This is a genomic window from Clostridioides sp. ES-S-0190-01, assembly GCF_020658275.1.
In the GTDB taxonomy this organism is placed as follows: Bacteria; Bacillota; Clostridia; order Peptostreptococcales; family Peptostreptococcaceae; genus Clostridioides.
Window position 1 is genome coordinate 1 of record NZ_JACVWA010000054.1, and the last position, 57671, is coordinate 57671.

Here is a 57671-nt window from a genome sequence, read left to right on the forward strand (position 1 = left end):
CATATCATTAAAACTACAATAATATTTGCATACTTTTATATTAATAATTATCCAATGTTAAAAACTACAATAATTTTTACATACTATCATAGTAATAATTATACATATCATTAAAACTACAATAATACTTGCATACTTTTATACTAATCACTATCCAATGTTAAAAACTACAATAATACTTGCATACTTTTATACTAATAATTATACATATCATTAAAACTACAATAATATCTGCATATTTTTATACTAATAATTATCTATTTTAATTAAAACTACAATATTATCTGCATACTTTTTTAATTTCAATTATGTATTATAATTAAAAATTACAATAATATCTGCATACTTCTATTCTAATAATCATCTATTATATCCAAAACTACAATATTATCTGCATACTTTTATGGTTTTAATTATCTTATTATAATTAAAATCCAATAGAATCTACATATTATCAGATATATAATGGTAAAAAATTACAATAGTGCTTATATATTTTTGTATTAGTATATATATTATACTAAAAAACTACAATAGTATTTGCATACTTTTATGGTGATAATTAGCATCTATTAAAGCTTCTGTTGTATATCAATAATATCTTAAGGTTTGTTCATTTAAAAACTACAATAATATTTGCATACTTTTAAGTACATTATATATTGTAAGTTAATACTCTTTTTATTAAATATTTATATTTAATTACTCAGACATGTCGAAAAACAATAAAAACATTGAGATTTTAAACTGATTTCATTTTATCTTTTATAAAACTACAATAATATTTGCATACTTTAATTTTTAGCTATTTTTCAGATTTCAAAATTACAATAATATCTGCATACTATTGTAGTTTTTTGATTTTTTTGCTTGCAAAAATTGTCGGAAAATTTTTTTTGTTTTATAAAGAAAAAATAAAAAAACTCAAACTGATTGCAAATACTTGTTTTGATGAAAACTACAATAATATTTGCATACTTTCTTTTTTCATTTAAATTTCAATGATATATCAAAAAATACAATAGAATCTGCATACTTTACTTTTGCATGTATCTTTTGTAAAATACGTTTTATAAAATGTAAAAAATATAAGAAAGGAGGTAAAAAAGTGGATAATAAATATATGTTTGATGAATTAAAGGCAAATGCAAGAATATCTAAATCAAAAATAAAAGAGATTATATCAGCTTTTAAAAGGAAAATAGATGTAATTAAAATAAATGATAATGGACTTTCTAAACTTGAAAAAGAATTAGGATTAACAAAGAATAATTATACAAAAATTATTTCTTCAAATAAGTCTTTAATAAAACAATATTTGTTATATCATTTTTTGCCTTTTGCAAATGATTGCTTTGTTAGAAAAAACATTTCTTATAAAGATATTGCTAAATTATGTAATATATCTATAGTTACTGCGAGAAGCAACCAAAAAACACTTTCTTATTTAGGACTTGCTTATTTTACTCCTGCTATTAATTATGGTAGATTTGATATTGTAATTGCAGATGAATATAAAAATCATTACAAAAAAGAAAATGGTGGTAGTGGTTATATAACTTTAACACTTAATCACTTAGTACATTTAATAAATTTAAAAAATGTAAATGAACTAAAAATTGAATTAAAAAAGCTTTTATGGATAGATGCTTGTAAAGCAAAAGGAAAAAAAATTAGATTTAGTAAAGATAAATTAGTAGATGTACTACCTTTATATATAAAAAAATCAGATAAATTTATTTTTGATGTTTTAAGTAGCAAAAATACAAAATTTAAAATGGTTGGAGATAGCTTAGAAACAAAGGATTATGAATCTAAAACTGAATTTAACAAAAAATTTGTATCTAAGGTAAGTGAAAAGATTAAGAATTTATTTGATCAAAACAATTATTCTTATAGTTATAATCACTCTAAACTACTTTTACAAAACAATAATTCTAAAGAAGATTTACGAAATCTGGAAGGAGAAAAAGCTTTAATTATAAATGACTTAGCTTGTTTAAGCTTAGAATTTGGTATTAGAAAAGTTTATTTAGGTTTAGATTATATGTTTAAAAACACTATCTACAATGACGATATAAACATAAATAAGATTAAAAACCCCGCTGGATTTTTAAGAAATTTTATCGAAAAGAAATTAATAACTTTTGGTAGTCTTTATTAATTAAAATAATATCATAAATGTGGATTAGTAAAATATTGCTAATTCTAATTTATGATGCAAATTTTTAAAAAGGCACAGGTTTTTAGAAAAAAATAATTTTTCTATAGCCTGTGTCTTTTTTTTGATAAAATTTTTATCCACTTTTTTAACAAAAAGAAAGTTTTTTTATTAACATAATAATTTTTTTAATTATAAAAAAAATAAAATTTATCTACAAAATATGTAATTATTATTAACATAGTTCAAATCATTTATTTTATATTTTCTTAAACATATTGCAAATGCTATAATAAAGCTATTATTTATAATCACTAATTAATGTTTTAAAATCTGTTTTAATTTATGTGTAATAAATATCTTTTTATATTTTATATATCATCATACTCATACTCATCTTCAATTTCAATATCAATACTTATTGGAATTGGATTTGTATTATCATTTATATTCTCTTCTAATTCAAAAGATTCTTCTTTGTTTTCTATTATATCATCTTTTTTTATAACGTATAGAATATCTTTATTTGGAAAATGATTACAAGCAACACTTTTAGAATATTCTGTTGCATAATCTTTATTTCTTTTAATTTGTTCATCATTGTATTCCTTTACCATTTTTTTTATTTTTTCATGCAAATCATTTGGGATATATTCGATTTGAGCGAGTGCTGGAATTTGGACAGTATTATTTTTAACTAAACAATGTGTAATTTGACCAAATGTTCTATAAATCAAATTGCTTGGAGAAAATCTTGGTTCATATCTTTCATCTACTTTTATTGTCATTTTTTCATCTGAAAATGAAGAAAAATAACGGTCTTTTGAATAAGATCTTCCTATAGTAGTTCTTAATTCTTCTCCAAACTCTTCAGAATAATATTTTGCATCAGTTATACTTATTCCAGGGTAAATAATTTTATTTCTTGCATTTGCAGAAACTAATTTAAGGAAACTATCCCCTTCTCTACCTACACTCATTTGGTCTCTTGCTTGTGTAGCCAAATGAGAAGCTACTCTATAGGAACGTCCTTGTGTCAACATTTCTCCAAAACCTTGATTTGCATAGACTTGGAACTCATCAATATACAACATGTTTTCTTTTCTACTATCTTCATCTCCAGGTCTACGAAAAACACTTGATTGTAATTGTAATATTATAAAATATCCAAGGAACTTTCCTAAATCTCTTAAAGAACCTTGTGTTGTTGTCATAGTTATAACCAATCCCTCTTCAAGAGCTTTATCAAAATCTATGTCTGTACCATGTCCTCTTGGTGGATTTAAAGCTTTTCTAAGGTACTCATTGGATACTAATTTGGATATTTGAGTTCTAACACCTGAGCAATGTTCATAGGTCTTGGTTCCTTTTCTATCACCTGTCATGCCTGAATAATAGTCTGTTAAAAACCAAATAGCTATTTCTTCATTTTCTTTTTGTTGTAAAGGATTGCTTACAGGTAACTTTGAAAATTCGTTTACTATTTTTTTACCTATCCCATTTGAGTTCCAAACAAGGTCATTTAAATCAATTAAAGTTGCATCATCTCCATATAACCTTTTTAATAACTTTACAGACTTTCTAATAAGACCATCTGACATATCTTTAAAAAATTGTGGAGAGTCAGGGTTTAACATGTTAAAAGTTGTAGCCATATTCTCTATAACTTCACTCTCATGACCAAACAAAGGATTAAAATAAGGACAGTCAGCAAGTAAAGGATTAAAATAAATCACTTCTCTATTATGGATTTTTGCCATTTGGTATACTTTTTCTGCAAGGTCGCTTTTTGGTTCAAGTACTGTAACTCCTATTTTTTTATTTTGTAAATCTTGATTTATCATAGGAATTATGGTCTGAGATGTTTTACCACAACCAGTAGGTCCAAGTATTAACATATGCAAGAATCTATCTTTTAATGGTATAAAGACAGGAGTATCAAGTATTTCTCCAGCTTTTCCATTAATAGACTCAATTTTTTTCCCTAAAATAACATCTCCAGGTTTTATTTTCTCTTCTTCTGGTTTAAATAGTTTAGAAGAAAAATTAATGTTATTTATTTGAGATATGGTCTCTCTAAAACTTTCTTGAGATGATAATCCTATAATAATACATAGATAGATAAAATTTAATAAATAGATAAAAACCATGATTAGTTTATGAAATTCAATATTCGTTGAATTTAAAAAAGATATTAAACTATGGTTTATAATTAATAACATCCCTAAAAATATAAAAAAACTAAATACTATGTTTTTTAGTTTAAAGACTTTAACATCTTTAAAAGTCAGATAATATGCTATACTGGAAAAACTAACAAACAAGCATAGTATAATGCTACTTTTTCTAAAACATAATTGGATTAACAATAAAAAAATCTCAGCAAAAGATAAACCAGCTATAATAACATAAAATTTATCTTTAAGGATTTCTAAAATTTCATCTTTTTTCATTTAATTTAAAATTATGATAAGTCCTTTCGTAATATTAGCAAGCAAAATATTAAAAATACATAAGAAAAAGCTTACTATTATTGTTATAGTAAGCTTTAAAAAAAAGTATAACTTTCCATTATTTAATGTGTATATTATTAATTATTACTTAAAGATATCCAATAATTAATGTCTTTATAAGGCGTCTCATTACATTCATCATTAACTATTTTATAAAATAATGGATTTGCTTCTCCAGAGTCTATTATATAAGCATATAACAGAAAATTTTCAATCTTAAAATTTATTTTATAGACATCTTTAAAATGTTCAATTTTTGTTGAAATCTCAGCATATACACTATCTTTAGTATCTAAGACTTCGGAAGATAAAATTGTAACAGGTCCATCAAAAATAGGAGATAAACTGGTTTTTTCTAAAATAACATCCCTTCTGGATTCTTCTGGAATCATAAGTGTCCCAATTAAAATCATGTTTGGATCTTTTAAGTTTTTGACCATATATCCCTTACCCTGTATAGGTGCTGTAAGAGTAGATAACATAATATTTGCATCACTATAGACATTTCCTATTTTCCAATTATATTCTTCTTTAAACTTATATGTTTCTAATTCTTTGTCAACCTTATCTAAAATTTTATCGTAGTTAGCATTCTGAGCTAATTTTATTAAATTATTATACAATTTATCTGTATCCTCTTTTGGAAATTCGCTATTGTTATCTTCGCCTAATTTAACGCTATTTAATATTTTATTAGCATTTTCTCCATAAGTTTTTAATAGTTTATCCTTATCACTCATTTTACTTTTTTCTTCAGGAGACAACTTACCTAATTCTTTTTGTATATCTTTTTCTATTTTTTCTTGAGTTTCCCCCTTGTTATTATTATGATTGTTGTTTATTTGGTTATAAACAGAAACACTTGATATAAGCCCAAATAAAACAAAGGCAGTACTAAATAATATTACTTTTATTTTATATTTTTTATTTAACATATCTCTAATCCCCTTTTTATTTATATCTTAATAATATCTATACATATTTTCTTATAATTTATAAAACTAAATACTATATTATAGTACTAAAAAAGTGTTTTAATAAAAAAAATGTACAAAAGGATGTGTTTTTTTATGAAAGAAAAAAAATTAAATTATGAGGCAATGGTTAAAGAGCTTCCTATTCTTGAAAAAATAATTAGTGATGGAGGAAAAGCTTTAATCAAATGTGAAGCAGAATTAAATAACTTAAGGAACTCTTATGAAAAATGTAAAAAAGAAATAGAAAATCTTGGGGTTAATCCACAAAAGGTAGAAGAAGAGATATCCACACTAAAATCCTCTTTTAGTGAAAAATATAAAGAATTGGAAGAATTATTGCCAACTGAAATTATTAATGAAATTAACAATGTTAATGATTACAACAAAAGTAATAAAGATTTGATTTTTTAATAAAAAGAGAAAGGAGCTTTTTAAATGTATGAAAATGAAAGTGAATACTTTTTAACTTTTGATTTAGATATTTTATATTGTCCAAATAAAGAATTAAAATTATCCTGTAAAAAGCTTAATCTCCAAAATTTAGTATTTGAAAATTATAGTGGTAACATAGATAGTATAGACAGCAATTATAAACTAAAAGCCAAAGATGTGAACATTATAGTCAATAAGGTAATTAAAAATGAAATAGGTACAGAATTGGCTCATGAAGATATGTCTTGGATTAAAGAGTTTGAAACAAATTTTGTACTTAATAATAAACTTACTGTTTCTGAAGAAAAAATTATTTTTAATTATTTTATTCTAAAATTAATGCTATTAGGTTTTTCTCAAGATATGGCCAAAGAGATTGCAGTTTCATATAAATTATCTATAGAAAAAAATTGTACTTCAATTGATTTTTTGTCTTTTATTAAAGCTTTAGATATGAAATTAAAAAATAAAAAATTCTGGGTTAATTTTAATATGAACCATGAAAAAGATTTAGAATGCGAATTTATTAACATGATGTTTACCTATAAGGAAAAATTAGAAAATAGGTTTGACTTTACTATGTTTAAAGATAATTATTTAAATGTGTGTAAAAAATCTATAGTAAAAAAGATGTATGATTTTAATTCAAAAGGTTCTTATTTAGTTAAAAATCCATTAAGCGTAGAGAAACAAGAAAAATATCTTCTTTATGAATATAAATCAACCATTGCTGGAGTGATTAAGTATTTAATAACTAATGAATATCCAAGATTAGCAGTAGAAAGTAGCTTTTTAGATTATATTATAGAAGAAATGGTTTCTGTAGTAAAGCTATATTTAAAAATTTTAAAAAATGATGAAATTAATAAAAATATTAATAGTTTATAAAATTAAAAAATAATGAGGGATTATAGATATCCCTCATTATTTTTTAATTAGAATTTATAATCAAAATTATTATTTACATAACTTATATTTTCGGATTCTTTATTAAATAAAAAAGATGATATTTTTCTCTTTTTTTCTTTCTCCATTTCACCAAAAGAACTTTGTTTGTGATTATCTTCAGATTTAATTAAAATATCAATTTCTTTATTATTGTGAGATATATCTTCCCCAAAGATTAAGCGAGGGTCTACTGGTGTAGGTTCTCCTTCTAAATAACTAATATCTTTAATCATATTTTTATTTTTATACTCATCTTTAGTATTTTTTATTAACTTATTTCTTAATCTCTTAGATTTTTTTTCAAGATTTTCGATAAACTCATTGTCGAGAAATTTAAATTGCCCAGATCCTACAATTCTAACACCAGTAGATTTTAAAGACTCATAAAGAAAAGAATTTAAATGTTGCTGGTAAAAATCTGATGGATTTTTTTTCTCATAGATTCTTTTCTGATAGTATTGCACATCTTCTACATTTAAAGAATTAAGAAGTATTGTTGTTCTTATATTATTATCCAATAAAGCAGTATAATCTTTATTGTTAAGTAAAAATTGATTTCTTGATTGAAAGAATAAAATTAAGCCTATATTATAATCGTCTGAATAATTTAATAAATACTCAAGTGAGTCTAAATAGTAAAAAGAATCATCTATATATAGAATGTGTGGATTCCTTTGTGTTATATCTGTCTCTTGTATATCTAAAGTTAGTTGTAATAGTAGCATTTTAACAGCATTTATTGCATTATATTTATATTTTGCTACTTCCATGTCAATAATTACAATTTTTTTCTTTTTAATAGCTTCTTTATAATTTATAATATTTTCATTTATATAATCATATTCATATTTATCCATAAATAAAAAATGGTTTAATATTTCTATATTGGTACTTACCTTTAAAAATACTACTTCTCTATCATATTCTTTAGCTAAAGCATTTAAAGTATAAGCCATTTCTTTTTTAGTTACTATCAGAGTCATGCCTATCTTTTTATTTTGTAAATCCTGTGAAGCTAATGTAGGTAAAACTTTAGAGGTCTTCCCTGTCCCCTTTTTACCCAACACAATCATATTTAAATATCTATTTTTTTGTGAAATAAAAATTTCATTATTATTATTAGTGCCAATTATTAAATTTGTGTTTTTATTATCATTTTGCAAATTTTCCATTTAACTCTCCTATTTATCTTATTTGTCATAGCTTATTTTATATAATATACACTTCTATGATTAAATAAAAATATTTTCTATATGATAAAAAATACTACATCCACCTATTAAATAATTATATAAAATAAACAGAAATCTATAATATAGAAATAATTAGAAAGGAGAAAAGATATTGCAGGGCAAAACACATAAAATTGCTGGGATATGTATAGGAATTGTAACTGCTGATTATTTATTAAAACATCAATATAGTCAAAGCATGTTATTTTCTATTGTTACTATAGGAGTTATAACTATTACTTCTCCATATTTAATAAGAAAGATTCCTTTTAATATAAAAAATAAATTAATATTATTTTTTATATTAGGACTATTTTTTTTATTTAAAAAACTAAATTTAGATTATTCTTATATAGAACAATCCTACTTAACTTTTATAATATTATTTGGCTCAATAGCAGGTTCATTGTTGCCAGATATAGATCATCCTAATAGTAGCTTAGGTAGTAAATGTAAACCCCTCTCAAACCTTTTAAATAGTAAATTTGGACATAGAGGATTTATCCATTCTCCTATCCTTTTAATAGGTTCTATGTTGGTATTATTTCTATTAGTAGATATGGTTAATATAAACTATCAAATTTATTATATTTCTTTAATAGTTGGTATTTCTATAGGATGGATTAGCCATCTATTGTTAGATTTTATTACAGTTTCTGGTATACCCATATTTTATCCTATTTCAAATAAGAAATTTAGAATTCTTAAATTAAAAACAAGTAAACATGATTTATTAGTTGCTATTGTATGCTTGGCTATTACGTATTTATATATTTTTTTGTAATAAATTATAAAATATTTTTAAATATAAAAAATAAATATAAATTATTATAAATAATATGAAATATAATAAAAAAATAAAATATATTATATTTTATATAATTATTTAATAAAAATAATAATAAAAAAATAAAATTTAAAATTATTTAACAAGGGATGTGAAAAAAATAAAAAAATTACAAAAAAAAATAATTTTTAAAATAAATAGTTTGATATTCTCACCTATTTTATTATTAAATATTTTTAGAATAGACGCTTTTTCAGTTAATGAAGAAAATATAAAAATAAAAGCTTCAACTGATGCTGGCTTTTTAGAGAGTTTAAAAAAAGTACAGTCAACATATAGTTTTTACTTTAATGTTTTTATTGGAGTTTGTATACTTTTAAGTTTAGCTGTTTTATTAATCCATCTTATTAAATTAGGAATGGTTGGAGGAAATCCTCAAGAGAGAAAAATTGTGTTAAACAACATGTTTATATCTCTTATATGTTTTTCTATGATAAGTGGAGGAGCTGTAATTTATTACTTGTTATTCTTTTTATTTTAAAAAAATAGTAGAACAATATTGTTCTACTATTTTTCGAAGTATTTTAGTTTAATTATTTTGAGTTTCTTGTGCTCTGGCATATATTTTAGAAAACCTGTAGATAAATTATTAAAAATTCTCTCATCAGTTCCAAACCTAACTTTTTCTAAATTAGTTGTATTAAAAACCAATCTTGATGCATCAACAGCTAATTCATCTGTTTCTGTAAAAACAAATAATGTAGGTACTACCTGGCTATCAAGATAATATTTTTTCCAAGAATTTGTACTAAGAAGTCTATCAAGCTTCTCTATTCTTTTAGAAAAAAGAATAGGTATATCAAACTGGCGAGTAACTTCTCCTATGAAATAGTTTTTAACTCCATTGCTTTCAATAGCAAATTCAAAACTTGGAGAAAGATTTATCTTATCTGCTTTTCTAAGTGGATGAGTTTCAAAATAAACTACATTACATACATCTAATAATTTTAAATAAAAATTAGTTATAAAGAGTTCTTTCCCTACATTTTCAGATGAATTTAAATTTATAGATGTTTGCCAATTCACAGTATCTTGTTTTGAATAATTTGTTAATAAAAATTTCCCTCCTAAATCCAAACAATATATATTAAGTGCATCAGCTTGATTCTTTAAATCATCTATCTTTGATAGAATAAATTTATTCAAAATGCCATATTGAACAAGTTTATCAAGCCTGGATTTTATACTAATAAAAGAAGTCTCTTTTTCTTCTTCTCCTTCGTTATATTTCTTTAAAGTGAGGATGTTATTGATTTTTAAAAAATCATATATATTATTAGCAGTGGCAAATTTAAAATTAAATAAAAATTCAGCAATAGCAATATCTCGGTTAGATAATTTTTTATCTGTAACTAAATTTAAGACTTGATGTTTAGAAATATTATTTCTAAATTTATTTTGAAAAATTTGTTTATAACCTTCTGGTATAGACTTATAGATATTAGAGTCTTTTATATACATAAAATTACTATTCCTTTCATTATAATAAAAAAATTATTAATTAAAAGGCAAGTTCAAACCTGCCTTTTAATTAAAGAATTGAAGTTATACTATTATTTAATATCTTCTGTTAGTATTCTTATAATTTTACCCTTTATTCTATAAATAAGTTTTTCAGAATTAGCATCTTGCTTAGTTTCTACTTTTTTTATAAGTAAAGATACTTTATCTCCTTCAACTAATTCGTAATCTGAAAAAGTTGGAATAGGAGATAGGACATCTAAATTAGGAGCTATACATACAAAGCAATCGTCTGTTCTTATTGTTCTAACAGATCCAATAACAACAGAACCAGTCGTAAAAGAATCCATGTCAATTATAGCGTTACTTTTGTATTTTTCTACAGCTTCAACGTATATTCTTTTATTGCTATTAACTTTAAATAATTTAACTTTAATAACATCATCTACTTTATATATATCAGACACATTTGTATAATCATCTGAGAACTCTGTATTTCTTATTGTTACTGTAGTTTCATTAATCTCTAAGTATGCACCAAATTTTTCTAAGTGTACAACCTTAGCTTCAAATTCTTCTCCTTCTTCTAACTTTTTAATTAATTGATCTCTATCTTTTTCTTTTATTTCTTTACGAGAAGCTAACATTTTAACTTCATTTTCTTCGCTCTCAATTATATCAGTTAATATAAATTCTATTTTTTTAAATAAATAAGGTGTAAGTGAACGATTTGTTTGTCTTATATCAATGTCTTCTCTTTTCATTATTACTTCTCCTCCATCTTCTAAAATTATTATTAAGATGTCAGAGTTTAATTCTTCATCGAATTTTACAAGTCTTACTGTTCCACTTAAAACTTTTTTTTCTTCCATGTAATTTTTGTATCTCTCTAAAGATTCTTTATTAATGTTTTTCATATTTTTTTATTTTCCTCTCTTTTTTTAAGATTTTTTTTTAAGATTTTTTAGTAACTCCCTAAAAGTATTTTTCTTTTTTTCTTTTTTCTCACAATTATCTCTTTTTAAAGTGTGTTTTATCTCTATATTTTTTCTCTTATCTTCTTTTGGTGGAGTTATTTCAATACATTTATTTGTATTTTTCCTATTATAGTATTTACATGCATTATTTAATTCCATTTTTTGTGTACTACCCTCAAAATTATTTAAAAAACTTAAATTAATTGAGGATGTATTTGCTTGCTCCTTCTCTTTTTCAACTGGTTGATTTTCTTTATTTGAAATGGATCCTGCTTCCTCAATTAATTTATTTCCATCTGTGTCATATGTTTGCTGAGTTTTCAGCTCATTTACTAAGTCATGAATATTAAATTTAATTGAATCTAATAAATAGTTCTTGGATACTGTTAAATTACTTGTTTCTTTAGTTTCTTTACAAAATGAAGTACTTTTTGGGGGAATATTTTTAGTTTCTTTAGTTTCTTTAGTTTCTTTTCGTTTTAGGTTTGATTTAACAATTAAATCTAATTTATTCCAAAGCTCAATTTCAGCCAAAGGTTTTTTTATATAATAAGAAGTATATTTTAATATTTCATCTCTAATTAACTGGTCTGAGAGGGAGGTAAGTACTATTATATTTATTTCTTTAAAATTTTCACTAATCTCTTTTATTAATCTAATTTCATTTAATGTGTTTATGTCAATAATAACAATTTTTATTTTATTTTTTTCTATTTCTTCTAATTCATTACCAGCTACACACTCTTTATTAATTACACTAAAACTACACTTATTTTTTTGGGGTTTATTGTTAATAGCTGTTTTTATTATATTGCTTATAAAAAAAGTACTATTAATAATAAGAATCTTATATAAGTTATCCACTCTAAGCACCTTCTTAATCATTTTATTTATATATTATATTATTAAAAATAATAAAAATAATGATTATTTGTAGGACAAAAATGATATAATTATATTGAATATAAAAAATAAAAAAGGGGATATTTATGGAATACTATATTAAATTTGTAATTAAAAAAATTAATTATAGAGATAATGAAAAGAGATATTCAATTTGTAAAGCTATATTAAAAAATAAAATAGATAATAATTCCACTCAAGAAATTACTGTTAAGGGGTTTTTCCCTATTCTTTATGAAGGAGATGAATATGAAGGAAAGGTAACAAAAAAGTTTGATGATATTTATGGAGATTTTTTTTATTTAGAGGAAATACCTAAAATTATTATACCTGAAAGTAAGAAGACCTTAGCAGAGTTTATAAATAAGAGAGTTAAGGGGCTTAGTTTAAAAAAATCATTGGAAATAGTTGAGATTTTAGGGATGGGAGTTCTAAAATTAATAAAAAATGATTATAAGATTTTATTGACTGTTCCTAAAATAACAGAGAAAAAAGCAAAGCTTATATATCAACAACTAATTGAATTTGAAAATTTTCAAGAATTAGCTTTCTTTATACAAGGAATGGGAATAGCTACAAGGATAGCAATAAAAGTGTATGAGATCTATGGAGAGCTTAGTTTACCTAAGATACTTAATAATCCCTACTCTATTTGCACTAATGGTAATATAAAATTCATATATGCAGATAAAATAGCTAATAACCTTGGGTTAGGTTCAGATAACCCTAAACGTGTAGTGTGTTCCATTTTGGAATATCTTAATTATAGAACAGACAGTAATGGAGACATGTGTATATATAAAGATATGATTTTTAGCAACTTAAACAGATTTTTAAATAGATTTAGTAGTTATAGCAATAATAATATATCAGAAGATCAAATTAAATTTGCATTAGAGGAGTTAGTGGCATTAAAGTTAGTAATTATAGAAAAAGATGAAAAAGGAAATACTTACATTTATAAGAGTTTTTATAATTATGTAGAGAATAATATTGTTAATAACATAAAAAACTTATTAAATAAACCTAAGTCTGAATTTTTACAAAAAAAAGATATAGATAATTTCATATCTTATTATGAAAGTAATTTTTTTACTTTAGACTTAAAAAGAAAAGAAGCTTTAAATACAGTTTTAAATAGTAAGCTATCTATTATTACAGGTGGTCCAGGTACAGGAAAAACATTTTTAACAAATATTATTGTCAATTGTTTAAAGTATATAAATCCTAAAGTTAGAATAAGATTACTTGCTCCTACAGGAAAAGCTTCTAACCGCATGAAAGAGTTAATAAAAATGGAATCTTCTACTATTCATAGGGGGTTGAAGATAAATCCATATAAAAACACAGAGTTAGAAGAAATAACAGAAGATGTTGTTATCATTGATGAGGCATCAATGATAGATGCTTCTTTATTTGACAAATTAATCTCAAAAATCCATGAAAATACAATGATTATAATAGTAGGAGATGTGGACCAACTTCCTTCTGTTGGAGCAGGACTAATTTTAAAAGATTTAATAGACAGTAATATAATACCTGTTGTTAAGCTTAATAAAATATTTAGACAATCGAAAGATTCAAGTATAATTTTAAATTCTCATAAAGTTAATTCAGGATTGTTAACAACTTCGAAAGATGGGATTGATGTATCAAATAAAGCTGGAAGTGACTTTATTTTTTGGAAAGAGAGCAATATTTTTAAAATAAAGAGTAATATATTAAGAAGCATAAAATGTTTAATAGAAAAACACAATTTTAAATTTGAAGATATTTATATATTAACACCATTAAAATTAAATGAAATTGGAGTTAAAGAAATAAATAGAGTTTTACAACAAGAATTTAATCCTAAATCCTCTAATCCAGAATATTCAATAGATAATTATAATTGTCTTAGAATAGGGGACAGAGTAATGCAGAACTCAAATAATTATAATTTAGGTGTATTTAATGGAGATATTGGAGTTATAAGAAAAATATACACGAAAGTTTCTCAAAAAGGAATTCTTGAATATGAAATAGAAGTAGAATATAAATTGCATGAGAAAAATGTGATTTACACTGAAGACTTAATTGATGAATTAGAATTAAGCTATGCTATGACTATTCATAAAAGCCAAGGAAGCGAGTTCCCAGCTATAATAATGCCAATTCATCACAGTCAAAGAGCATCTTTAAATAGAAACCTAATTTATACAGGCATGACAAGAGCAAAAGAGAAATTAATTATGATAGGAGAAGAAGAAGCCTTAAATTATTCAATAGAACAAACTAATTCATTGAATAGGATATCCAGGCTAAGAGAAAAACTTGAAAGATTGAAACTTGAAAACAAGATAGCAAGTTAAAAAACACTATTATTATAATAGTGTTTTTTCTTTATTAAATAAGTCTAAGAATAATAAAAATTTAATTGAATATTCTTCATCAAATTGTATATTTAGGTTATTAAATATTTCAATTTTTATTTTTTCATAACTAAGTTTATCTTTATAGCTTCTTTTATTGTTCATAGCATCATAAGCGTCAATAATTAAAATTATTTTGAGAATTTCATACAACTTACTATATCTTAAAAAGCAGAGGTTTTTATGATGAAGTCTAATAAGAGTATTAATATCTAAAGACAAAATAGGAGATTTGAACTCAGTATGTCTTTTTATATATAAATATTCATCTTTAGATAATTTATCTTTTTTATACAACAATTTAGGATCTAATGTCAGCTTGCCAATATCATGGAGTAGACAACCTTCAATTAAAGTTATTTTTTTATCTCCACTTAACATTAATACCTGAGAAAAGTAAAAGGCGAGCTCCTGACATCTAAACAAATGGTAAAATGTTTCTCTATGTATAGAGAAGAGTTCTAATTTAGATATTTTATTATAGATATTATAGTTTTTAATGTAATTAATTTCTTTTATCAATAAGATTACTTCATTTATTGTAGAGATTTTTTGATTTTCTGCTATCAAGTATTTGAATCCTTTCTTATAAGAATAACTTTATATTTCTTTCTCAATATATCGCAGGAGTTAGTATTTTTACCAGCTATAAGTAAGATATCATCTCTTATATAACATTTTCCAATAAATTTTATATTTATTTTATAATTATCTAATAGCTCATTCATCTCTTTTAAGGTGTTATTAATGACCCATTTATGCGTATTGAATCTAATAACTTTAACTTTTCTCCTATTAAGTTCTAATAAAGATTTTTTAAAATCAAGCTTAATAAAATCAGCTATTTTATCTTTATCTGAAGATATATCATAGTTTAAATTTTTGAATATATCTAAATCAAGTAAATTCATGCTTAAATGTTTTGTTGGGGCGAAAAAAATAGTTAGAGGGGTAATTCTCTTAGTACTAAGCACAATAATAATTAATATAGGTTGCATAGTTAAATAAGAACCTAAACCTTTAAATATATAAAGTAATATAAATAAAAAGATATTTAATCCCATATATAAATTTAATGGTTTTTTTAATGTATTGTTTGCTATCTTAAGTAAAAATAATCTAATATAAAACATATTTTTCCTTTCTATCTATATTTAATACAATGTTTGTTTCACGAGAAACCAATAAATAAAATAGAAGTAAAATTTTACTTCTATTTTATTTATTATTATTTTTAAAATTCCATCTTCCAACTAAAAAAGCCAGTATCTTTATCTAATCCATAACTTAGATAAGCTGTATATTTTGAGCCTTTTTTACTAACAAGATCTTTAAATTCAACCTTTCCTTCTTTCAGTAATTTTTTTACCATAGTAGGGGTTACTTTTTTACCTAATGTTTTAATATATTTATCATTTTTCCAGATTGCATATTTACATCCTGTTTTCCAGTTGCTACATCCAAAATTTTTATCATTTTCAATAATATCCCCCTGACAAAGTGGGCATTTCCCAATTACAGGTTTAGTGAATTTTTTATTATTTGAAGTAGGAAGAAGTAATGTAGAATTATCATTTTTTATTAAACTTACAGCATTAATAGTAAAATCTTTTATAGTGTTTAAAAAATCTTCTTTTTTACAAAGTCCCTTTTCTATATCCAAAAGGGTTTTCTCAAGTTTACCTGTATATTCTAAGTCAAGTAATTGTCGAACAGGAAAGTTCTCAATTAAGCTAACTCCTAAACTTGTGCAAGAAAGGCTCTTTCCCTTAGTTTCCACATATCCAGTATCTTTTAATTTTTTTATAGTGTCTGCTCTTGTAGCAGATGTCCCTATACTAAATCCACTCAAGACGGATTCCATTATTTCATTTGAATCATCATCATTTTTAAAACTTTTTCCACAAGTTTGCATAATTTTTAGTAGAGTCTTTTCTGTATGTGGTTTAGGTGGTTTTCTTACAACTGTACCTATACTAACATCTTCTATACCTAATATGTCATTTTCATTTACACCAGGTAAAAGAACATCTTTAGCATCTCTTTTTTCTATTTCTTTCCAACCAGTAACTATTTCTATCTTTCCTTTAGATATAAAACATCCTTTTAAATCGTCAACTAAAACTTTTATTATAAGAGTAGTCTCATCATATTCAGCCATGGGCATAAATTGCATAAAGAATCTATTTTTTATTTCTGTATATACTATGCTTTCATCAGGGGTTAGGTCTTTAGGAATTATATAAGTTGGAATAATTGCACTATGACTTTCAACCTTTGAATTATCAAATATCTTTTTGCTATCATTAAATTTAATTTTATCTTCAAAAGGCTCTCCCTTTTTTAGAACATTTAGTACTCTTTCAGCTTTTGATTTTAAACTTTCCTCTAATGCGATACTATCTGTACGTGGGTAAGTTATATATTTATTTTCATATAGAGATTGTGCGACTTTTAAAACTTTGTCTGAGGTCCAATTATTATATTTACTTGTAACATGGCCTTGTAACCCAGATAAATTAAATAGAGAAGGAGCTTTCTCCTTTTTTCTTTCAACTTCTTTATTTAATATCTTACCTTTTTGTCCTTTTATCAAAGCAACCAATTTTTCTGGAGTTTTTTCGTCATCAAACTTTTCATTATTATTTTCGTCATAATATACTCCTTCTAAAAATTCATTTTTATTAGTATTAAATGTTGCCAATAATTTGTAATAAGTGCTTGTAACAAAATTTTCTATTTCTTTATCTCTATCATAGATAATTTTTAAGGTCGGAAGTAGAACTCTTCCTATATTAATTGTTTTAGTATTCCCATTTCGATATTTTAGGGTTGATACTGATGTCAGATTTATACCTATTATCCAATCTGCTAATTGTCTGCTCATACCTGCATCTTGGAGAGGTTTCATATCTATATTATTTTTTAAGTTTTTCATACCTTTGCTAATTTCTTCTGGAGTCCATTCATTTAAAAGGATTCTCTTTATTGGTTTAGTAGCTTTTAAACAAGTCAAAATTTCATGTGAAATTAATTCTCCTTCTCTATCAAAATCGGTTGCAGATATTATCTCATTAACATCTTCACGATTTATCAATTTTTTTATTATATTTACTTGTTTTTTTACATCCTCTTTAGATTTATATTTAAATTTATCTGGGATGAAAGGGAAATTATCCATTTTCCAGATAGACATGGCTTCATTATAATCTTTAGCATCAAACAATTGAAATAAGTGACCATAAGCCCAAGTTATTATATAATCCTCTCCTTCAAAGTAACCATCTTGTCTATTTTTAATATTAAATTTATCAGCAATATTTTTAGCTACTGAAGGTTTTTCTGCTATAAATATTTTTTTCAATATTTTACCTCCTAATTATAAAAAAATTATATATTTTTAAGAATATATAATATACTATAAAAATAATATTTTTTTAATAGAAAAAATTGAATTATGATTAAAAAAATAAAAAATTTTAAATTATATATTATTATAAAAAATAATATATAATTTAAATAAAAAATAATACTATAAAAAAAATAATACTAAATTTAGTATTATTTTTTTATATAAATATTCATAATAGTCCCCTCTTGAGAAGAATAAGAATAGTTTATAAGGATATTTTTAGATATGTAATTATGGAATAGTTTACTGGAGAGAATAAAGTCTCCTGTACTTCCCATCGAATTTAAAACTAAGTTTATTTTTAATATCTCTGATATAGTTTTAAAATAAAATATACAAAAGAAACTAATTATAGTAATTAATACAAGTGGAGCTAATAATATTATGATTGTTTGAATCTTATTATATAAAATAACTTCATTTGATTGGTATATTACTATAGAACCTATGTGTTTATCATATTTAATTTTTATTTTAGCTTTACCATTACTAAAAAAATTAAAAAATAATATATGTATGAGTTCATGTATAATTACTGTACCAATAACAATTGTAATAAAATAAAACAACGACTTTGAATTGATATTATTTATAAGATATTCAAAATCATTAAATAATATATATCCAGTAACAATTAAAATATTGAATATTATCCCTAAAAATATATCTAATTTACCTATATTTTCTTTGCTTATTTTTGATATTTTATTCATTGAAATTACCTTTCTTTTTTTTATAATATGCAAAAGGTAATTTCTTAATAACTATCATTTATTTTTTTTAAATTCAAGGAAATTTTGAAAAAAAGAATCAAAAATAACAACTGTAAGTAAAGCTTCTGTAGAAGAATCACTAATTGCTGAGCTAAGATTTAGTACATTTCCTGAAACATTTATTTTAAATATGGAAGAATCTACTAAAAAGTTATTTAACCTTGAATATATATAAAGGACAAATAAAATAAGATAAAATATGAATCTAATTTTACTAAACTTACTAATTCCAGAATTAGTGTTATATACAAACCAATAAGAAATTAAATACATTAATATTAGAACAACTAAAACAGATAAATAATATAACGATTTCATTAAACTTTCATATTCTAAAGAATCCTCTGGTATAGTATTAAAGTTTGGAGTCAAGAATATAAACAGAAAAACACATGTTAATAATATTAGGAAACAAACTATTAATAAACTAAAGAATATAATGTAAGAGTTTAGTTTCTCATTTGGTTCACATATAAGGTCCTTTTTAAATTCTTTCAAAGAAGAATAGAAAGAAATAAAAAGTAACATTAAGTATAAAAACGTATAATTTACACTTAAATAACCAATAAAGGGATTGTAAATAAATTCTGTCACAATAATAGCGAAAAGAACTAATGGGAAAATCTGTTTTAATATGATTAAATATTTTTTATGTAATGACGATATGTTTCTTGATCTTTGTATATATAACAGATATAAATATACTATCAAAAAAGCTATAAACTGAACTATAAGAAAGCTAAAAACAGATAAGAGTTTTTGTATTGTAAAATTAGGATCATCTTGAATAGTTTTATATAATGAGATTGCTATCCTCTTAAAAAATTTATTTTGTAGTAAAAACTCTATAAAATAATATAAATGTGTAAGTAGTACATAAAGTATTTCTAAAAATGTAATAATTGAACAACCCAAGAAAGCATAACCTAATTTATTTTCAATTAGATTAGTTCTCTTAAATTCACTCAAACATTTTAAAATAAATAATGAAAATAAAATGTTTAACATGTCTAATATGTTCCTTTCTATAAAATAAGATATATTAAAACACTAATTGTTCTTCTAAAATATGGATATTTATAGAACTTATTAACCATTTCAATATAATCTATTTAATTGTACTATATTTATTTTCTTTTGTATGGAATTATTAAAAATAAATTCTATATAATAAATAAAAAATATAAGGAGTTGGTTATATTGCTACATTTAGAATCTAAGGAAAAAACATGTGCTTTTACAGGGCATAGGCCCAATAAGTTATATGGAGATAATTTATTGAATAGAAGATACCAAAGGTTGGCAAAATTATTAAGAATACAAGTAATAAATCTTATAGAATTAAACAATGTAGATACTTTTTTCTCAGGTGGAGCATTGGGGTTTGATACTATTAGTTTTTTTACAATAGAGTCTTTAAAAGATAAATACCCTTATATAAAGAATAATTTAGCTATACCTTTTGAAAAACAATCTTTTAAATGAAATTCTTGTGATAAGGATAGATATGCAAGAATGTTAAATAAAGCAGATGAAGTTATATATGTTGATAGGCTTGATTTATATAATAAAAAAGATACCTATAATTATAAATATCAAAAAAGAAATGAATTTATGGTTGATGTCTCTTCTTTTACAATAGCATGTTTTGATGGTAGTAAGAGTGGGACATTAAACTATTTAAATTACGCAAAAGAAAGAAATAATAAAATTTATTTAATTAATCCTAAAGCTATACAATAAAAATATTTTATATAAACAATAAATATACTATAATAATATTAGAAATATTTATAAAAAATATAAAAAGAAGGTGTTGGCTTATTGTTAGGGGAAAAAATAATAAAAAAATTAAGATTATATCACTAATCTTAATTTTTTTATTTAGTAGCGTTCTTGTGGGATGTGATAAGTATATAAATTTTAAGTTGTTTATTCTTGATAATAAACAAGATGAGGAAAAAAAGGATATGTTTATACAAGGTATTAATATACAAAATAGTAATACAACAGAACAAGACTTAATTAAAATAAGCAATGTTATAAATAATGTTTTTAATAAGTTAGCAGACAAAGATTTTTATTATTCACATTTTTACGATTCATATAAGTATTATGAACCTGTTAATAGCTATTTTGAAGAGAAGTATTTTAATAAAATCATATCTGAAAACAAGAGCCCAATAAAAGAAGTGATTGATGCAATTTATTCTAATGAAAATGAATACTTTAAAGAAGCAAAAATCGTAGCTATAGGAGAGGATGTAAAAAATAAATTTGCTGAAATAGAAATAGTATCTTTAGGAGATTCAGAATTGTTTAATGTAGAAAATATGCGAATTGATTTTAATGATAATTTTCAAATTATAAATTCTAAAAAAATATCTAATAAAAAACAGATACAATATACTACAAAAGCATTAGATAAAGAAAGCTTGTTATCAAATACGAATGATATATTCCTTAAAGAATTTAATAAGTTTATAGAACCATTGAGAAATAGAAAGTTATTTGAAGAATTTAATTTGAAATTAAATTCAGATGTAAATATAAAAGTAGATGCTATGCTAAGTAATCTTCAGTATGAAGATATTGATAAAGATACACTGTTAAATTTTTTTACATTAAGTAGAGGAAGCTTCAATAATTATAAAATAGTAAAATACTATTTTGATGATAAGGAGGCTATGGCTAATTCAAGATATATAATAAAAATAGTTAATAAAAATAAAACAAATTCATTTGAAATTCTTTTCAGTAGGATTTCAAATAAAATAATAAAAATAACAGAGCTTTAAAACTTTATAATGGGCTATACAGATTATAATTATTTTATTAAGGAAAATTTCTATAATATATTAAAATTTATTATAGAAAGGAATTTAATAATGGAAAAAGAAAAAATAGATAAACAAGAAGTAATAAACAAAAAACTAAAAAAAGTTATTGAAGAGATAATTATTCAAGAAGAAGATTACTTTTCAGATAAATTTAATGGAAGGGATTTTAAGGAAATAAGGAAACATAAAAATCAAGTTTCTCAAATTGTTTTGGGAAATGAATTATTAGTAGAATATTTAAAGGCTTTTATTGTAGATGGGATAGATATGTATTACTACTTAAAAAAGAAATAATGTGGTTATAGGAGGAATAGAAAAGAGAATGAATAAAAGAAAAATTTTTAAGATAATAACATCTGCTTGTTTAATAAGTGTTCTTGTTTCTGGGTGTACTAATACAAAAAAGCTTTCAAGTTCCGAAAAAACAAAAGTAATGAATAAGATTTATAATTATTCTTCAACAGAAAAGGAAGGGCTTGAAGGGCTTGATGATTTGATTAAAAACAATATAGATCAATTTAACATAAAAGAAAGAGATGAGATGATTAATATCTATATAAGCAACATGTTTAATTTTATGGATAATTTAAATAATAAATTATATTGTTTAGGGTTTGAATTAGAAGATGTTGTAGAGAAATACAAAATTAATGTAAATGATGAAGCTTCCTTTAATTCCATTCCAAAAGAGTATGCTACAGTTAAAGGATTTTTACAAGAAGTTAAATCTAAAGGTTTCTCCCTTGAGGCTGAAAACGAGAATTCAAACTATACTATTACTGTTAATTTAGAAAAAGTAAATGAGAAATATGGTAAGTACATATCAGAGTCTCTAAAAAGATACTTAGAATTTAATAGTTATGAGATAAACTCTAAGATTCAAGTTATAGATGATAATAAAAAAACAGTTAATATGGATGAAGTTGTAAAAAGAATCAAGAAGATAGAAGCTGGAATGAATATAGATAAGAAACAAAGTTATGAATTTGCAGATAAGTGGACCAGCTCTCTTGAATATTATTACAATATATTATTTGGAGTAAGTCACAACTATTTTATAGAAACAGAGTATGTTAACAGTAATATACTTAAGCAATATAAAGATATAATTGAATCAAATAAAAATACTGATATGTCTAAAAAGCTTAGTAAAGTTGTAAATGTATTAGAGAAGAATAATAGAAAATTTGATAGCAATACAAAAACTCAAATTGAAAATATAATAAATGAAATATATACAAAAGATATAAAAGAAGCTATAGATAAAAAATATCCAGAGCAAATAAATAATAATTAATAAATAGAAAAGATAATATTTTAATATTATCTTTTTTTTATAAGATTTATATAAAAAGTACTAAAAAATATAGAATTTTATATTTTTCATTTAAATACTATTAAATAATATATTATTTAATAGTATTTAAAAATAAAATAATATTTTTAATATTTTTTAGAAATATATTATTAAATAATATTAAAAATTATATAATACAAAAAATATAAGTATTAAATTATTTAAAGTATCAAAAAAGGTGTTTAATTAGAGGAGGTTTTTTTTATGAGTAAAAAAGGAAAATTAGAAATAGAAATGCTTAATTACAATGAATTTGTTGTGGTAGATATAGAAACTACTGCATTTTCTATACAAAAAGGTGGTAGAATCCTTGAAATAGGAGCTGTTAAAATAAAAGATGGGGAAATTGTAGACAACTTTTCTACTTTAGTAAATCCTGAGTTAAAGATACCGAAGAAAATAACAGAACTAACAAAAATAACTAATGAGATGGTTAAGGATGCTCCTTATATTGGGAATGTATTACAGAGATTTAATGAGTTTATTAGTGATAGTGTAATTGTTGCACATAATGCATCTTTTGATTGGGATAGGTTTTTAAAACCTGCTTTAGCGACTATTGGAATTAAGTCAAACCATAAAGTTATGGATACAGTAAGTTTATCTAAGTTTACTTTTCCAGATAAAAAAAAGCATACTTTGATAGATTTATGCTCTTATTTAGAGGTAACATTAGAAAAAAACCATAGAGCTATAGATGATGCTATTGCAACTGCGAAGTGTTTTTTGAAATTAAAAGCTTTAAATGCAGATAAGTTAAATGATAATCTTCAAGTAAAATTTTTTGATGAAATTAATTATGATGAAAGTATAGAAAATTGTAAAAGTATAGTTATTAAAAGAGTTAAGTATTGGGAGAAAAACAAAATGAAACGCTTATATGTTAATTTCTCAAGTGGTGTTAATAGAGGAGAAGCTTATTTTAATATATTAACTAAAACTTGGCATATTAAAAAATTTGATTTACAAATAGATGTTAATCTTATAAATAAAGAAGTATTAAAATTCTTAGATTTAGAAAATATAGATGATTTATGTAAATATCGAAACAACTTAAAATAAAAAGACTGCTTAAAAAGCAGTCTTTTTATTTTAGTATAGGCATAAAAAAGATTTTGTCTGTATTTATTGTAGCTATTAAAGTGTTACTTCTCAATTCAAATATTTTTAATTCCTTTAAATCTTCATTGGAATAAAGATATCCTTTAGCACTAACTGTATTATATGTATTTGGTGTCTTATCTGAGTCTTTATTTGTATCATTTAAAGTTGTTTTAGTTTTAGTGGTTGAGTTACCTACTTTAACGGCATAATGAGATTCTATTAAAGCAGAATCTTTTTCTACTTTATCCATAAAATAAACTTCTAAATCTCCACTATATTGTGTTACTGGTAATACCTTATTGTTATTAAGTTTATAGACACTGTTTATATATAATGTATTTGGATTTACTTCCAATATAATTGATCTATTATTATCATATCCGAAATTGTTAAAAATAGTAAGACCATTTTTAGTAAGGGATATAAATTTAGTCTTCTCTCCAAGGTTTATAGTTTTATTAACTTTATTTGTTTTTAAATTTAAAGAAGTTATTAAATTATCTTTAGAGTATATCAGATTATCTTTAGAAACTAAATAATTATCAAATTCTCTTTCATTAATATAATTTTCTTTATTTTCTTTTAAAGAGATAGTTTTATAAGTCCCATTAGAATTAAAAACTATATAATTATCAGAAAAGTTAAAGTTTAAAATTTCAATATTATTTTTTAGCTTATAAACATTATTTTTAATAATTTTACCTTTTTTCTCTTCAATGCTATAGAAGTTACTGTTGTTATAAACCATTAATTTTTTCAAATTTGTATCTCTTGAATACATTGTATTACCTAAACTGCTTAATTGTAGACTATCAACTACTTTCTGGTTTGAAGTTTTAATCAAATCAATTTTCCCATTACAAGTACCTGTTAGAATATATTCAGCTTTTTTTATCCCCACATCTCCATATTGGACATCTGTCATATTCTCATTAAAATTATTTTTCTTGATAAATAAAAAAACTGTAATACATATTATAAATAAGAATAGGAGACTAATTGCCAATAATATTTTTTGCTTATTTTTTTCAAATAAATATTTGAAATTATCCATTAAACACCTCCAAAAGTTTTAAATAGGAATTATTGCTTAAAGACCTTATATAATTTAATACATTATAGAACTTAGTTCAAAATTATATAATAAAAAAATGAATAAATATCTATATGTTTTAGGAATATATATTTTTTTAGAATCTATAATGAAAAATAATATTAAAAAATGGTTTTTAAAAAAAATATAAGAAAGAGGGTATTAATATGAACGAAAAAAAATATAATTTTAATTTCTATGGATTTGAAAAAGTAGGAGAAGCTTTAGTAGCATACATAGAAGGGTGGACTTGTAAATATAAAGATAAAGAGAACTTTGTAGAATTTCGAAAAGTATCAACAAAGAATGGAGAAAAACTTGTTGCAAATATGGAATTAAGTGCAAAACTACCTCAATCAGTTGCTAAATTTTATTTAGGTGAAGATTTTGATAAAGAACAACACTATATTAAAGTTACAGCTTGGGGTCAAGTTGCAGAAAGATTACAAAAATTTAACATAAATGAAAATATGTTATTAGGAGTTATGGGAAAAGTAAAAGTAGAAGAATATCAGAAAAAGGATGGTACATTATTCAAAAAATTAGTCATCACAATATCAAATTTTAATTGTGTGGCTAAAAATAAAAATACAGAAGGAAATAATGCTTCAGAGAACTTTAATAATATGAAAAATGATGTGATAGAAGCAGATTTCGAAGCAATAGACGATGATGATATACCATTCTAAGATTAGCTAAACAAAAACAAACAATTTAAATTGTTTGTTTTTGTTTTTTATAGTCAATATATATTGCTAAAAAATAAAACAAAATATATACTAAATAGTATAAATGTGTAAAAATATTCGATATAAAAATCTGAAAGGGAAAATAGTTTATGAAAAGGAAAGATTTTATAAAAGAGACTATTGAATTAGTTAGAGAAGTTGTTGGTATAGATGAAATTGAATCAAGAATGGACCTAAAAAATGGAAAAGGTTTATGTCCTTTCCATCATGATAAGAGAATAGGATCTTTTTCTGTTTCTAAAAATAAGAAAATATTTAAATGTTTCAGTTGTGGTGTTGGAGGAGATATTATCAAATTTGTTTCCTTATTTGAAAATATAACTTATGTTGAGAGTGCATTTAAAATAGCACTTGAAAAGAGGTTAATCTCAGAAGAAAAATATAAGCAAATATTATCAAAAAAACTTTCAGAATCAGAGAATTTAAAAATTGAAAAAACTTACATAAAACAAAATCTTATTGAACATCAAAGCAAAAAAGCTGATAATGAAATATTAAATAAAATCTATTCTTTGTTTATAAAAGGTTTTGATTATTTAGGTAAAAATAGATTAAATGAAGAAGATGTAAAACATCTTAAAAATAAAAGAGGGCTGACAGATAAAGAAATCGAAGATACAGGTTATTTTTCTTTCCCGAATAGATATATATTAAAACCTTTCTTAGCTGACTTAGAAAAGAATAACATTAAATTAAGTACATTAAATAATATACCAGGTTTTTTTTATAACGAGAAAAATAATCGATATGACTTTACTACTATAAAAGGAGGAGGTATTGCAATTCCAATTAGGAATGAATTTAAACAAATTGTTGGAATACAGATAAGAAAAAATATGGTAAATAACCATGAGAGTAGATATATTTGGTTTTCCTCTGCTTTTGCTCAAGAGAAAGAAGGATATAAATTTGGAACATCTGCTGGTGTGTCTATAGATGTTATTTATCCAAAAGAATTAAAGGTAAAAACTATTTTTATTACTGAGGGCCATTTTAAGGCTAAGAAAATAGCAAAAGAGTATAATAGTATAGCAATATCAATTCAGGGCGTTTGTGCTTGGGGTAATATTGTAGAAGTAATTAAGAATATTCAAAAAATATATAGTGAGGTAAATTTACCTTATATTTATATCGCTTTTGATGCAGACATGGGATATAATCTTGCTGTTTACAAACAAGCCCTGAAGTTAGGAGAAGCTTTGCGAGAAATAGAAAATAAAAAAATATTTTACGTTCTTTGGGATAGTGATTTTGGCAAAGGAATTGATGATTTAATTGATAATGGAAAAAAAGATATGGTTGATAAAATCTCATTTGGTGAAATGAATACTTATTATAATAAGTATATAGAAATGTTAATATCATTATTTGGATCAGATGAAAAAAAATATCCAAAGGAAACAAAAAAAGAATTGTATGAACAAATAATATTGAGACAACTTAAAAAATATAAAAATATATAAAAAAAATAGGGAGAGAAAATTATAATTTTCTCTCCCTATTTCTATAATATACCATGATTAAAAGGATTTAGATTATTAAAATCTTAAAAAAGGGGTGCTATTTATGGAAAAGGTATCAGTTGTACATAGTTATAAGGATTTAGATTATATAGAGATAGGAGCAAAAATTACATTTAAAAAAGATCCAAAAAATAAAATGGATGAAGATGCAATAATTGCATTTTTTAAAGAAGATAAAATAGGTTTTATATCTGCACAACCAAAAACTATGGGTGAAGGCACTGTTTCAAATCATGATATAGTAAATAAGGTAAAAGACGAATTTTATGGCATAGTAGTTGATCATCAAGAGATAAAAACAAATAAGATAAAAAGAATTTTAATAGTTGAAATACAGTGTGATTCTGAAAAACACAATAAACAAGATGAAATTATAAAAGGGTTAATACTAAAAGTAAAAGGAAGCATAAAAGAATGTAAGAAAAAGATGGAGGTTATTAATCAATTTAGAAGTGGAGAAAAAATATTTTTAAAAGTTGGATTGGAAGATGAAAAGATAATATTACTAAAAAATAATGAAAAAGCTGGTATTGTAGAGGAAAAAAGCTTTCCTAAATGTTCTTCTGTTAATGATATTAAAGCATTAAAAGCTATTTTAGAATCAAATATTGACATAGGATTAGCTGAAATATATAAAACTGAAAAAACAGATTTTTATGTAGCTATTGATTTTAATTTAGAAGAATATAAAAGTATAATTAATAATGCTTTAAAAGAAGAAAATGGGAAGATAAAAGAAAAATTAATTAAAAAAGGATTTAATAAAACTATATTAGATGAGATAGAAGATTATTTATTAAATAATAATTTTAAGACTGATTTAATTCAAAAAATATTTAATACTTACAAAAAATATGGTAAGAATGTTTCTCATAGAATTCCTAAAGAAAATCCAAATTATAAAGACAATTCTAATAATCTAAAAATAGGTTGTTCTGCAATTAGAAACAAGTGTCATATACTCTGTTCTGGAGAAAAAGGTACAGGTAAAAATGTTTTTGTAGAAACTATGGCTTGGATATTCCAAAGACCTTTATACTCTATTTCTACGAGTAAAGAGACCGATAAGTTTGACTTATTAGGGTCAAAGAGCGTAGATACAACAGTAGACGAGAATGGAATCTCAAAGAGCACTATAGTCTTTGAACCTGAAGTACTTCTTGAAGCTATGGAACAAGGTGGAATTATAAATGTAGATGAAATAAATTTTGCTGATCCAGGAGTGACAGCTCTACTACATTCTATTACCGACCATAGACAAGCGATTGAAGTACCAGGCTATAAACAAATTAAAGCTGAAGAAAATTTTATTGTAATAGGCACTATGAATATCGGATATGAAGGGACTTCTGATTTAAATGAAGCCTTATCTGACAGATTTGTAGATATATTATTTGAACCTAATAATAGCATATACTCTATTTTAAAAGATTCTTGTCCTTGTGTTAAAAAATCAGATTTATTAATCGCTGATGAAGTTTACACAAAGTTGACATCTCTGATAAAGGGTACAAATGCTGATTTAGACGAAAGTTGTATGAGTATTAGAGGTTTTATACATGCAGTGAAGATGAGTGAAGATTTAGAAAGCATAAAAGAAGCTTTAATTGTTGGAGTTGCAAACAAAGTAAGAGATACCGAATATAGAGAAAATGTTAAAGAAGTAATAGAACAGATATGTGCTTAAAACAAAAACCACTTAAGTGGTTTTTGTTTTATAAAGATAAAAGGGGAGGAATGTTATATGAATAGTTTAGAGGTAATGGGAAGAAAGGATATTATTAAATTTTGTGATTCATATGGGATTAATAAAAAATTAAAATTTTTAGCTACTTTGATAGATGAAAAAATGGAACAATTTAGTTTGTTTTTAAAATTAGGTGGAAGTACTTATACGGATTTTGAAGATGTTTTTATAGGTATCCCAGAATATATGGAAGGGGAAACAAAGGAAGTTTTGTTTTCTATTTGTAAAGCTTTAATTGGGCATGAAGTTTCCCATAAAAACTATACACCAAAAGAAGAGTATGGAGGTTTTATAGAAGAATTTAGTTTGTATTTTAAAAATAAATATAAACTGAGTAAAAATAAAACTGAAGAAGTTGGAGCATTTATAATAAACTCAATTGAAGATGGAAGAATAGAAAGATTATTATCTTTAAATTACCCAGGCATAATTAAAAATTTAATTTTAATGAGAGGTTTCTGGTGGAGAGAACAACCAATAAAAGATAATAACAATGAATTATTTGACACTTTATTTTGTATTACAACAATTTCAACAATGGGTATTTTACCAGAAGATTATATTAAACATTATACAAATGAAAATATAATAAATAATATAAAGCTCTATTGCCCTAAAGCTGTAAATTGCAATAACTTTAGTGATTGTTTAAAATATGCATGGGAATTAGTCTATTCTATAGAAGATTGGTTGGTATCAGAAATAGAAAAGCTTCCTGAACATGATAATTTAATCAACCTAAATAGTGGTTTTTCAAAAATAGGTAAAAATATAGATGGAAGTATGAAGAAATATGAGGAATGTGAAAAAGAAAGTACAGAGAATAATATACATGGAGCATTTAAATCGGATGATAAAAAACAAGAACTTGGTGAAAGTACTAATAAGTTGGAAAGTAGCACTAATGATGAGAATAGAGCTAATGATTTTGACTTAAAAGAACTTGTAGATAAAATAATATCAGAGTCTAAAGATTTTTTATATAAAGAATCTAATTCAGCAATAATCCAGGCAGAAAAAGAAGATATATTAAAAAAAGAAAAAGATAAAAAGGATGAACTGGATGCAAAAGACTCATTGAGCCAAGAAAAAATGAAAGATATAGAAAAATATTATAATAAGTTATTTAAAGATAATAATTTCCAATTTATGGATAATCTTAATATGATAAATTACAATTATGAGAAAGTAAGTGCTAAAGGAGATATTTTAACTGAGTCAAAGAAATTAAAAAAAGAGTTAAGTAAAATAATTATAGATCAAGTAAAGATAAATCCTAAAAATAAAAAAAGAGGATTATTAGATACTAATGCTATTTGGAAAATGCAAAATAAACAATATGACATATTTAAAAAAAGATATTATGATAATAAAAAAAATCATGTATTTTATGTTTTGGTTGATGGAAGTGGTTCTATGACAGGTGAAAAATTTAAAGAAGCGTATAAAGCTACAGCTATATTGGAAGAAGCTTTAAGTGAGTTAGTAGCACTAAAAATAGCACAATTTAATGTGACTAATAACATAAATCATCATATAATTAAAAATTTTAATGAGAAAAAAGGGAATAAGAGTTTAGCTTTCTTAAAAAATAATAAAGCAGAAGGATGTAATTTGGATGGATATTCAATAAGAGTAGCATTAGAAGAATTAAAAGAACGAAATGAGGACAAAAAGATTTTAATTATTTTATCTGATGGTCTACCATATGTTAATCGCTTATATGGAGGTAAATTAGCCTTAGATGATGTTAAATGTGCTATAAGAGATGGAAGAAGAGATGGTATATTAATTTTTAATATAATGTTTGGTAATAAGAATGAAAGAGAATCTTTAGCTAACAAATTCTTGTATATGTATGAGAAAAGTATAGTTTCATGTGAACCTTATCAGATTCCAACTGAACTATTACGAATAGCTAAAAGAGAATTATTAAAATAATATTAATTAATAAAAAATTATTAGAGCTAATCTAATAATTTTTTTTATGGATTTTATAAAAAAGTACTATAATATAAAAATTTAAAAAGTATATTAATAGATAATTTTTTTATAAAAAAATTATTAAATAAATTTAAAAAGGGAGGAACTTTTATGTATGTTAGTCTTAGCAAAAAACAATGTGAAAAAATTAAAATTAAATTAAAAGAGGAAAAACAGAAAAAAGATAATAGTACTTCAAATTATTTAAATTTGATTGAGAATGATGGAAAGATAGAGGTATCTTTACTAAATAGTAAAGAGGTTTTATTTGTTTTAAAAAAAGAAAAGTTTTTTAAGGGTAATTTCATAAAAAATAATATATTTGATTATAGGAACAATTTTATAGGAGAGTTTGTTGATGAAAAATTAAAGGTTATAACTTGTATTAGGTTACATGGACACACAGAGTATTCTCTTCTTGATTCAATAGTAAGAATAGAAGATTTAGTACAAGAAGCAGAATATTCATGTTCAATTACAGACCATGGAGTAATGTATGGCTCAATTAATTTTTACAAACAGATGGTATCTCAAAATAAAAAACCTATAATTGGATTTGAGGCCTATTCTGAGAGTATAGATGGGAGTATGAATAAAAATCATTTAGTTCTTTTAGCTAAAGATGAGGTTGGCTATAAAAATATATCTAAATTATGCTCTATGGCCTATAATAACTTTTATAAAAGACCACAAGTTAAATATAGTTGGTTAGAAGAATACAATAAAGGTGTTATAGTTTTATCGGGATGTATAGCTGGAGAAATACCAAGAGCAATAGCTGATGGAAACAATAAATTAGCAGAAGAAGTCGCACTGAAATTAAAAGAAATCTTTAAAAATGATTTTTATATTGAGATTCAAAGACATGATATTAAAAATGAAGGGAAAATAAATAAACATTTAATATCATTGGCTAAGAAGCTTGATATAAAAGTAGTAGCTACTGATGATGCTCATTACTTAAAAAAGGAAGAATTTTTGATTCATGAGACCCATTTATGTAACCAAACAAAAACAACTATGGATGATCCCAAAAGATATAAATTCTCAGGGACAGGATATCATGTACATAGTTGTTTTGAAATGGAAGAAAAATATAAAGATATTCCTGAAGTTTTATTTAATACATTAGAAATTATGGATAAATGTAATTTGAATTTTGATTTTGGGAACAACATATTACCTGTCTTCCCAAGAGAAGAAGAACAAAATTTAACTGATGAAGAATATTTTAAAAAGCTTTGTTATAAAGGCTTTAAAGAAAGGTTCTATGGTAGTCCTAAATATGAATCATTTGAGTATAAAGAAAGATTAGAATATGAAATAAAGACAATATGTGAAATGGGTTATCCAGATTATTTTCTAATTGTCTGGGATTTTATTAATTTTGCTAAAAAAAATAATATACCTATAGGACCAGGTAGAGGAAGTTGTGTTGGATCTCTTGTTGCATATGTATTGAAAATAACAGAAATGGACCCTATTCGTTATGAATTGCTATTTGAAAGATTCTTAAACCCAGATAGAATTAGTATGCCTGATATAGATGTGGATATTGGAGATGAAAGAAGAGATGAAGTAATTAATTATGTAAGAAAGAAATATGGTAAAGATAGAGTTTCAAAGATTATTACTTTTGGAAGGATGGGAGCAAAAGGGGCTATAAATGATACGGCAAGAATTTGGGGTAAAAGTACAAGCTTTCGAAGTGAAATTAGTAAATTAATTCCTTTAAAACCTAATATTACAATAGATGAAGCTTTAGAAGAATCAACTGGGCTCAAACAACTTTATGATGGGAATTTAGAAGTTAGAGAAATTATAGACAAGGCAAAAAAAATAGAGGGACTTCCTAAAAGTAAGGGAATTCATGCATGTGGAATAATAATAGCGAGAGAATCAGTCACTAATTTCTGCCCACAAATTATTGTAAACAATAAGGATACTGGAGAAAAAGAATGGGTTACTCAGTATACAATGGGAGAGTGTGAATCTATAGGGTTGCTCAAAATGGATTTTTTGGGTCTAAAGACAATGACAATTCTATCTGAATGTATTGATGATATTAATAAGAATTATAATAAAAACCTAAAAATAAATAATATACCTGTAAATGACATTGAAGTATATGAACATATTTTTAAAGGAGATACAAGGGGTGTTTTCCAGCTTGAAGGTCCAGGTATGACAGGGTTTATGAAAAATCTGTTTCAAGATGTTCCAGCTTTTTTAAATACTATTTCAAATAGTTCCTTATCAAAAGAACAGATTGAAAAAAAGAAAGAAGAATTTGGAGATGTTTTATTTGAAAGACTAATCGCTGGAATAAGTCTTTATAGACCTGGCCCCATGGAAGGTGTGAAACGTTAGAAACCCCAATAAGGTTTCTCAATATAATCGCCTATTGGTAGATTATTATTGAACTTATATATCGAAGAATCAAATGATAGGGTAACGCCTTGAAGGGTTCTCGCTAATCTCCGACTTGCGTTCTTAAATGCAATTTTAAGAAGGTTTGAAGCTCGGTGAAGTAAAGACTAAGTATACCCTAACTATTCCACTTTAGAATAGAGGCAAAAGGCTCAGAGGTGAGCAATGTATACAATGGTATGGGTGTCAATGCCTATATATGGTGAGAATGTTGCTTAAACATAGCAACTGACGAACTTCCGAATGTACGGACTTTGAAATGGGACTTTACAGAAATGTAGAGGGGAGCTATTAATGCTTCGATTACCGAGGTTGAGTACGAATCTTCCAATAGAAAGACCTTGCAATGTTACAGGCATTGGAGAGTAATCAAGTCTATAGGAAGCACCTAAGTATAGGATAATGATAGATATATAGGAACGTTGAAAGCTATGAATTGTGGAGGGATTGCACCCAACGATACAAGTTTATTGGAAAACTCCTTACTGAAAGGTTTTGAGTATAACAATAATTAATCATAGTGAGAGTGTTGCCACAGTACCTAAGAAGCGATGATAACAAGTCGTGGAGGGATAGGCAATAGCCTGTGGGAAATCCTAAAAATATTCAATAAAATAAACATAGCTTCGAGTATGACAAAGAGAACCTAAATCCAATCTGAAAAGGAGGATGGTGTCTATGTTGACTTCAAGGAAAAAGAACAAAAACAAGAGTTTAAAAAATAGGAAAATCAGAACGACTGAATATTACAATATGCAAGAAGTAACTGATGACCTATACCAAGATAGTCTAAAAGGCAAAAACTTTAATAATCTGATTGATATTATATCGTCAGAGGAAAATATTAAAATGGCTTATAGAAATATCAAAATAAACACAGGCAGTAATACAGCAGGTGTTGACGGACTAACAATTAAAGATATAGCTACACTAAATGATACAGAATTAGTCAAAGGCATTAAAGATAGGTTGAATAACTACAACCCAAAAGCAATTAGGAGAGTTATGATACCAAAACCAAATGGTAAAGAAAGACCATTAGGAATACCTTGTATATGGGATAGATTAGTACAACAATGTATCCTACAAGTATTAGAACCTATATGTGAAGCTAAATTCCATAAAAATAGTAATGGATTTAGACCTAACAAATCAGTTGAAAATGCAATAGCCCAAACTATGAAGATGATACAACAACAGAAATTATTCTATGTTGTAGATATAGACATTAAAGGATTTTTCGATAATGTAAGTCATAGTAAGTTGAAAAAACAACTTTGGACTATGGGAATAAGAGATAAGAACCTTTTAATAATCATTACCAAAATGCTTAAAGCAAAAGTTCAACTTCCAAATGGAACAAGAATAAGTAATGAAAAAGGAACTCCACAAGGAGGAATACTATCTCCCCTACTATCAAACATAGTTCTTAATGAATTAGATTGGTGGATAGCAAGTCAATGGGAAAATGTTCCTACTAAAAAGGAATATAAATGTGCAGTACATTCAAGTGGTGTAGTAAACAAAGCCCATAAATTTTCAGCTATTAGGAAAACTAAACTTAAAGAAGTCTTCTTCGTAAGATATGCAGATGATTTTAAAATATTTTGCAAAAACTACAATGATGCAATCAAAATGTATCACGCAACAGAAGATTTTCTAAATACAAGATTAAAGTTGGAAATCAGTCCAGAAAAATCTAAGGTTACAAACCTTAAACAAGAAAAATCAGAATTTCTTGGATTTGAAATTACAACAAACCTAAAAGGTGATAAACGCATAGTAGTATCTCATATGTGTGATAAGGCAATTAAGAGAGTAACTAACGAACTTAAAGAACTTATCTATCAAATTAAACATAGTAGTAAAAAACAAAGATATGTACTAATTAGTAAATACAATTCAAAAATTATCGGAGTTCATAACTACTATAAAATAGCAACCTGTATAAACTTAGATTGCTGTAAGATACAAAATGCTGTAAACCTAAAATTCTTTAACGCTATTAAAAAGGAATATTCCAGAGATGGAAACTCACCAAATGGATATATTGGTAAGAATTATGGTAAATCTCGACAAATGAGATATATCGCAAACAAACCAGTTGTACCAATAGGTTATATTAAAACTAAAAATGCAATGCATGTTAAAAATATAATCAATAAGTACACTCCAGAAGGTAGAGAAGAAATCCACAAAGCATTATCAAGTGCAATAGATATGAATATTCTACACAGACTAATGAACCAAAGTATAGTAAATCAAACCATAGAATATATGGATAACAGAATTTCTGTTTATACTATGCAAAAAGGAAAATGTTCTGTGACAGGAAATAAACTCGAATATGATGATATACATTGTCATCATAAGAAACCAAGGAAACTTGGAGGAACAGACGAGTTTAGAAACCTAACAATAGTATCAGTAAAAGTGCATAGATTAATACATGCTACTAAGAAAACCACTATTAATAAACTCTTAACCGAGTTAGATTTAAAACCAGAACAACTGTTGAAAATTAATAAGCTAAGAAAGTTAGCCGAGAATGAAGAAATCAAAACAATTACTTTATTCTAAAAGATATAACAAAGCCAAATAATATGAAATATAGAAGTTAAAGAAATAAGATTATAGGTCAAAAACCTTGAAGTGTGTAAATTTATTGAATAATAAATAAAAGGATAAGTCCAAGGTGGAACGCCGTATGAAGTGAAAGTTTCATGTACGGTGTGAGGTGGGGGAAAGAATGGAGATATTAGAAATAATATCAAAATTTTACCTATCACCATAAATTCCTAATTATATAAATAATATGATAAATCCAGAACAAATTCATTACGATACTCCTAAATTAGAGCCAATTTTAAAAAATACTTATGGGATAATTATATATCAAGAGCAAGTTATAAATACTGTCATTGAACTTGCTGGATTTTCGAAAGGTCAAGGAGACTGGATTCGTAAAGCAATGGGAAAGAAAAGAGATGAAATTTTACAAGAGTATGAGCCATACTTTATATATGGTTCAGGAGATGCAGAGGATAAAATAACTAAAAAGCCTTTAAATATAGTTGGATGTATAAATAATAACATTAGTGAAGAAGTAGCTAAATCAACTTGGAACAAAATGGAGGATTTTTCTAAGTATGCTTTTAATAAAAGTCATGCTGGGGGATATTCTTTACTTTCATATCAAACTGCTTGGGCTTCTCATTATTATCCAGTTATTTTTATGAAATCTAATTTAAATGTATATATAACAAATACGAATAAATGTAAGGCGTTTTTAGCATATTGTTCAAGAAAAAATATAACTGTATTACCTCCTTCAATTAATAAGTCTAATAAGAAATTTTCAGTTGAAAATAATTGTATAAGATTTGGATTTCAAGGAATAAAAAACTTAGGTTATTCCTCAGAGCTTATTATTAAAGAAAGAGAAAGTGAGAGAGGTTTGTTTAAAACTTTCCAAGATTTCATTGAGAGAATGGTTAAATATCAAAAAACAGATAAAAGAGTCATAGAAAATCTAATATTTGCTGGAGCTTTAGATTGCTTTAATGATTCTACAAGAAAAGAAAAATTAGAAATACTTCCTTTTATATTAGAATCTTCTAAATTGGATAAAAAGAAAAATATACAAGGTCAAATTAGTATATTTGATACAGAAGATCTTTCAGATATAAAAGTAATAGATATCCCAAGATTAGGAGAATTTACTAATGACTATCTTCTTGAAAAGGAAAAAGACGTTGCAAACATATATATATCAGCTCATCCTTTAGATGATTTCAAAGATGTATTAGAGAAAGAAAAAGTAGTAGAAATTATTGACTTAATATCTGAAGAAGATGAAGAAGAAGAAAATCAAAATAATCTAACATGTTTGATTGATGGGATTGTTGAAGTAGCTGGGGTGGTTAAAGATGTAGAAATAAAATATTCTAAAAAAAATAAACCTTTTTATATATTTAACCTTGAGGATAAAACAGGAGAAATAAAATGTGTATGTTTCAACAAGTTAAAAAATGAAGATAACATAGTTGATAAAAAGAAGATAATTGCAAAAGCAAAATTATCTTGCAATAATTTTGGATATCAATTAAATATTTTAAGTTCAGAGAACTTAGATTCAAAGGCTAAGAAGAATAATTCTATTTTAATAATAGGCAATAAAAATAGAATTGAAGCTGTAAAACAGTGGAGATATCTAAAAGATTTTATAAATAAGAATGAGGGGAATAGTAATGTATATTTTAAGTTTGATGGTGTTGAATATCCCTTTAAAAATAAATTAGATTTGTCTTGGAAAAATTTATATGATCTTCAAACTGTATTTGGAGAAAATAATTGCAAATTAAATATAAATATGAAAAACAAAGTACATGTTAATTAACATGTACTTTGTTGTATTTAAAAAAATTATTAATTATAAAAAAACACATATAATAAATTAACTTTTAACTAATAGATAATTTTTATAAGAAACGAGGTGTAAGGTATGTTGTTTAATATAATAACGGAAAGTGGATGTATGTACAGGAATGTAAAAGTCATTTCTTCAAGAGGGTTTGCAAGAGATAAAAAAGATGTTAAAGGTGCATTAAAATATGAAAAAGGAATTACTCTTTTATCTCCAGTCTACATGAATAAATACATAGAGAATAAAAATGTTTATTCGATAGAAGAAGTAGAAGAGTAGAATACATTTAAATATATTTTTTCAAATAAAAAAGTTGGTTAATTTTAACCAACTTTTTTATTAATCATTGCATATCATATCTAAATCTATGTCTATGTCTAATTCTTCATCAACTTCTTGGTATTGCATAGATTCTTGTTTTTTATTAACTTCTACATCTTCATGAATTTCTTCTTTTTCCTCTTGTTTAGTTTCGACTTCAATATTTAATTCCTCTTTGTTTTCTATTGCTTCTTCTTCTACTACTGTTTCTTCTACTTCATTATCTTTTAGCTCTTCTATCATTACTACTTCTTCTAAATGATTTTCTTTATTATATATAATACTATTTATTCCTTCAGATAAGCTTTTTAAATCCACAGAAATAGATTTTCTTAAAACTTCTTCCAAATAGAGTTGAGTTTCTGAATCACTAATGTCAGGAAATCTTATTTTTAATAAACTTTCTCCTAATTCATATGCATTCATAACTGTTGTTAGAGACAAAGAATTAGAAATTTTATTTCCTCTTATAATCATTTTGCCTAACTCTTGAGACTTGTTTAGCTCCTCATTTCCTTCTAATTCATCTAAAATTCTGTTTAATTCAGTCTTATTTGAAATAAAAGTAAAAGCACAACTGTTTCGGATTTTTTTATTTTTCATTTGCATAATCACATCCTATTTTTGTTTTACTGTTTTTCTTTTTCTATCAATTAATTCTTCGTATTCAGTTAAATTTTCTTCATTACTTTGATTAATTTTAATAATTAAATCATTAAAAGCTTTTATTATTTTTTTTGTGTAATTTGCAAGTTCAATCTTCGAAATTTTTGAGTCTTTGAATTTTTGAGTTAGGTCTTTTATTAAATAAGAAGCACAGTTGTCCCAAGTAGCTGTTTCAGAAAAATATAAATTCCCACTATTATTAGGTAATAACTTTTCTAAATATTTTCTTAAAGCAATTGAGCCTCCACCCGTAAAAATTATTAAATGACTTCGCTTATATAAGAAAACATTTTTTGAGCTTAATTGATTAAGTATTTTATCATCTATAAAGTCTAAAACTGTATTTTCTATAAAACTTGCAACTGAATCATAACCATTTATCATATCATCGGAAATAGCATCAATTTCTTGGTTTTCTATCGCTTCTAATATATTAATAGAATCAATATCAACTATGTCAGCATTTATATTTTTTCTAAGAGTTGTTCTTAAATGTTCTTCAAGGTGGTTTGTCCCAGCTTCATCAAGAGAAAAACTTTCTAAAGTGTTCCCTTTTTCATCGTACAGTCTATGATTTAAGTTTTGGCCACCTATATCAATGACTCTAACTTTTCTTTTAGGAAATCTCATTCGAGGTACTAAAGCCATCCCTTCAGGAAAAACATTAAATCCAGTAATATTAAATGATTTGTCTGAACCATTTAATATTATATCTATTTTTTCATTAGATTTTATTAAATCAACATATTTCTCTCTTTGACGCTCATTTGAAAAATCAGATGATGGATATCCAACAACTACATACACATTTTCATTTTTGGAATGAACCTCTTTTGCAATAGATGTATATACACATAACTGGTGGTGTATATTATTTTTTGTTGTCTCAAAATTGTAAGAAGACTGTACACCTTCTCCTATTAAATATTTGTCACCTTCAAATTCTGCTCTAAATTGAAGATCAGAAGAACCATCAATATCAGAAAAGGTCCTTCTCGATTGTGTTTTAGAAGGGAACATGTAATGTGTTAAAAGCTCATATGTATTTGAAAATACAACTACTTTAACAGCATTTTTTCCAGGATCTACCACAATTATTTTGTTTGCCATTTTTTCATTCATACTTTTCCTCCATATATATAAAATTATTACAATATAATAAGATATTATCATAATATGTAAAATAATTCTATTATTTTATCAATTTATATAAATCATATTTATTTTTTTTGTTTTTTAAAAATAAAAAATAAAATTAAGAAATTTAAAATTAAATAATTTTAAAAAATAAAAAATAAAAAAATATAATTTAATATTTTTATAAATTTAGTAAAATATTAAATTATATTTATATTTTTTAAAAATTTAATTTATGCTATCAAATAGTTTCATTTCTTTTTCTAATAAAAAATTATCTTCTGATATATTGCTATTTATTGTTTCTATTATAGAGCTTCTTTCTAAATCAGATGTTAAATTTGATATTAGCTTTTTAAAATTTAAATGTCTCTTTTCTAATAATAAATAGATATCTTTATTTTGTTCAAATAAAGTATTTTTTTTATGAAAAGAAGATAAATTATCTTCTACTGCTTGTTTCTTTTCTGATAAATAGTTTTGCATATCTAAAAATGAAAAGTTCCCACTATAGTATAATAATGCATTTTGCTTTACAGAATCATAATTTTTCTTTAATAATATATTCTCTAAATTTATTGCTTTTTCTATTAAATAAATACTCTTAGTGGATTTTTTTTTATTAATAATTTGTTCTTTTTTTTCTATAGTTATGTCTTTTGGGAGATAATCAAATTTAGATAAAGAATCAGGTACAATTTTTAACAAAAGAAAAAATGAGAAGAAGATAAATAACATAAATATAATCTTTAATGTATTTCTTGATGTTGCACTTCTATTGTATAAAAACGTTTCATTAGTTTTATTATCTTTTTTAGTTGATTCAAATGGACTTTTGTATTTTATAACTTTGCCATTTTTCATTTTTAAAAATAAGTATTTTTCTTTATTTTTTTCTCTCATATTAGTTCCTCTCTATTATCTTAAATTAAAGTTTAATAAAAGAAATCCTTTAAAATGGATAACTATTTATTATATATCTTTGCATATGGGTTTGATAACTTTTAAAAGAGTAACAATATATAAATTCAAACATAATAACTCGTAAATGGTATAAGCTCTAATAATGTCAATATAAAGCTATTTTAGTTATAAAAACTATAGGCCTGTATAAGATAATACTATAAATTATAAGTTTTATAATATTTTAAAATATAGAATAGGAGAGATATTTATGAAAAAGATAAAGGGATGTATTATAGTAGGTGTTTTTATAGCTATACTTGCAATTATAGTAAATAATTTAGATATATTAAAAGATACAGATTATATAAGTACAAAATGTGCTTTTGATTTAGTAGAGGAAAAAGTACCTAAAGAAGCTATTTATCAAGGATATAAGAAAAATCAAGTAAAAGGAGAAACAGTGCTTTATTATGCTTATAAAGATGCAAGTCATATTGTTACATTATCACATCCAGAAAATGTAACAACAAGAGAAATAGATTGGAATGAAGTCTGTAAAATGAAATTTGATTAAGTTTAACAGATAAGGATTAAGTTTTTAAATATGTAAGTTTTTGAGTACATTTGTTTTTTAGGTTTTTAAAAAAAATAAACTTGACAAAAACTATTTTTTAGTATATTAATATAGGTTATTGTTCTGAGTAGTTATGAATATTCTGAAAATTGTTTGTTTTATTTTTTATAAACAACGAAAAGCTTGACTTTAGTTGAATAAATTAGTAATATATAAATATAATCATGTTGGTTAGCAATAAAGCAGAGAATGTCTATGGTGCTAAAACATATAAATTCAAATTAAAAGTGAATAGTCTATAAGTTTTATTTGAATGGAGAGAGGATAAGAATAAAATGCGAATAAGTAAAAAAAAATTAAATCAGACAATAGAAAAAGTTATAAGCAGAAATAAGGAAGAACTATATAAATATCGTGTTGATGAATTAAGTTTTCAATATGTAAATATAAAGAAAAACAGAAATAGAGAAGATTATGATATTATAGTCTCTATAGATGAAATAGAAGTTCCTTTATCTCTTATTCGAGACATAGTAGATGAAGCCTGCCAGGAGTTAGATATTAAAGTTGGTAGGACTTTTATAGAATTGTAGATATATATCTTATTAATAAAATATAAGTAGTGCAACATAGATTATGAATGTTTAGTGTAAAATTATTATCAAATAGTAATCTACACCTTTAAACTTTAGAGAGAAAGGCGTAGTTTTAATAAATATAAGTAATATGCTTCATCCTCAATGTTATTAATATGAGGATAGAATAAGAAAGTAAACTTTAACAAATTTTGTATTTAAATTTAGGAACTATATCCAAAATAAATATATAAAACCTCTCAGTTTTTGAGAGGTTTTATATATTTATTGAGTAAAGGTTGAAAAATCTTTTTAGATTTGGTAATATAAATATATAGAACCTATGTTTGAATTATTAAAACAAAAACACCTACAAGAGCTATTGTAGATGTTTTAATGGTATTTTTATAACTAATAGTTTAAGGTTTAATTACTAAGATCATTTATAAAAGTATCTATATATTCTTTGATTTTGAAAAGTCCATCAAGTTTAGTTTCGTCTTTCCATTCAGTTTCAACGATTTGTTCAATTAATTTTATTAGACTATCTTTTTGTTTTTTTGTTGCAGGTTCTCCATATATTAAAAAATCGTTATTTCTCAACAAATCTTCCAATTCATCTGCATTCTCAGATGGATGAGTTTGTTTAATTAATTTTATTAGATTATTTTTTTGTTTTTTTGTTGCAGGCTCTCCATTTATTAAAAAATTGCTATTTTTCAATAAATCTTCTAATTCATCTACATTTCCAGATGGAGGATTATATTTTATATTTTCAGATAGAGGATATACATTTAGTATTTTGTACAGTTCTGATCTATCTTGTCCTAAAGCATCTGACAAGGCACATGCAACTGACATAGATGGAGCTCTCTTATCTCCATCCTCGATTCTACATATATATGATGAAGATACATCTGATAATGCCCCCAACTCCTTGAAGGTTAATTGTTTTTCATTTCTAAGCTTTTTTATCCAATCTCCAAAACGAGTATCTGTGACTCTCTTAAGTCTATTGTAGAGTACTTTTATTTTATTATTAAATAAGCTTATTGCTCTACGTCTATCAACTTCATCAAGTTTTTCATCTATAGCAGGAAATACTTCTTTGTAGAGATTGTCTATTCTATTAAAAGTATCCTCTGAAAGATTTTTATTATTTAAAGTTGCGTTTATCTCATTTATTAAATTATTTATCTCTTCAATGTCTTCTAATTTAGCCATATCTTCCACAAATAAATCCCAGCGAGTAGATTTTATTGGAGCATATTTTCTTCTTAACTTTAAAATTCTACTATTTAAGATATTTTTTGTATCAGTATCAATTGAAGATTCCTTTAAAAATTTGGAAAGTTCTTCTATTTCTTCTAATTGTATAAACTCACCATTTTTACCTCTTTGCAGAGCATCATCAATCTTTTTTAATAGATCTTCCTTTTCTTTTAGTACTTTGTTTTCCTGTTTTATCTCTTCATACTTTTTTAGGAGTAGGTCCTTTATATCTTTGTCTATTTTGTCTATTTTGTGTAATTGCTGAATAGCGTTTTCTATTAAATCGTCGTCTATTATATCATCATTTTTAATTTTTTGGGCAAATTCTTCATTGAGAGTTAATAAGTCATTTAGATTCATATTATTGTTGGTTATAGACCAACATTCACCTCCTTATTATATTTTTATTAATTTTTAAGTTATAGTTTTTGCATTTATATATATTATACCACAATTAATCACGTTTAATATAAAAAATATTTTATTTTTAAAATATAGAAAAATAAACAAATATGAAAAATGAAAATTTTAAGAAAAAAGAATAAATATAAGAAAATAACGTAGAAATATGTAAAATACAGTAATATAAAAATAGTACTGAAATTAATTAAAAGTAATAATATAAGATGCCTTTAAATATTGACTAATAAGAACAAACGTTTTATAATAATAATGTACAGAATTATTCATTTAAAATAAGCAATAAAAAAGTTAAAGTAGACTATAATCTTAAATAATAAAATAGGAGATTATAGTTAATGAAAGAAAAAAATGTTATTATAGTTGAAGAAGAAAAAGCACCTAATTCAAGGGTTAAAATAGTCCTAATTAAAGAGGCTATTCGAAGATGCCCTACTGGTAAAACTCTTAATGTAAATGTTATTTGTAAAGAACTTGGAGAAATATTAGAAGAAAGATATCCAACAGAAGACTGTTTAGAATATCATTCTAAAAGGATGGGACTATTTTCCACGAGGGATATGGTTAAACAGATAAAATCCTATGTGGGCAAGAGTTATAATGGAGATTAATAATATTTTTAATATTCAACAAGAAATTTACTTTTTATAATTATATCAATATTTGAAATAATTATAAATATATTTTTACATTATATTTTTAAAATAATTTTTATATATAAAAAGGTAATTGTATTTAGGCAATTACCTTTTTATGTATAAAGAAGAATGATTTTATTATAAATAAGTATAATAATTTATACATAAGAAAGAAGAGGTTAACGAAATTGAAAAAAGATAATATTTATGACATAAAAAATACTTTAAGTGATATTGATCTTAATGTACTATATCATATATATATACATAGGTGCTTAACAATAAGACAAATATATAGAACTTTTTATATAAATGAATTTTCATTCAATCAATTTATAGATATAAAAATAAACTTTTTTATAATTAAAGATTTACTTGAAGAAGTTTTTTTTAATAAAAATAATTCTGCTTTGTTTCTGACAAAGATAGGTGTTGAAATTGTTAGAGAGAAGTTTTGTCTTGATGTAAATACTATCAATAAAGATAAAATTGTAAAGGGATATAATAGTTCATCAGATTTAAAATTACTATCTCGATTAATACCACACCAAATATTCTTAAATCAATTTGTTTTAGATTTTAATGTAGCTTTAGAGTATAAGCAATTAGACCTAAAGACAGAGTACTTTGATGAAAAATATGTTTCTCAATATCAAAATATTCGACCAGATGGGCTTTTAAGATTAAAAGACATGGATTTAGATTTGTTTTTAGAGTTAGACATGGGTACTGAGAGTGAAAAGCAGTTATCACTTAAATGGAAAAATTATAGAATGTTTTTAAATTCAACTGAATGGGATTTAGTAAGCAATAAAGTGATAGTCTTATTTATAGTGGAAAATGTTAAAAATGTAGAGAATAGGAAGAATGTAATTAAAAAAACTATTATAGATGAGATGTTGGACCTTCTTGGAGAGAAGTTTGAACTATTAGTCGGAACAAAAGAAGAACTTCTAAGAATAGTCTTTAACAATATTATACCCAAGTTAAGTAAAAAAGAAGAAGCATTTGAAAATATAATAAAAAGTAAACATGGATATTCTGTTTCAAAAGGTGAAAATCTAAAAGATAAATTAGGAGGAGATATTTATCCTTATTATATAAAGAAAACAGAGAAAGGTATTGAACATGAATTTTTAGTTGATTTTTATACTGGGAATCAATTAAATGTTGTTAGACGTATGGAGCTTTTAAAGAGAAATAGTTCATTATTTAATTATTATAACAAGAGAGATGTTAAATTAATAATTGTCTGTGAAGACATTGTTTCCAATATAAAAAAAGATGTGAATTTATCATCATCAGATGTGTTAAAAAATGAAAATATTTATTATACTACCATAAAAAGGTTAACTAAATTTGATTTAAAGACAGCCTTGTGTAAGATTGATGCTTTTAGCAGAATATATCATTTTTCTGATGATAATTTAAGTATACGATGTCTTGAAGAATCATAATAAATAGACTCTTTATTTAAAATAAAGAGTCTATTTATGTTATGAATTAAATATAAAATCGACCTTATCTAATACATCTTTTGGCAAAGGATTTATTAATAGTTTAGAACCAAATAAAAATTCTCTATCTTTCATTAAATTATTTTTTTCCAACAAAGATAAAACGTCTTCAAAATGTTTACCAATAATATCTTCTAACATATTAAAATTATAGTCTTTTAATAAACTCATCTGTTCTTTTGTTCCAAAACTTAGATTATTTAAAAAATCCCAAATGTTATTTAAAACCAACCCTGTTTTAGTATTAGGTAAGAGTTCTTTATATTTATTGTTATTACAATTAAAACTTCCTATTAATCTATCATTTTTATCTTTTAACAATCCATTTACTTTTAATACAGTGTTCATTCCTTCTTCTAATGTACAAGAATTAATACCTTTAACTTTTATGCAAGTCAATAATATAATAAGCTTCATCCCATTGTCTGTGTTAAGACAAATTACCTTTTTCATAAAATAACATCTCCAATCTAAACTTTTTAAAAAAATAAACATTTTTGAATTTAATGTATCTTAGATATTTTAAAGAAAAATATTCTAAATAAAAAAATAAAATCTAATAAGTTGATTTTTTATTTAAGAGATATTAAACTTTAAAAAGTTTTAAAAATAATGTCATAGTATATAATGTTTTAAAAGATTAAGAAGGAGGAAAATTAAAGTGGTTAAAATTTGTTTAGCTGTTGCATTTAAAGATTTAGAAGAATATCTAATTGATAATACTGAATATATTAAAAAAGAGATTGGGGAGGATGTGGAGTTTGTGGGAGAAGTTGTTTATAGAGAAGGTGTAATGCAATCTATAATTAACAACACTCCTGATATCTTGATTATTAGAGAGGGGTTGCCAGGTAAAGTTGATATATTAAGACTGGTACAAGAGTTAACTTTGTGTTTTCCTTTCCCTAAACTAAGAATAATTTTTATATCTAAAGATAGAAGAATTGGAGATGCTCTTCTTGCATCATTAGTCCAATTTAGAGTGTATGACATTATAGTAGGAAATAATATAGATGCTTTTTCCATTATAGATAAAATAATAAAACCAAATATATTAAATGATGTAGCTCAATTTTTACCAAAGATAAGAGAAACAGAAAAAAATACAAAATTATTTGAAGCTCAAGATTTAGAATTAATAAAAAAAGCAAGTGAGATTAATCAGGTTGTAAAGAAAGAAATAAAGCCTTTAAAATCAATAAAAAATATAGAGTATCATGATAAAAAAATTCCAAAGGATTGTTCAGAAGAGAAAATAATATTTGAAGGAGAAATAGAAAATGAAATAAAAGAAGAAGAGTTAGTAATAGAAGATGAACTAACAAATATAGAAAAAGAAGAAATAGTAATAGAGGATGAAGAAGATATAGTTATAGAAGAAGAAATAGTAATAGAGGATGAAGAAATAGAAGAAGAAGTAGTGATAGAAGAGCTAAAAGATAATGAAGTAGAAGAAACAGAAGAAGTAGTAGTGATAGAGGAAGAAGAATTAAATATAGAAGAAGACTTAATAGAAGAAGAACTAATCAATATAAATGAAAATTTAATAATAGATGAAGATATAAATACAAATGAAGAAAAAATTAATATAGAAGAAGATGTAATTGAAATAGAAGAAGAACTAATAGTAGAAAACAAAGAGGAATTAAATATAGAAAAAGAAACAGAAATGAAAGGCTATTTAAAAGAAGATGTTTCAGTAAAAGAAGATAAGAAACAAAAAAAAGAAAGGAAGATTATTAAAAAAAATAAACCATTGAGAAATAAATCTTCTTTGGCTAAAAGTAGTGAAGAAAAGTTTACATATGTAAAAAAAACAAACCAACAAATAATAAGTTTTTTAGGAGCTAAACAAGGGGTAGGTAATTCTCAATTATCTTTTAATGTAGCTGTTGATTTGGCAAATAAGGGATTAAAGGTATTATACATTGATTTAAATGAGAGAAGCTCAATAAATGATATTTTCTATTTAGGATTTGATGAAGTTGGAATTGATACAGCATTAGAAGGTATAGATAAGAATGATTATATTTTAATTGATAAAAGTATTGTTACAATAAATAATCTTTTAAATGAATATGAACTCTTATATAAGAGTTATTTAAAATTTCCAAAGACATTAGAATTCTTGTTTTTCTCTCAAAAATATGTAGAAGAAAAATATGAAATTCCAATTAATAAAATAAAGGACTTAAACCTATATTTAATTATGCAAAAAGGATATGATTTTATAATAATAAACGCAACAAATGATATGCAGAATGAATTATCAGAACTTCTTTTAATATATTCAGCAAAGATCTTTTTTACAATCGCACAAGATGCATCTATTATAAAAAATAATCTATTACAAACTAAAATAATGGATGAAAAAGGAATAAATTTTAGAGAGAAGTTCTATTATTTATTAAATAAATATGATAATTCAAACTTTAATAAAGATCAAATTTATGAGTGGGTGTCTGATTCTTTAAATTTAGAAGGTTTCCCTATTATAACAATACCAAATTTAAACAGAGAACTAATAAATTCTAATTTTAATGGATTACCTTTAATTTTAGAGAATAAAAAAAATAAAGAAATGAAAAAATCTTTTTTAGACATCTATAATGTAATAATAAAATAATAAGAAAGGGTTTAATTTTTAATAATGAAAAATATAAAAAACAAAGCTAATATATTACTACAATTTTCTCTTTTTGTACTATTTGCAGGGGGTGTATTCTTTTTCACTCAGTCTCAAGTAAAACCTGTTGCAGTTTACCAGTATAGTAGAAATATTCAAGAGAATACTGTAATCCAAAAAGGTGATTATATAAAAACATTTAAACCAAAAGACATTATAACAGAAAGCATGATTACAAATGAAAAAGATATTAATGGAAAGATATTAACCACAAATGTATATCGTTCAGAATATGCAATTAAGAATAATTTAGAAGACCCAGCTAAACTTGATGAATTTGCAAAGATAGATTTATCTAATCTTAGAAAAGTATCTATTCCCGTTGAAATGAAAGATGCAGTTGGAGGCAACTTGAAAAAAGGAGATAGGGTTGATTTAACTTTTGTTAAACAAGGGGATTCAAAAAATAATGATACTTCTGATAGTTTTACATATGCAAAGACATTTATGCAAGATGTTCTTGTTTATAATGTTGTTGATGATGGGGGTAAAAAATATGTAGACCAAACAGAAGGGACTCAAGCTTTGGCCAATGAAAAAGGGGAAGTAGTTGAAAGTGGCTCTTTAAGTATTGTTACTGTAGCAGTTACAGCACAACAAGCAGAAGAAATATATGCAAGACATAAAGATGGAGATATTGGAATTATTGGTAGATTTAAAGAGAGTCAAGACACAGGAACTTCTGGGTATACAATAGGAGAATATAAAAATATAAAAACACAAGAATCAAGTCCAGAAAATTAATATTAATAAAAAATGTTATTAAATAATTTATTTAATAACATTTTTTTTATGTAAGTAAAAGAAAAGTAATTATTTTTTATATATTATATAAGATATATTATTACAAGTAATTAACTAAGACAGGTTAAATATTACACATAACTATTTTTTTTAATATAGTAAGATGTAATATTCCAAAAATAGATTATATAAAAAAATAGGGGTGAAGAAATGAAAAAAATATTATTGTCTATTGGACAACCAACGCTTGATAATAAAATAAAAATTGATGTTATTCCCAAAGTAGGTATGGAGTTAGTTGGAGAAGTTGAAAATAAAGAATATCTAATTGAAAAGATAGAGGAAACAAATCCAGATTTATTAATAATATCTAAAATGCTAAAAGGGGCAGGATTAAGTATATTAGAGTTACTTTTAACAATAAAAAGAGAGTATCCAAAACTAAGAATAATCTTTTTAGCAGGAGAAGTCGATGAAAAAAATAAAGAAAAATATAAAGAATTGGCAGTGTTGGTGAAAGCTGGTATATATGATATTTTACATAAAAAATCAATTAAGCCAAGAGAAATAGTACATTTAATAGAAAATCCTAATACAAGAAAACAGGTAGAATATTTATTAAAATATGAAAAAGACAATGTTATTTATGAAGATGAAATAGTAGAGATAGAAGAAGAAAAGGAAGTTAAAGACTTAGAAAAAGAGGGATATAAAAATGTGTATGTAATTTCATCTATTAAGCCAGGTACAGGTAAAAGTTTTTTAAGCACAAATATTGCTACTAATATTGCTAAGTATGGAAGGAATAAAGATGGTTCTCGCCCAAAAGTAGCAATTGTAGAATCAGATTTACAAAATTTATCAGTAGGAACTCTTCTTCAGATTGAAGATAATAATAAAAATTTAAAAAATGTAATGGAGAAAATAGATACAGTAATAGTTAATGAAGGAGAGTCATTAGTTGATGATCCACTTAAAATAAAGTCTGTAAATGAATATATCCGAAGTTGTTTTAAGCAATATAAAAACTGTAAAAACCTATGGGCATTAACAGGTTCACAGTTCACAATGGAAGAAATAGAAAATATAAAAAATTATCATTATACTTATTTAATAGAAAACATATTAGATGATTTTGATGTTATTATTATAGATACTAATTCAGCACTGGACCATGTTTCTACATATCCTCTTTTAAGACTTTGTAATACTGCTTATTATATATTAAATTTAGATTTTAATAATATAAGAAATAATAGTAAATACAAAGAGACTTTAGAGAACATAAATGTGCTTAATAAAATTAAATATATACTGAATGAGGATATAGATAAAGATTATAAGATTTTAACTGGAGAAAGCATGCTTGAAGAATTGACTTTTAAATCAGATATGCTTGAGGAGAATGGATTTAATGTGATAGCAAAAATACCAGAAATCCCTAAAGAGATTTTTCTAAATAGACTGTATCAAGGCATTCCAATTGTATTAGATAACACAAACTATACTCTAAAAGCGAGACTTGAATTAGCTAAGGTAGCTAAAGAAATCTGTGAAATAGAAAATTTTGATTGGTTATACAAAGAATACCAAAAGTATAGAATGAGTATAAACGAAAAGCTAAATAAAACAAAAAAGAAAAAATTTTCATTGTTTGGCAAAAAATAAAAAAAGAACTATATAGTTCTTTTTTTTATTTTAGTATAGTCATATTTTTTATTATATAATTTTCTTTTTTTTATATAATATATAAATTTCAAAGAAAGGAGACAAGTAAAAATATATGGCTATTAATAAAGAGTTCCATTCCTTCAATAAAGATATAGTTAAAAATATAGGTTCAAATAAAAAAGGAAACAGCTACCTATTTGACTATGATGAAGCGTATGAACTTTTAAAAGTGAATGAAAATTTTAAGTCTGCCATGTCTGAAGATGTAGATTTAAAATTAGAAAATAAAAATAAGATAATAAAAAAAGATAAGAAATACTTTAGAGAAAAAAAGAAAAGCTATATGGATATGGTAGTTTCGACGATTAATTCAAGTGGAATTGAAGTAAGGGGGTATGAAAATGAATTACAAAAGCTTGCTTTAGAAATGGTTGAGGATTTATTTGGATATTCCACTATAAAAGAACTAATGTACGATGAGAAAGTTACAGATGTATATTGTCTTTCAAAAAACAAGATCTATTATGAGAGAGAAGGTTCAGAAAGTCCAATAAAATTTAATAAATCATTTAAGTCAGATGAACATTATAAAAATTTTATAGAACGATTATTAAAAGAAGCAGATAAATCCATGCTCGATAATGGAGAATTTAAAAGTATAGACTTTGATTTATATGAAGATAGATATAATGCTTTGTCTACAGCTATTAGCCCTAATGGATATGTCTTAACAATCAGAAAGCATAGTGAAAACCACATAAAACTACCTCAAATCATAGAAAAAGAATGTATGACACAAGAAGTGGCTGATTTTATTGGAACTTTGATAAGAGGGGGTTGTAATCTTATCATAGCAGGTATAACTGGTTCAGGTAAAACAACTACAATGAGAGCTCTTCTTGATTATTTTGTAGCACAGATGAATAGAAGGATGCTGGTTTGTGAAGATACAAGAGAATTGTTCCCAGAAAATGACCATACTCTTGAGCTTGTTACCAGCGAAGGATCCGATGAAAAAGATAAATCTAATATTAATTTAAGAGATTTAGTCAAGATAGCACTTAGACAAAAGCCAAGATATATTGTAATTGGGGAGGTTAGAGGTGTCGAAGCTGAGTCTGCTGTTGAAGCAATGGAAACTGGCCATGCCACTATTTTTTCTATGCATGCAGGTACAGCAATTGACGCTATAAACAGATTGGTAACTAAATATCTAATGCAAATGCCAACATTAGGAGTGGATGTCGTAGAGCGTATTATTGGGTCAGCCTTAGATTATATATTAATTCAAGATGACATACCAGGAATTGGTAGGAGAGTTACTTCTATAACAGAGATAAAGTTTGACAACAATACACGTAGAATAATAACAACTCCTATCGTAAAATTTAATTTTAGAACAAAAGATTTTGATTTTAAAAATAATTTATCTGAAGAAAAAGCAGATAAGATGCTTAGAAAAGGAATAAAAATAGAAGAGTTATCTGGATATATGGCAGATGAATGGACTGCTTAAAGATATACAATTTTTTATTATAAAAAAATAATATGTATATATTATATAAAAAGAGGTGATTTATGTTTGAACAAATATGTTTTATTTACAATAATAACATTGCTCTTATATATAGCAACAGCTTTGGTTTTAAGTAAAGTAGCAAATAAAAATAAAGAAATTAAGATAAAATCAAGGTTTGGGAATAAACATTTTAGATCTTCAGATGTCTCTGTAAAAAAACAGATAGAAGAAAAAATGTCCCAAAGAGCAAGTATTAAGAAAAAATATAAAGTGGAAACAACTTGTTTACAAGCTGGATATAACATCAATTATGGAGAATATAGTGTCATATGCATTGCTATGGCTATCTCACTACCACTTATAATGATGATTTTACTAAAAAATATTATCTTAGCTATAGTATTTATTTTTATAGGATATTCTGTTCCATGGCAATTTTTTAAAACTTTATCTAATAAAAGGGTAACAAAGATGGAATCTCAAATAGGCTCTTTTATTAGAATTATTATCGAAAGATATAAAATAAATAAAAACATATCTAAGTCCTTAGTTGAGACTTTACCAGATTTTAAGGGAAGTGAGCCTCTATACTCTGAATTAAAAAAATCAGTAGTTGATATCGATTTAGGTACGCCAATTGAAGAAGTTCTTTCTTCTCTTGCAAGAAGAACAGGTAGCAAATATCTAAAACTATTTAGTAATTATTATGAAGTATCAAGTATGTTGTCTTCTCAAGAGTCGAAAATAAAAATTTTAACAACATCTTTTTACCAATATGAAGATAATCGAATAATCAAGCGAGACTTGAGAAAAGAAATTATGGGGCCTGTTAGAGAATCATATATAATGGTTTTTGCTATTCCAGTGTTAATGATATATCAGTCTTTTGTCTCTGATGGATATCTGGATTTTATGATAAATGAAAAAATAGGTCAAATGGGATTGACTGGTATATTTGTTTCTATTTTATTATGCGTTTGGTTTATAAATGCTAAAATAGGAGCTCCATTAGATTAAATAGTTTTAAGAAAGGAGTAATATTAAAAATGGATGTTAACATGTTAAAATGGTTATCTGCATTATGTGCATTTTTAATCTTTATACCACTTGTAAGAAATATATTGAGAATTCTTTTTTCAAAAGAAGATGAATCTTTACATAAAAAAAGATTAAAACAGTTACAAAAAACAGAAAAACGAAAATCTGAGCAAGAAAAAAATAAAGAATTTATAGAAAAAATAACAACCCCTGTATCAACATATATTCTTCCTAAGATTGACAGAAAGAAAGATTTAACACAACTTGAGAAGGACTTAAAAATGTGTAATTGGGATAAATATTTTACTCCAGCTACTTTTATAAGCTTAGATATAACTATGAAAATATTAGCAGTTATAATTGGGTTAATTGTATATAGTATAGCTAATCTAATGTTAGCATTACTATGGGGGTCTATTATATTTTTTATATTAAATTTTTTGTTAAAGAATGCAGTCAAGGAGAAAAGATTAAAGATATTATCTGGATTTCCTGACTTTATAAATGTTGTTCAAGGTTTTTTAGTTTCAGATATGACGCTTGTTAAGGCGATAGAAAGCTCAATACCATACACAGGTACAGAATGGAGTAAATTAGCCCAAGAATTTGTCATTGATAGTAAAACAAATTCTCAAGAAAAATGTATTGAGAATATATATGAAAAAATAGATATTTTCGAAGTAAGGGAATTATGGTCTTTAATTAAATTAAATTCAGAACAAGGAATAAATATAAAAGAATGTTTTAGCAATCAAGCCAAAAAAATAACTGATTTAAATATGGAATTAATTCATAAGAAAATAAATACAAGACAAATTATGGCTACCTTAGTCCAAGCTCCATTACTACTATTATTATTAATAGCAATATCTTTACCTATGATTTCTCAAATGCTTATACTTTAAAACCAATTTTAGTTATATATATAAAATAAATTAATATAATAAAAAAATAAAAAAAAGGAGGAAAGGAGTTTAGCCACAAACTCTAAAAAAATATATGAATAACCAAATATTAATAAAAACAGAAAGTTGTAATACAAACAAATGCAGTGCTTTTTTTAAAGGGTTGTCTCAAAAGAAAAATAATTTCTTGACTAAAAGTACATATAAAATTAAAAATCTTTTAACAAAAGAAGATGGACTTATAGACAGAAGTAAAAGAGCCATGGCTGGGGAAGATGGAATGGAGCTTTTACAGTTGGTTATTATAATATCTGTTGTTTTAGTTATAGCCACTGCCGTATTTTTACTTAGAGATAAGATAGTTGCCTATTTTGGAGATGCAACAGGTGAAGTAGATAAACTGAAAGTAAAATAATAACTACTATATAAAATAAAAAGAACATTCATAATGAATGTTCTTTTTATTTTATATAGTAAAAGAAATAATACTATTTATATTATAATACTCCAAAAAATTATAAACATACAAAAATAATAGTATTATTAGTTAATAAATATTTATAGAAGGGATATTTAAGATTAGATGCTAAAAGTGATTAAAGATAAACTTAAAAATAAAAATGGGATGGTTTTTATTGAGTTCTTAGTTGGATTTTTAGTTTTTATATTTATTTTTTCATTCTTTTTTGATTTATTTCAAATAGGAAGTAAGAAATTTGTTATGACTCAACAAGCTTCTCAGATAGTAAGACAATTAGCAAAGCAAAGTGGGATCCAAAGCCAAGTACCTTTAAATTATCCAGGAGGAGGAGGTTCTTATTTAACATCTTCTCAGTTAATTAAAGTCACAGAAAATAAATTTAAAAAAATTGGAGTTAAACCTGAAGATTGGTCAATTGAAATAATCTTAAGAGATAAAGCACAGGCAAATGGAGAAAGAGTAATTTCCTTATCTGACACATCTAATATAAAAGCAGATTATAGAGATAGTATTGGAATTAGATTTACATACAGTTATAACTGGGGATTATGGTCTCAACTTGTACCTGGAGATTTTAATAAAACTACCAATGTAGATAAATATGCGTTTTGTGAATACAAGCATAACTATTCAAATTGGAAAGGAGAGGAAGATTAATATGGGGATAGAATTAATTTTATCAAAAATAAAAAATCGTTTAAATAATAATAATGGTAGCATAGCTATAGTAGGATGTGCATTAATACTTGTATTTGTCACAGTAGCAACAGGATTTTTAAGTTTGTCTAATTCCTCATGGGTTTTAAATGAAGTACAATCTATAATGGATTTATCAACAACTAATGCTTTGCAACAATCAATTAACAATGAATATCTTAGACAAGAAGTAATAAATGTATCAAATTCTGATTCTTCAATAAGTAATGATGGAGTTTTAAATGTTAACAATAAGCTACTGAGTGATGTTATTAGTACATCTTTTAGAAAAGAGTTAAATAGACAGGTAGGATTAACTCCATTTATTCAAAAAATAGATATTAATTATTTAAAACCAGAATTCGTTTATGAAAATTGGGGCCTTAATTATGCAGGAGACTCAAATAAGGAACGACCTCAGCTAATTTTAGATTCTATTGTTCAAATTACATTAAAGAATTACAGAGAATTTGATAATTTAGGCTCCTATATAATAAATGAATATAATGCAAGAGATAATGGTAATATGAAAATATCTGTTGAAGGAAAAACAGGAGATGGGAATTTAATTTTGACAATTAGAACTTTGTCAAGATTAGTGTACAGATAAAGTTATGTATAATAATTTTGATTACCTAAAAGAAGTAGAAGCTGTTTTTTCAAATCCTATAGTTGTAATTACTTTAACTTTATTTCTTTTATTTGCTTCTTACAGTGACTTTAAATATTTAAAAATTTATCATAAATTTAATTTTATATTTTTTTTATTAAGAATGGTATTTGTTTTCTTACCTGTATTTTCTTTGCCTCTAACATTAAGTAATATTAATGGTGCTATATTTGGATTCTGTTTGATGTATATACCAGCTATGCTTTGTGGAGTTTCAAAGGGTGGAGACATTAGATTTGTTTCTATCCTTGGGTTATATTTAGGATTTCCTCTACTTTTGAATATGCTATTAATGACCTATAGTAGTATAATAATTTATTTAATTGTAAGAAAATTTATTTTAAAAAAGAATGTAACCAATTTAGGGATACCATTGGCCCCATTTGTATTAATTGGATATGTTATGAATTATGTAATTTTTTTATGTATATTTTGTTGACTATAAACAATATTTTTATGAAAAAAGTTTGGTAATCTTTACTTATTATAATTAAAATGGTAGAATTAAAATAAAAAGGAAAGGAGATGGGTTTTGTTATGATAGAAATTAGAAATTTAGAAAAAGAATATATATTAGGAAATAACTGTGTGAAAGTAATAAACAACATAAACTTGACCATAAATAATGGTGAATTTGTTGCTATTGTTGGTTCTTCTGGAAGTGGGAAAACAAGCCTGCTTAATCTTTTGGGAGGGTTAGATAAACCTTCAAGTGGAAATATATTTGTACAAAATAAGGATATAACTAAATTAAAAGACAAAGAAATGAGTGAGTATAGGAGAGATTTAGTAGGATTTATATTCCAAGAATTTATGTTAGAAGGGAATAAAACAGTGCAAGAGAATCTCATGATGCCACTTATTTTTTCAAAAGTAGAAAAGAAAGAAAGACTCAATAGAGTAAAAGAATCTTTAGATAAAGTAGGAATTAAGGAT

The 57671-nt window shown here is 24.6% G+C and carries 51 protein-coding genes (1 of these 51 running past the window's edge); 35 read left to right on the plus strand and 16 right to left on the minus strand.

Going from position 1 to position 57671, the window contains the following annotated elements:
* The first annotated feature begins 1108 nt into the window (after nucleotides 1-1108).
* Nucleotides 1109-2164, plus strand: coding sequence for a hypothetical protein (locus IC214_RS20295; RefSeq protein WP_227825019.1), 1056 nt, complete (start codon nucleotides 1109-1111; stop codon nucleotides 2162-2164).
* Nucleotides 2165-2532: 368 nt separating this feature from the next.
* Here the strand turns inward: IC214_RS20295 and IC214_RS20300 are convergent, their stop codons facing one another.
* Both IC214_RS20300 and IC214_RS20305 read right to left on the minus strand, forming a co-directional pair.
* Nucleotides 2533-4614, minus strand: a complete 2082-nt coding sequence (locus IC214_RS20300) for a type IV secretory system conjugative DNA transfer family protein (protein WP_227845568.1) — start codon at nucleotides 4612-4614, stop codon at nucleotides 2533-2535.
* A gap of 137 nt (nucleotides 4615-4751) precedes the next feature.
* Nucleotides 4752-5609: a hypothetical protein gene (locus IC214_RS20305; protein WP_227825017.1), complete on the minus strand. Its 858-nt coding sequence runs from the start codon at nucleotides 5607-5609 to the stop codon at nucleotides 4752-4754.
* 135 nt (nucleotides 5610-5744) lie between these two features.
* On the opposite strand from IC214_RS20305, the gene IC214_RS20310 reads away from it, so the two are divergent.
* The gene (locus tag IC214_RS20310) at nucleotides 5745-6062 is read left to right on the plus strand and encodes a hypothetical protein (protein WP_227825016.1); all 318 of its coding nucleotides are present in this window, start codon (nucleotides 5745-5747) and stop codon (nucleotides 6060-6062) included.
* Between the two features lie 24 nt (nucleotides 6063-6086).
* Complete coding sequence (locus IC214_RS20315) at nucleotides 6087-6971, plus strand: hypothetical protein (protein ID WP_227825015.1); 885 nt, start codon at nucleotides 6087-6089, stop codon at nucleotides 6969-6971.
* A gap of 47 nt (nucleotides 6972-7018) precedes the next feature.
* On the opposite strand, the gene IC214_RS20320 is transcribed toward IC214_RS20315, so the two are convergent.
* Nucleotides 7019-8203, minus strand: coding sequence for a conjugal transfer protein TraG (locus tag IC214_RS20320; protein WP_227825014.1), 1185 nt, complete (start codon nucleotides 8201-8203; stop codon nucleotides 7019-7021).
* A gap of 172 nt (nucleotides 8204-8375) precedes the next feature.
* On the opposite strand from IC214_RS20320, the gene IC214_RS20325 reads away from it, so the two are divergent.
* Together IC214_RS20325 and IC214_RS20330 are read left to right on the plus strand one after the other, a co-directional pair.
* Nucleotides 8376-9047 (plus strand): metal-dependent hydrolase, encoded by a 672-nt coding sequence (locus IC214_RS20325; RefSeq protein ID WP_227825013.1) that lies wholly within the window; start codon nucleotides 8376-8378, stop codon nucleotides 9045-9047.
* Between the two features lie 154 nt (nucleotides 9048-9201).
* Nucleotides 9202-9591, plus strand: coding sequence for a hypothetical protein (locus IC214_RS20330; protein ID WP_227825012.1), 390 nt, complete (start codon nucleotides 9202-9204; stop codon nucleotides 9589-9591).
* 26 nt (nucleotides 9592-9617) lie between these two features.
* Here the strand turns inward: IC214_RS20330 and IC214_RS20335 are convergent, their stop codons facing one another.
* From IC214_RS20335 to IC214_RS20345, 3 genes are all read right to left on the minus strand, one after another.
* Nucleotides 9618-10571 carry a hypothetical protein gene (locus IC214_RS20335; RefSeq protein ID WP_227825011.1) on the minus strand — a complete coding sequence of 318 codons (954 nt, stop codon included), beginning with the start codon at nucleotides 10569-10571 and terminating at the stop codon, nucleotides 9618-9620.
* 92 nt (nucleotides 10572-10663) lie between these two features.
* Nucleotides 10664-11488, minus strand: coding sequence for a S1 RNA-binding domain-containing protein (locus IC214_RS20340; protein ID WP_227825010.1), 825 nt, complete (start codon nucleotides 11486-11488; stop codon nucleotides 10664-10666).
* 24 nt (nucleotides 11489-11512) lie between these two features.
* The gene (locus IC214_RS20345) at nucleotides 11513-12412 is read right to left on the minus strand and encodes a response regulator transcription factor (protein WP_227825009.1); all 900 of its coding nucleotides are present in this window, start codon (nucleotides 12410-12412) and stop codon (nucleotides 11513-11515) included.
* Nucleotides 12413-12537: 125 nt separating this feature from the next.
* Between IC214_RS20345 and IC214_RS20350 the strand changes: the two genes are divergently transcribed.
* Nucleotides 12538-14802: an AAA family ATPase gene (locus IC214_RS20350; RefSeq protein WP_227825008.1), complete on the plus strand. Its 2265-nt coding sequence runs from the start codon at nucleotides 12538-12540 to the stop codon at nucleotides 14800-14802.
* A 12-nt stretch (nucleotides 14803-14814) separates the two neighbouring features.
* Here the strand turns inward: IC214_RS20350 and IC214_RS20355 are convergent, their stop codons facing one another.
* The 4 genes from IC214_RS20355 to IC214_RS20370 all read right to left on the minus strand — a co-directional run bounded on the left by IC214_RS20355 (nucleotide 14815) and on the right by IC214_RS20370 (nucleotide 18987).
* Nucleotides 14815-15432, minus strand: coding sequence for an HD-GYP domain-containing protein (locus IC214_RS20355; protein WP_227861013.1), 618 nt, complete (start codon nucleotides 15430-15432; stop codon nucleotides 14815-14817).
* Nucleotides 15429-15773: a hypothetical protein gene (locus tag IC214_RS20360; RefSeq protein WP_227845570.1), complete on the minus strand. Its 345-nt coding sequence runs from the start codon at nucleotides 15771-15773 to the stop codon at nucleotides 15429-15431. Before IC214_RS20360 ends, IC214_RS20355 begins: the two co-directional genes overlap by 4 nt.
* A 323-nt stretch (nucleotides 15774-16096) precedes the next feature.
* Nucleotides 16097-18226 (minus strand): type IA DNA topoisomerase, encoded by a 2130-nt coding sequence (locus tag IC214_RS20365; protein ID WP_227825005.1) that lies wholly within the window; start codon nucleotides 18224-18226, stop codon nucleotides 16097-16099.
* A gap of 197 nt (nucleotides 18227-18423) precedes the next feature.
* Complete coding sequence (locus tag IC214_RS20370) at nucleotides 18424-18987, minus strand: DUF3267 domain-containing protein (RefSeq protein ID WP_227825004.1); 564 nt, start codon at nucleotides 18985-18987, stop codon at nucleotides 18424-18426.
* A gap of 1260 nt (nucleotides 18988-20247) precedes the next feature.
* Between IC214_RS20370 and IC214_RS20375 the strand changes: the two genes are divergently transcribed.
* The 6 genes from IC214_RS20375 to IC214_RS20400 all read left to right on the plus strand — a co-directional run bounded on the left by IC214_RS20375 (nucleotide 20248) and on the right by IC214_RS20400 (nucleotide 24306).
* Entirely contained in the window at nucleotides 20248-20532 is a 285-nt protein-coding gene (locus tag IC214_RS20375) for an SLOG family protein (protein WP_227825003.1), read from the plus strand.
* Nucleotides 20533-20562: 30 nt separating this feature from the next.
* Nucleotides 20563-20790 carry a hypothetical protein gene (locus IC214_RS20380; protein WP_227825002.1) on the plus strand — a complete coding sequence of 76 codons (228 nt, stop codon included), beginning with the start codon at nucleotides 20563-20565 and terminating at the stop codon, nucleotides 20788-20790.
* Between the two features lie 155 nt (nucleotides 20791-20945).
* The gene (locus IC214_RS20385; RefSeq protein WP_227825001.1) at nucleotides 20946-21845 is read left to right on the plus strand and encodes a hypothetical protein; all 900 of its coding nucleotides are present in this window, start codon (nucleotides 20946-20948) and stop codon (nucleotides 21843-21845) included.
* A 90-nt stretch (nucleotides 21846-21935) separates the two neighbouring features.
* Nucleotides 21936-22181, plus strand: coding sequence for a hypothetical protein (locus IC214_RS20390; protein ID WP_227825000.1), 246 nt, complete (start codon nucleotides 21936-21938; stop codon nucleotides 22179-22181).
* A gap of 28 nt (nucleotides 22182-22209) precedes the next feature.
* Nucleotides 22210-23184 (plus strand): hypothetical protein, encoded by a 975-nt coding sequence (locus IC214_RS20395; protein WP_227824999.1) that lies wholly within the window; start codon nucleotides 22210-22212, stop codon nucleotides 23182-23184.
* A 264-nt stretch (nucleotides 23185-23448) separates the two neighbouring features.
* Nucleotides 23449-24306 carry a PolC-type DNA polymerase III gene (locus IC214_RS20400; RefSeq protein ID WP_227824998.1) on the plus strand — a complete coding sequence of 286 codons (858 nt, stop codon included), beginning with the start codon at nucleotides 23449-23451 and terminating at the stop codon, nucleotides 24304-24306.
* A 25-nt stretch (nucleotides 24307-24331) separates the two neighbouring features.
* On the opposite strand, the gene IC214_RS20405 is transcribed toward IC214_RS20400, so the two are convergent.
* Entirely contained in the window at nucleotides 24332-25402 is a 1071-nt protein-coding gene (locus tag IC214_RS20405) for a hypothetical protein (protein ID WP_227824997.1), read from the minus strand.
* 206 nt (nucleotides 25403-25608) lie between these two features.
* On the opposite strand from IC214_RS20405, the gene IC214_RS20410 reads away from it, so the two are divergent.
* The 8 genes from IC214_RS20410 to IC214_RS20445 all read left to right on the plus strand — a co-directional run bounded on the left by IC214_RS20410 (nucleotide 25609) and on the right by IC214_RS20445 (nucleotide 38578).
* Nucleotides 25609-26130 (plus strand): single-stranded DNA-binding protein, encoded by a 522-nt coding sequence (locus IC214_RS20410; RefSeq protein WP_227824996.1) that lies wholly within the window; start codon nucleotides 25609-25611, stop codon nucleotides 26128-26130.
* 149 nt (nucleotides 26131-26279) lie between these two features.
* Nucleotides 26280-27653 carry a CHC2 zinc finger domain-containing protein gene (locus IC214_RS20415; RefSeq protein WP_227824995.1) on the plus strand — a complete coding sequence of 458 codons (1374 nt, stop codon included), beginning with the start codon at nucleotides 26280-26282 and terminating at the stop codon, nucleotides 27651-27653.
* A gap of 103 nt (nucleotides 27654-27756) precedes the next feature.
* Nucleotides 27757-29400: an AAA family ATPase gene (locus IC214_RS20420; protein WP_227824994.1), complete on the plus strand. Its 1644-nt coding sequence runs from the start codon at nucleotides 27757-27759 to the stop codon at nucleotides 29398-29400.
* Nucleotides 29401-29457: 57 nt separating this feature from the next.
* The gene (locus IC214_RS20425) at nucleotides 29458-31401 is read left to right on the plus strand and encodes a VWA domain-containing protein (protein ID WP_227824993.1); all 1944 of its coding nucleotides are present in this window, start codon (nucleotides 29458-29460) and stop codon (nucleotides 31399-31401) included.
* 153 nt (nucleotides 31402-31554) lie between these two features.
* On the plus strand, nucleotides 31555-33813 hold the full coding sequence (gene dnaE / locus IC214_RS20430; RefSeq protein ID WP_227824992.1) for a DNA polymerase III subunit alpha: 2259 nt from the start codon (nucleotides 31555-31557) through the stop codon (nucleotides 33811-33813).
* A 738-nt stretch (nucleotides 33814-34551) separates the two neighbouring features.
* Nucleotides 34552-36453 carry a group II intron reverse transcriptase/maturase gene (gene ltrA / locus IC214_RS20435; RefSeq protein WP_095903720.1) on the plus strand — a complete coding sequence of 634 codons (1902 nt, stop codon included), beginning with the start codon at nucleotides 34552-34554 and terminating at the stop codon, nucleotides 36451-36453.
* Nucleotides 36454-36679: 226 nt separating this feature from the next.
* Nucleotides 36680-38272, plus strand: a complete 1593-nt coding sequence (locus IC214_RS20440) for an OB-fold nucleic acid binding domain-containing protein (RefSeq protein ID WP_413926686.1) — start codon at nucleotides 36680-36682, stop codon at nucleotides 38270-38272.
* Nucleotides 38273-38377: 105 nt separating this feature from the next.
* Nucleotides 38378-38578 (plus strand): hypothetical protein, encoded by a 201-nt coding sequence (locus IC214_RS20445; RefSeq protein ID WP_095903721.1) that lies wholly within the window; start codon nucleotides 38378-38380, stop codon nucleotides 38576-38578.
* 60 nt (nucleotides 38579-38638) lie between these two features.
* Here the strand turns inward: IC214_RS20445 and IC214_RS20450 are convergent, their stop codons facing one another.
* From IC214_RS20450 to IC214_RS20460, 3 genes are all read right to left on the minus strand, one after another.
* A complete protein-coding gene (locus IC214_RS20450; RefSeq protein ID WP_227824990.1) occupies nucleotides 38639-39223 on the minus strand; it encodes a hypothetical protein in 585 nt (194 codons plus the stop codon).
* A 15-nt stretch (nucleotides 39224-39238) separates the two neighbouring features.
* On the minus strand, nucleotides 39239-40408 hold the full coding sequence (locus tag IC214_RS20455) for a ParM/StbA family protein (RefSeq protein ID WP_227824989.1): 1170 nt from the start codon (nucleotides 40406-40408) through the stop codon (nucleotides 39239-39241).
* A gap of 243 nt (nucleotides 40409-40651) precedes the next feature.
* Nucleotides 40652-41326, minus strand: a complete 675-nt coding sequence (locus tag IC214_RS20460; protein WP_227824988.1) for a hypothetical protein — start codon at nucleotides 41324-41326, stop codon at nucleotides 40652-40654.
* A gap of 271 nt (nucleotides 41327-41597) precedes the next feature.
* Between IC214_RS20460 and IC214_RS20465 the strand changes: the two genes are divergently transcribed.
* Both IC214_RS20465 and IC214_RS20470 read left to right on the plus strand, forming a co-directional pair.
* Nucleotides 41598-41903, plus strand: coding sequence for a hypothetical protein (locus IC214_RS20465; protein WP_227824987.1), 306 nt, complete (start codon nucleotides 41598-41600; stop codon nucleotides 41901-41903).
* Nucleotides 41904-42238: 335 nt separating this feature from the next.
* Nucleotides 42239-42496, plus strand: coding sequence for a hypothetical protein (locus IC214_RS20470; protein ID WP_227824986.1), 258 nt, complete (start codon nucleotides 42239-42241; stop codon nucleotides 42494-42496).
* Nucleotides 42497-42904: 408 nt separating this feature from the next.
* Here the strand turns inward: IC214_RS20470 and IC214_RS20475 are convergent, their stop codons facing one another.
* Nucleotides 42905-44110: a helix-turn-helix domain-containing protein gene (locus IC214_RS20475; RefSeq protein ID WP_227824985.1), complete on the minus strand. Its 1206-nt coding sequence runs from the start codon at nucleotides 44108-44110 to the stop codon at nucleotides 42905-42907.
* A 398-nt stretch (nucleotides 44111-44508) separates the two neighbouring features.
* Between IC214_RS20475 and IC214_RS20480 the strand changes: the two genes are divergently transcribed.
* Together IC214_RS20480 and IC214_RS20485 are read left to right on the plus strand one after the other, a co-directional pair.
* The gene (locus IC214_RS20480) at nucleotides 44509-44781 is read left to right on the plus strand and encodes a hypothetical protein (RefSeq protein ID WP_227824984.1); all 273 of its coding nucleotides are present in this window, start codon (nucleotides 44509-44511) and stop codon (nucleotides 44779-44781) included.
* Between the two features lie 215 nt (nucleotides 44782-44996).
* Entirely contained in the window at nucleotides 44997-46265 is a 1269-nt protein-coding gene (locus IC214_RS20485; RefSeq protein WP_095903729.1) for a replication-relaxation family protein, read from the plus strand.
* Nucleotides 46266-46304: 39 nt separating this feature from the next.
* On the opposite strand, the gene IC214_RS20490 is transcribed toward IC214_RS20485, so the two are convergent.
* On the minus strand, nucleotides 46305-46778 hold the full coding sequence (locus tag IC214_RS20490; protein ID WP_227824983.1) for a hypothetical protein: 474 nt from the start codon (nucleotides 46776-46778) through the stop codon (nucleotides 46305-46307).
* Nucleotides 46779-46986: 208 nt separating this feature from the next.
* Between IC214_RS20490 and IC214_RS20495 the strand changes: the two genes are divergently transcribed.
* The 11 genes from IC214_RS20495 to IC214_RS20545 all read left to right on the plus strand — a co-directional run.
* Nucleotides 46987-48951, plus strand: a complete 1965-nt coding sequence (locus tag IC214_RS20495; protein WP_227824982.1) for a ParA family protein — start codon at nucleotides 46987-46989, stop codon at nucleotides 48949-48951.
* Nucleotides 48952-48975: 24 nt separating this feature from the next.
* Nucleotides 48976-49755, plus strand: a complete 780-nt coding sequence (locus IC214_RS20500) for a Flp pilus assembly protein CpaB (RefSeq protein WP_227824981.1) — start codon at nucleotides 48976-48978, stop codon at nucleotides 49753-49755.
* 210 nt (nucleotides 49756-49965) lie between these two features.
* Nucleotides 49966-51423 carry an ATPase gene (locus tag IC214_RS20505; RefSeq protein WP_227824980.1) on the plus strand — a complete coding sequence of 486 codons (1458 nt, stop codon included), beginning with the start codon at nucleotides 49966-49968 and terminating at the stop codon, nucleotides 51421-51423.
* Between the two features lie 115 nt (nucleotides 51424-51538).
* Nucleotides 51539-52942, plus strand: coding sequence for a CpaF family protein (locus IC214_RS20510; protein WP_227824979.1), 1404 nt, complete (start codon nucleotides 51539-51541; stop codon nucleotides 52940-52942).
* A gap of 66 nt (nucleotides 52943-53008) precedes the next feature.
* On the plus strand, nucleotides 53009-53962 hold the full coding sequence (locus tag IC214_RS20515; RefSeq protein WP_227824978.1) for a type II secretion system F family protein: 954 nt from the start codon (nucleotides 53009-53011) through the stop codon (nucleotides 53960-53962).
* Nucleotides 53963-53991: 29 nt separating this feature from the next.
* A complete protein-coding gene (locus IC214_RS20520) occupies nucleotides 53992-54888 on the plus strand; it encodes a type II secretion system F family protein (RefSeq protein WP_227824977.1) in 897 nt (298 codons plus the stop codon).
* A 94-nt stretch (nucleotides 54889-54982) separates the two neighbouring features.
* The gene (locus IC214_RS20525) at nucleotides 54983-55303 is read left to right on the plus strand and encodes a hypothetical protein (protein ID WP_227845572.1); all 321 of its coding nucleotides are present in this window, start codon (nucleotides 54983-54985) and stop codon (nucleotides 55301-55303) included.
* 168 nt (nucleotides 55304-55471) lie between these two features.
* The gene (locus IC214_RS20530; RefSeq protein ID WP_227824975.1) at nucleotides 55472-56026 is read left to right on the plus strand and encodes a hypothetical protein; all 555 of its coding nucleotides are present in this window, start codon (nucleotides 55472-55474) and stop codon (nucleotides 56024-56026) included.
* Nucleotide 56027: 1 nt separating this feature from the next.
* The gene (locus tag IC214_RS20535; protein ID WP_227824974.1) at nucleotides 56028-56675 is read left to right on the plus strand and encodes a hypothetical protein; all 648 of its coding nucleotides are present in this window, start codon (nucleotides 56028-56030) and stop codon (nucleotides 56673-56675) included.
* A 4-nt stretch (nucleotides 56676-56679) separates the two neighbouring features.
* The gene (locus IC214_RS20540) at nucleotides 56680-57174 is read left to right on the plus strand and encodes a prepilin peptidase (RefSeq protein ID WP_227824973.1); all 495 of its coding nucleotides are present in this window, start codon (nucleotides 56680-56682) and stop codon (nucleotides 57172-57174) included.
* 98 nt (nucleotides 57175-57272) lie between these two features.
* Nucleotides 57273-57671, plus strand: partial view of an ABC transporter ATP-binding protein gene (locus IC214_RS20545; protein ID WP_227824972.1) — the 5' portion only. Its footprint extends 264 nt past the window's final position; only the first 399 of its 663 coding nucleotides appear in the window; it begins with the start codon at nucleotides 57273-57275; its stop codon lies off the right edge, out of view.

Excerpts from the sequence above, each read along its gene's own strand:
- IC214_RS20520 (WP_227824977.1), top strand. The coding sequence starts at position 53,992 with ATGGATGTTAACATGTTAAAATGGTTATCTGCATTATGTGCATTTTTA.
- IC214_RS20530 (WP_227824975.1), top strand. The coding sequence starts at position 55,472 with ATGCTAAAAGTGATTAAAGATAAACTTAAAAATAAAAATGGGATGGTT.
- IC214_RS20505 (WP_227824980.1), top strand. The coding sequence starts at position 49,966 with ATGAAAAAAATATTATTGTCTATTGGACAACCAACGCTTGATAATAAA.
- IC214_RS20410 (WP_227824996.1), top strand. The coding sequence starts at position 25,609 with ATGAACGAAAAAAAATATAATTTTAATTTCTATGGATTTGAAAAAGTA.
- IC214_RS20450 (WP_227824990.1), bottom strand. The coding sequence starts at position 39,223 with ATGAAAAATAAAAAAATCCGAAACAGTTGTGCTTTTACTTTTATTTCA.
- IC214_RS20460 (WP_227824988.1), bottom strand. The coding sequence starts at position 41,326 with ATGAGAGAAAAAAATAAAGAAAAATACTTATTTTTAAAAATGAAAAAT.
- IC214_RS20500 (WP_227824981.1), top strand. The coding sequence starts at position 48,976 with ATGAAAAATATAAAAAACAAAGCTAATATATTACTACAATTTTCTCTT.
- IC214_RS20470 (WP_227824986.1), top strand. The coding sequence starts at position 42,239 with ATGCGAATAAGTAAAAAAAAATTAAATCAGACAATAGAAAAAGTTATA.
- IC214_RS20425 (WP_227824993.1), top strand. The coding sequence starts at position 29,458 with ATGAATAGTTTAGAGGTAATGGGAAGAAAGGATATTATTAAATTTTGT.
- IC214_RS20320 (WP_227825014.1), bottom strand. The coding sequence starts at position 8,203 with ATGGAAAATTTGCAAAATGATAATAAAAACACAAATTTAATAATTGGC.
- IC214_RS20305 (WP_227825017.1), bottom strand. The coding sequence starts at position 5,609 with ATGTTAAATAAAAAATATAAAATAAAAGTAATATTATTTAGTACTGCC.
- IC214_RS20360 (WP_227845570.1), bottom strand. The coding sequence starts at position 15,773 with ATGAATTTACTTGATTTAGATATATTCAAAAATTTAAACTATGATATA.
- IC214_RS20535 (WP_227824974.1), top strand. The coding sequence starts at position 56,028 with ATGGGGATAGAATTAATTTTATCAAAAATAAAAAATCGTTTAAATAAT.
- IC214_RS20415 (WP_227824995.1), top strand. The coding sequence starts at position 26,280 with ATGAAAAGGAAAGATTTTATAAAAGAGACTATTGAATTAGTTAGAGAA.
- IC214_RS20510 (WP_227824979.1), top strand. The coding sequence starts at position 51,539 with ATGGCTATTAATAAAGAGTTCCATTCCTTCAATAAAGATATAGTTAAA.
- IC214_RS20350 (WP_227825008.1), top strand. The coding sequence starts at position 12,538 with ATGGAATACTATATTAAATTTGTAATTAAAAAAATTAATTATAGAGAT.
- IC214_RS20405 (WP_227824997.1), bottom strand. The coding sequence starts at position 25,402 with ATGGATAATTTCAAATATTTATTTGAAAAAAATAAGCAAAAAATATTA.
- IC214_RS20455 (WP_227824989.1), bottom strand. The coding sequence starts at position 40,408 with ATGAATGAAAAAATGGCAAACAAAATAATTGTGGTAGATCCTGGAAAA.
- IC214_RS20335 (WP_227825011.1), bottom strand. The coding sequence starts at position 10,571 with ATGTATATAAAAGACTCTAATATCTATAAGTCTATACCAGAAGGTTAT.
- IC214_RS20420 (WP_227824994.1), top strand. The coding sequence starts at position 27,757 with ATGGAAAAGGTATCAGTTGTACATAGTTATAAGGATTTAGATTATATA.
- IC214_RS20315 (WP_227825015.1), top strand. The coding sequence starts at position 6,087 with ATGTATGAAAATGAAAGTGAATACTTTTTAACTTTTGATTTAGATATT.
- IC214_RS20525 (WP_227845572.1), top strand. The coding sequence starts at position 54,983 with ATGAATAACCAAATATTAATAAAAACAGAAAGTTGTAATACAAACAAA.
- IC214_RS20475 (WP_227824985.1), bottom strand. The coding sequence starts at position 44,110 with ATGAATCTAAATGACTTATTAACTCTCAATGAAGAATTTGCCCAAAAA.
- dnaE (WP_227824992.1), top strand. The coding sequence starts at position 31,555 with ATGTATGTTAGTCTTAGCAAAAAACAATGTGAAAAAATTAAAATTAAA.
- IC214_RS20300 (WP_227845568.1), bottom strand. The coding sequence starts at position 4,614 with ATGAAAAAAGATGAAATTTTAGAAATCCTTAAAGATAAATTTTATGTT.
- IC214_RS20465 (WP_227824987.1), top strand. The coding sequence starts at position 41,598 with ATGAAAAAGATAAAGGGATGTATTATAGTAGGTGTTTTTATAGCTATA.
- IC214_RS20395 (WP_227824999.1), top strand. The coding sequence starts at position 22,210 with ATGAATAAAAGAAAAATTTTTAAGATAATAACATCTGCTTGTTTAATA.
- IC214_RS20540 (WP_227824973.1), top strand. The coding sequence starts at position 56,680 with ATGTATAATAATTTTGATTACCTAAAAGAAGTAGAAGCTGTTTTTTCA.
- IC214_RS20400 (WP_227824998.1), top strand. The coding sequence starts at position 23,449 with ATGAGTAAAAAAGGAAAATTAGAAATAGAAATGCTTAATTACAATGAA.
- IC214_RS20480 (WP_227824984.1), top strand. The coding sequence starts at position 44,509 with ATGAAAGAAAAAAATGTTATTATAGTTGAAGAAGAAAAAGCACCTAAT.
- IC214_RS20390 (WP_227825000.1), top strand. The coding sequence starts at position 21,936 with ATGGAAAAAGAAAAAATAGATAAACAAGAAGTAATAAACAAAAAACTA.
- IC214_RS20340 (WP_227825010.1), bottom strand. The coding sequence starts at position 11,488 with ATGAAAAACATTAATAAAGAATCTTTAGAGAGATACAAAAATTACATG.
- IC214_RS20380 (WP_227825002.1), top strand. The coding sequence starts at position 20,563 with ATGTTAAATAAAGCAGATGAAGTTATATATGTTGATAGGCTTGATTTA.
- IC214_RS20310 (WP_227825016.1), top strand. The coding sequence starts at position 5,745 with ATGAAAGAAAAAAAATTAAATTATGAGGCAATGGTTAAAGAGCTTCCT.
- ltrA (WP_095903720.1), top strand. The coding sequence starts at position 34,552 with ATGTTGACTTCAAGGAAAAAGAACAAAAACAAGAGTTTAAAAAATAGG.
- IC214_RS20370 (WP_227825004.1), bottom strand. The coding sequence starts at position 18,987 with ATGAATAAAATATCAAAAATAAGCAAAGAAAATATAGGTAAATTAGAT.
- IC214_RS20445 (WP_095903721.1), top strand. The coding sequence starts at position 38,378 with ATGTTGTTTAATATAATAACGGAAAGTGGATGTATGTACAGGAATGTA.
- IC214_RS20490 (WP_227824983.1), bottom strand. The coding sequence starts at position 46,778 with ATGAAAAAGGTAATTTGTCTTAACACAGACAATGGGATGAAGCTTATT.